Raw genomic sequence first — 56,252 nt, 5'->3', positions numbered from 1 at the left:
TGCAGCAGGCGGTCGACCGTCTGGCGCGGATGCAGCGAGCCGTACGGGTCCTGGAAGACCATCTGCACGTCGCGATAGAAGGCCTTGTCACGGGTCTTGCCGAGCGTCTTGCCGTTCACGGTGACGGTGCCGGAAGCGACGGGCGCCAGCCCGGTGATTGCCTTGAGCAATGTCGATTTACCGGAACCGCTCTCGCCCACCAGGCCGTAGGATTGGCCTTCGCCGACTTCGAGGCTGACGCCCTTCAACGCGCGGAAACGGTCGAAGACCACTTCCAGCCCCTGGATGGCGATCGCGGCCGTCATGCCGCCCACTCCGGCTTGCGGTCGAGCACCGGCAGCGGATGGCGCTCGAAACCGATCCGCGGCATGCAGTTGAGCAGGCCGCGCGTGTAGGGATGCTGGGCGTCGCGCAGCTCAGAGGCCTTGATCTGCTCGACCACCTTGCCGGCATACATGACGACGACGCGGTCGCAGAAGGACGACACCAGGCGCAGGTCGTGCGAGATGAAGATCAACCCCATGCCGCGCTCGGCGACGAGCTTGTCTAGGATCTTGAGCACGTCGAGCTGCACCGTGACGTCGAGCGCCGAGGTCGGCTCGTCGGCGATCATCAGCTCGGGTCCGGTGATCAGCATCATGGCGATCATGGCGCGCTGCCCCATGCCGCCCGAAACCTCATGCGGATAAAGGTCGAACACGCGGGCCGGGTCGCGGATCTGCACCGCCTGCAGCATGGCCAGCGCTCGTTCGCGCGCCTCGGCCTTGGAGACTTTTTCGTGCGTGCGCAGCGTTTCGACGATCTGACGGCCGATGGTCATCACCGGATCGAGCGAATATTTGGGATCTTGCAGGATCATGGCGATGCGGTTTCCCCGCAGCGACCGGCGCTGGCGGGGCGAGATCGAGAGCAGGTCGATGTCGTCGAAGGCGAGTTTCCTGGCCGAAACCTGCGCCTGCGGCGGGGTCAGCCCCATGATGGCGCGGCCGGTCTGCGACTTGCCCGAACCGCTCTCGCCGACGATGCCGAGACGCTCGCGGCCAAGCGAGAAGGAGACGCCGCGCACCGCCTGCACAAGGCCCGTGCGGGTCGGGAAGGTGACGCGCAGATCGTCGACTTCGAGGAGCGTGTCGCCGCTCATTGGTCGCCACTCCGGGGGTCGAGCGCGTCGCGCAGGCCGTCGCCAAGCAGGTTGAAGCCGAGGCTGACGATGAGGATTGCAGCGCCAGGGGCTGCGGCCACCCACCACTGGTCGAGAATGAAGCGGCGGCCCGACGCGATCATCGCGCCCCATTCGGGCAGCGGCGGCTGCGCGCCGAGACCGAGGAAACCGAGGCCGGCGGCGGTGAGGATGATGCCCGCCATGTCGAGCGTCACCCGGACGATCAGCGAGGAGACGCAGAGCGGCATGATGTGGCGCAGCACGATGCGGAAGGGCGAGGCGCCCATCAATTGCACCGCCTTGATGTAGTCGGAGTTGCGCACGGTCAGCGTTTCGGCACGCGCGATGCGCGCGTAAGGCGGCCAGGAGGTGATGGCGATCGCCAGCACGGCGTTCTCGATGCCCGGGCCGAGCGCCGCCACGAAGGCCAGCGCCAACACCAGCTTGGGAAAGGCGAGGAAGATGTCGGTGATGCGCATCAGGATCGCGTCCGTCCAGCCGCCGGCATAGCCAGCCACGGTGCCGACCAGCAGGCCGATCGGCGCGGCGATCACGGCGACGAGGATCACTACATAGAGCGTCCAGCGCGAGCCGTAGACGATGCGCGAATAGATGTCGCGGCCGAGATCGTCGGTGCCGAACCAGTGCGCGGCGCCGGGCGGCAGCAGGCGAGCGTTCTTTAGGTCGCCGATGGTCGGCGAATAGGGCGCCAGCACATCGGCAAGGGCCGCGACGACCAGCAGCGCGATGATGATCAGCAGGCCGATCAAGGCGAGCCGGTTGGCCGAGAAGCGCCGCCAGGTGACATAGGCGCGGCCGAGCCTCGCCTGCAGGCGCGAGGCCGGCCGGTCGCTGAGCAACCATTCGCGTCTGGATTGGATGATTTCGGCGCTCATCCGGCCTTGGTCCTTGGATCGAGCACCCGGTAGAGCAGGTCGGACAGGAGGTTGATGCCTATGAACACCGAGCCGATGATGATCGTGCCGCCAAGCACGGCATTCATGTCGGCATTCTGCAGCGAGTTGGTGATGTAGAGGCCGATGCCCGGCCAGGAGAAGACGGTCTCGGTCAGCACCGAGCCTTCGAGCAGGCTGGCATAGGAGAGCGCGATCACCGTCACCATCGGCACGGCGGCGTTGCGCAGCGCATGGCCCCAGATGATGCGCGTCTCCGAAAGGCCCTTGGCGCGGGCAGCGACGATGTATTCCTGCGCCAGCTCGTTCAGCATGAAGGAGCGCGTCATGCGGCTGATATAGGCAAGCGCGAAATAGCCGAGCAGCGCGGCAGGCAGGATGATGTGGCGGAAGGCGTCGTAGAAGACATCCCATTGCCCCTGCATCGCGGCGTCCAGTAGATAGAATCCGGTGATCGGCGTGAACGTGTATTCGTAGACGACGTCGAGCCGCGCCGGAAACGCGACCCACTGCAGCTTGGCATAGAACAGGACGAGCCCGAGCAGTCCCAGCCAGAAGATCGGCACGGAATAGCCGATCAGGCCGATGATGCGCACGATCTGGTCGATGAGGCTGCCGCGTTTAACCGCGGCCAAAACGCCGAGCGGCACGCCGATGACGGCGCCGATGATGGTGCCGAGCGTCGCCAGCTCGATGGTCGCCGGGAAGACGCGGCGGATATCGGACATCACCGGATTGGTGGTCAGCACCGACGTGCCGAAATCGCCGTTCAGCGCGCTTTTGACATAGATGTAGAACTGCTCGATCAGCGGCAGGTCGAGGCCCATCTCGCGGCGCGTGCGCTCGACGACGGCAACGGGCGCCCGGTCGCCGAGAACGGCCAGTACCGGATCGATCGGGATGACGCGACCGATGAAGAAGGTGACCGCGAGCAGACCAAGATAGGTCGTCACGGCGATCACCAGGAAGCGGCCAAGCGCAGATAGAATGGCGACGGCACGAGCGCTGCCGCCCCCTGCCGCCGCCTGGTTTTCAGCTACGCTCATGCGAGCGCGTCCGCCGGCGCTATTCCTTCGAAACCGCTCCGACGAAGTTGGTGTCGAAGCTTGGGCCGAGCGCGAAGCCCTTGAGGTTCTTGCGCAAGCCGGCCACTTCGAGCTGCTGGTGGATAATGACGAAGGGGCTGGTATCGAGGATCTTCTGCTGCAGATCCTTGTACATGTCGGCGCGCTTGGCGGCATCCTTCTCAAGCAGGGCCGCCTCTGTTTCCTTGGTCAGATCCGGAATGTCCCAGGAATTGCGCCAGGCGAGTGTGTGCGACTTGCCCGCATCCGAATTGTCGGGATTCGAGGCGAAGGTCTGGGCATTGGAGTTCGGATCGAAATAGTCCTGACCCCAGTTGCCGATATAGATGTCGTGATTGCGGGCGCGATATTTGGTAAGCGTCTGCTTACCATCGCCCGGAATGATCTCCAGCTTGATGCCGGCCTGGCCGAGCGTCTGCTGGATCGATTCCGCCATGCCGGTGGTCGGCTGTCCGGTGCGCACGTCCATGGTCACCTTGAAGCCGTCCGGCAGGCCGGCCTTGGCGAGCAGTTCCTTGGCCTTGGCGACATCGAGCTTGAAGGGATTGTCGTCGACGGCGCCGAGGTCGCCCTTGGGCAGGAAGGACTGGTGGATCTCGCCGATGCCCTTGAGGATGGTTGTGCTCAGCGCATCATAGTCGACCAGATATTTGAACGCCTGACGCACCTCGGGCTTGGCGAGGTTCGGGTTCTTCTGGTTGAGGCTGATGTAGTAGACCGTGCCTTTCGGCGCGCTGGTGGTGGTGAGGTCGCCGTTCTTGGCGATGGCATCGAGATCGTTCGGCTCGAGGTTGCGGGCAACGTCGATGTCGCCGGCTTCGAGCGCCAGACGCTGCGCCGAGCTTTCCTTCATGTTGCGATAGATGACGCGGGCGAGCTTGGCCTTCTCGCCGTTGTAATTGTCGTTGCGCTCCATGACGACGGCTTCATTGGCGCGCCATTCGCGCAGCTTGAACTGGCCCGAGCCGGCATAACCGGTCTTCAGCCAGGCGTTGCCGAAGTCGTTGTCCCATTTGTAGTCGGCGCTCGGCGTGACGGCGGCGACATGTTCCTTGACCAGCTTGGCGTCGACGACCGAGGCGACGGTGGCAGACAGGCAGTTGAGCACGAAGCTCGGCGCGTAGGCCTTGTCGACGACGAACTGGAACGTGGTGTCGTCGACGGCCTTGGCCTTTTCCGTGACGTTGTCGCCGCTGATGCCGAACTGGCCGATGATGAAGGCCGGGCTCTTGTCCAGCTTGACGGCGCGCTCGAAGGAATAGGCGACGTCGGCAGCGGTGATCGGATTGCCGGAGGCGAACTTCATGCCAGGCTTGAGCTTGAAGGTGTAGGTCAGGCCGTCATCGGAAACGGTCCAGCTCTCGGCAAGATCGCCCTTGACCTTGGAGGTGTCGCTGGGATCGAGGCGGACCAGCAGATCATAGGTGTTGCCGGTGACTTCGGCCGTCGACAGCTCGAAGGCCTCGCCCGGATCCATCGAGATGATGTCGTCGATGGCAAAGCCCTCGACCAGCGTATCGGCGGGGGTAACCGCGAAGGCAGGCGTTGCGAGGAGCGCAGTCATCGCCACACCCGCAAGCAAGCTACGGACGGCAAACTTTTCCAGCATCATGGTGATTGTTCCCTGTTTTGTTGACCTGAGTTCCCGGCTCAGGGCTTCATTATTCTTTGCGGAGCCGACGGCGGCTTGGACCACGTACCGTCGTGGTTTTTGTCCAGTTGGTCAACTCCCTATTCGACAGTGCCCGCCCGGCAACATGCGCGACGACGTATCGGACCAAACGGGCCGCGATGTGTCGACCATGCGCCGGCTAATTGAGAGCGCGGATCAGCAAAAATTTGCCAAAGTACGCGCAAGAAGAAGCGGCTGCTATTTCAGCTGCGAGACCAGAGCGGCATCGGGAAAGCAGGTCGCGGGCTTGCCGTTCTTCGACTGCCACACGCCGATCGAGCGACGGGTCTTGAAGCCGGGCAGGCCGTCGGCGCTGCCGACATCGTAGCCCTTGGCCTCCAGCGCGCGCTGCAGGGCGGCGATGTCCGACCGGTGCAGGTCGCCGACCGCGCCCCAGCTATCGACAAAGGTTGCGTCGCCCTTGGCGATGCGGTCGGCGGCATGACCGATGAACAGGCCGTAGAGATCGCTGTTGTTGTATTGCTTGATCACATAGAAGTTGGGCGTGACGATGAAGGCCGGACCGCTGCGCCCGGCCGGCATCAGCAGGAAGCCCTCGGCTTTCAGTTCGCTTGCCTGGAAGGCCCTGTTGTCGACGCGCCTGATCCCCATCGCCACCCAGTCGGAAATCGTTTTGCCCTGGTCGGGTCCTTCGAGCGAGCAGGAGACGTTGGTCGGCACCGTCACTTCGGTCCCCCAGCCGCGCCCCCTCACCCAGCCATAATGGACGAGATAATTGGCGATCGAGGCGAGCACGTCGGGCGTCGAATTCCAGATGTCGGGCCGGCCGTCGCCGTCGAAATCGACGGCATGCTTGAGGAACGATGTCGGCATGAATTGCGGCTGGCCGAGCGCGCCGGCCCAGGACGACTTCATGGCGTTGACCGGCGCCAGCCCGCGCTCGACGATTTCGAGCGCCGCCAGCACCTCGGTGCGGAAGAAGTCCTTCTTCGTCGACATGAAGGCCTTGGTGCCCAGCACCTCGAAGGCGTCGTAGGGCATCTTTGCGGCGCCGAAACCGGTCTCGCGCCCCCAGATCGCCAGGACGATATCGCCCGGCACTCCATAGCGCTTCTCGATCAGCCCGAGCACCCTTGCATTGGCGCTCTCACGCGTACGGCCGCCTGTGGTGACGGCGCGTATGATCTTCTCGGCGAAATAGTTGGCCGGCGGACCGAATTCGGCCTGGTGCTGCTTCTCAGGCGTCGTCGGCGTCTCGCCGGGCATCACGAGGTCCGGCAATTTCAAGTTCGGCTTCACGCCGGTGAAGGCGGCGTCGAAGGTTTTTTTCGAGATGCCCTTGGACTTGGCCTCGGGCCACAGGTCGGTTTGCAGCCAGGCCTGGAACTGGTCGTCGATGGGAGCGGCGCGGGTGGGGGTGGTGAGAATGCAACTGATTACCGCGATCAGAAGAAATACGAAGCCGTATTTGGAAAAGCCGCGTTCTGTCGTCTCCACACTACCCCCCATCTCTCAAAACGCCGTCCGCGAGCGCAGCGCCGCGGCCAGCGTGCCCTCGTCGAGATAGTCGAGCTCGCCACCGACAGGCACGCCATGCGCCAGCCGCGTCACTTTCACCTCGAAGCCCGACAACTGATCGGTCAGGTAATGCGCGGTCGTCTGCCCCTCGACGGTGGCATTGACGGCAAGGATCACCTCCTTCACCTCGCCGCCGGCGACGCGATCGACCAAGGAGCGGATGTTGAGCTGGTCCGGACCGATGCCGTCGAGCGGCGACAGCGTGCCGCCGAGCACGTGGTAGCGCGTGTTCATGGCCGCCGCCCGCTCCAGCGCCCAGAGGTCGGAGACGTCCTCGACGACGATCAGCGTGCCGGCGTCGCGGCGCGGATCGGTGCAGATCATGCAAGGGTCGGACGTATCGACATTGCCGCAGGTCGAGCAGATGCGCACCTTGTCGACCGCCTCGGCCATGGCAGCGGCCAAAGGCTCCAGCAGCTGTTCCTTCTTCTTGATGAGATGGAGTGCCGCGCGCCGTGCCGAACGCGGCCCAAGCCCCGGCACCTTGGCCAGGAGCTGGATCAGGCGTTCGATTTCCGGTCCGGCGATTCTCTTCGACATCGCCTTGATCTAGGATTTTTCAGCGCGGTTTGGAACAGCCCCAACGACACACGGCCCGCCATGCTGCCATGGCGGGCCGTGTGTCGGATGCAATCGGGTTCAGTTGGTTTCGAGCGGCCGGTCCTGGCTGACGATCATCGCGCCGATGGCGTCGGTGTTCTCAGGCGTCGACTGGAAGCCCATCGCCGCTTCCTGCGGCGCATTGGGCACCGAGGTGATGTAGCGGCCCTTGATCGTGCCGCCGAAACGCGAAGCGTCCGGTTCGGCCATCGGCTCTTGCATCGCCACCACAATCTGCTTCTGCGCGAGGCGGCCGGATTTCTGGGAAGGCGCCGCGGCAGCCGTCACATAGGTCTGCTCGGCCGGAACGATCGCCTTGGCCGGAAGCGTCGGTTCGGCCGCATCCGTCGCGACCTGCTTGGACGGATCCTGCCGTACGATCGTCTTGACCACCGGCTCGGCGGACGCCACCAGCACGGGAGCGGTAGGATCGACCTTCTGCTGTTTGTCGGAGGTCATGGCCACCATCGGCTCGTCCGGCAGCGGCTGCCAGTTGCGGCCGCGCTTCTCATAGAACGCGTTTCCGCCGGCCACCATGGTGTAATGCATGTTCTTGTAGGGGAAGTGCAGGCCGGCGGTGTGGAAATACATCGTGTTCTTGAGCTTGCCCTTGCGCTCGCCCTTGAGCACCGCGTCGGCTGCCGCCTCGACATCGGGCAGCGCTCTCGAATTCATCGGCCGCGTCAGCACGCCCGGAGCGAACTGGCCAGTCTCGCCGACGACCTCGCAGATCGTGTTACCATGCTGGCCGGAGCGCAGTCGGTTCATGACGACCGTGCCGACGGCGATCATGCCGTCGCGGCTAGACCGGTTGGACTCGAAGAACATCGCCCGTTGCAGGCATTCCTTGTCCTTCATCGAATATTTGTAGGAGCGCGTGCTCAGGAAGCTCGGCGTGATGGCGTCGGTCAGACTCGCCACCGACATGCCATGGGAGGAAGTCGTCTGGCTGCAGCCGGCCAGGAACAAGGGGGAAGTGACGATGCCGATAAGCAGCAGCGGCGTCTTCCATCGCGTCGCGATCACCAAAAAAGCCTCATGTCCAGATGCCAGCCCGCCCCGAGATGTGGCAAGAATGAGACTCTTTCGGGCAAAAAGATGGCTAGAGGGTTAGCAAAATCTGGACTTGGGTAAAACTTTATGAAAGCCGCGAAATGAGCGCGTGAGCATCACCGGGAAATGGTTAATAACGCCGCCTGCGCTCAATTTCCGTTCATAATCAATTAACTGGCGGACGCCGGCTTAGAACGGCAATTTCATTCCAGGAGGAATCGGCAGACCCGCCGTCAACGCCTTGGTCTTCTCCTGCATGACCTGCTCGACCTTATTTTTGGCGTCATTGTGGGCGGCCAGAATGAGGTCCTCGAGTATCTCGGCCTCCTCCGCCTTGATCAGCGACGGATCGATCTTCAGCGCCTTCATCTCGAACTTGCCGGTGAGTGTGATGCTGACCAGGCCGCCGCCGGCCTGGCCGGTGGCTTCGAGCGTGGCGATCTCATCCTGCATGGCCTGGAACTTGGCCTGCATTTCCTTTGCCTTGCCCATCAGGCCGAGAAGATCTTTCATCACTGGTCCTCTAAGATTGTTTTCAGATTTCGTCGTCGTCGGCAGCAGGCTCGACCGGCACTTCGGCCTCGGCCTCCTCCACGTCCGGCACGTCCGGGATGCGCACGTCGATGATCTTGGCGCCGGGGAAGCGAGCCAGAATGGCGGCGACGGTCGGGTCGCTCTTGGCATCGGAGAAGGCGTTCTCGCGCTTCGTCGTCTCCATCTCGGCCAATGTCTGACCGCCCGCTTCCTTCGACAGCGACACCAGCCAGTTGCGACCGGTCCAGGCGCGCAGCTTGGCGGTCAGATCGTTGAGCAGCATCTTCGGCGCGTCGTCGGTCAAGGTGACGTCGAGACGGCCGGGCTCGATGCGCACCGGCCGCACGCAGCGTTTCAAGAGCACCTTGAAGGCCATGTCGCGATTGGCGTCAGCCAGCGCAACGATGTCGGCCAGCGATTTGACCGGAACGACTGGCGTTTCGGCGACCGGCTCCGGCGCCGGAACGAAGGCCGCCGGCACCGGCTGCGCCTCGACCAGACGCATAGTCTGCGCACCGCCACCGGAGGACGGCATCCGCGTCTGTGCGACAGCGCTTGCGCCGCCGCCATTGCCGGCCGGAGCGCCATTGGCGCGCGGCGCGCCATTCGATACAGGGCCTGCCCCTTCCAGCGATTTCAACGCCTCGTCCAGCGTCGGCAGGTCGGCGGCATGCGCCAGGCGTATCAGCACCATTTCGCCGGCGCTGACCGGACGGTTGGAGGACTGCACCTCGGGAATGCCCTTCAAGAGCATCTGCCAGGTCCGCGACAGCACCCTGACCGACAGCATATTGGCGAATTCGGCACCGCGCCGGCGCTCGTCCTCCGAGAGCGAGGCATCGGCGGCGGCGGCCGGCACGAAACGCAGGCGGGTGACGAGATGGTTGAACTCGGCAAGATCGGTGAGCACGGCGGCCGGATCGGCGCCGGTGTCGTATTGCGCGCGGAACTCGGCAAGGGCCGCGGCCACGTCGCCCTTCATGACGTGCTCGAACAGGTCGATGATGCGGGCGCGGTCGGCCAGGCCGAGCATGGCGCGCACGGCCTCGGCGCTGACGGTGCCGCTGCCATGGGCGATCGCCTGGTCGAGGATGGAAAGCGAATCGCGCGCCGAGCCTTCGGCGGCGCGCGCGATCATCGCCAGCGCATCATCGTCAACCGATATGCCTTCCTTGGCGGCGATCGAGGAGAGATGCGCGACCAGCGCGCCGGCATCGATGCGCCTCAGATCGAAGCGCTGGCAGCGCGACAGGACCGTGATCGGCACCTTGCGGATCTCGGTGGTGGCGAAGATGAATTTGACGTGCGGCGGCGGCTCTTCCAGCGTCTTCAATAGGCCATTGAAGGCCTGGGTGGAGAGCATGTGCACTTCGTCGATGATGTAGACCTTGTAGCGGGCCGAGACCGGCGCATAGCGCACGCGGTCGATGATATCCCTGATGTCGTCGATACCGGTATGCGAGGCGGCGTCCATCTCGATGACGTCGACATGGCGGCCTTCCATGATCGCCTGGCAATGCTCGCCGGGGATCGAAAGGTCGACGGAAGGCTGGTCGACGGTCGCGGTCTTGTAATTGAGGGCACGCGCGAGGATGCGCGCGGTCGTCGTCTTGCCCACTCCTCGCACGCCGGTCAGCATCCAGGCCTGGGCGATGCGCCCGGTGGCGAACGCATTGGTCAGCGTGCGGACCATCGGCTCCTGGCCGATCAGCTCGGAAAAATTCGAAGGGCGATATTTGCGCGCCAGCACCCGGTAGGCGCCGGCCTTCCCTGTTTGCAGGCTTTCCGGCCCCAAATTTCCGGCTTCGCTCATTCGCCGTCAAAGCTCCCAGGACCGCGACGGAAGGCGGCCGATTCCTGCGCATGGTCTCGCCCGCACGGCTTGGAGCCGTCAATGTCGCGGGAGAAAGGCGAAGAGGTGGGAGGCTGGAACAATGACCCGTTCCGGGCTCGTTAGGGCTGCTTCCTTCCGGACCTGACCCGGTTGGCGAGTGGATCGTCCACCACCAACCTCCCGCGTTCCATATCGGCAATTCGGCGGCGAAATGCAAGGGCCGAGCCGGGACCAGCCGCCACATCGAGACCGGAAAGTCCTTCAAATCGATGACAGCGGTCAATGAATCGCTTGCAGCCACCTTGCCGCCGCTCTAGCGTTCCGGGTTTGGAAAATGCTTACAAGCGTAAAGGAAACGCCCATGCTGCCTGGCCTCAAGGCCGGTTTCACGCTGGACGCCCGGCTGGAGGCGGACAGCGAGCAGCTCATGTGGCTTGGCCTGTGCGAACTCCGGCTGATGAACGACCGCCGCTGGCCATGGCTGGTGCTGGTGCCGCAGCGGCCGGGCGTTGAGGAAATCCACGAAATGACGCCGCTCGACCAGGCAATGCTGACCTTCGAGACCAATATGGTGGCGCAGGCGCTGAAGCGGGTGACCGGCTGCACCAAGATCAACACCGGCGCGCTCGGCAACATCGTGCGCCAGTTGCATGTCCACGTCGTCGCCCGCTCCGAGGGCGATCCCGGCTGGCCGGGACCCGTCTGGGGGCACGGCATCCCCGAACCCTACCAGAGCTCCGATATCAGGCGGTTTGCCGAAACGATCAAGGCGGCGCTATAAACTGACCAGTATCCACCTGCACATTTCAGAGTCCCCATGAGCTTTCGCCTGTTTGACGCGCCCTTGCGCGAGCCGAGCCAGTTCGTCGGTTTCGCCGGCAACCGGATCGACCGGCAATCGGAAAACCGCGCCGACGATGCGGTGGAGAAGGCGCTTGCGGACCCGGCGGCGCGGCTGATGCTGATGCACGCCGGGCGGCTCTACCTGAAGCTCGACGGCGGAAAGTTCGACCCCTGGTTCACTGCGGCCGAAAGTGAACCCTTCGAGGTGTCGCTCGATCAGGGCGTGCTGCTCGGCTTTGCCGATGGCGGGCCGGTGCTCGCGGTTCCGGCCGGCGTCGAGCCGGAAAAGCTGCCGGAGACGATCAAGGCGATCGATTACCGGTCCGTCTACATGCAAGGGCTGATCGACGAGGCGGCGGCCGGCGCGCTGGCGCAAGGGGCGGCGCTGCTTGCCTGGCACGCCAGCCACGGCTTCTGCTCGAAATGCGGCAACCGTTCGGAAATGCGCGCCGGCGGCTACAGGCGGCACTGTCCGGCCTGCGGCACCGATCATTTCCCGCGCACCGACCCGGTGGCGATCATGCTGACGGCGACGCGCGACAAATGCCTGCTCGGACGCGGCAGGCATTTCGCGCCGGGCATGTATTCGGCGCTTGCCGGCTTCATCGAGCCGGGTGAGACGATCGAGGCGGCCGTGCGCCGCGAGACGCTGGAGGAAGCCGGCATCCGGCTCGGCCGTGTCGTCTACCACGCCAGCCAACCTTGGCCGTTTCCTTATTCGCTGATGATCGGCTGCTTCGGCGAGCCGCTCAACGAGGACATCCAGGCCGATCTCAACGAGCTGGAAGACTGCCGCTGGTTTTTGCGCGACGAGGTGCGCAGGATGCTGGACAGGACGCATGATGGCGGCCTGATCACGCCGCCGAAAGGGGCGATCGCCCATCATCTCATCCGCGCCTGGGTCGACAGCGAATAGGAGCCGAGAAATGATCCGTCACACCGTCGTGTTCACGCTGAAGCATCCGCTGCAGTCGCTGGAGACAAAGCGGTTTCTCCACGATGCCAAGAAGATCCTCACCGGGATCAAGGGCGTCACGCATTTCGAGCAACTGCGGCAGGTGAGCCCGAAGAACGACTACCAGTTCGGCTTCTCGATGGAGTTCGCCGACCAGGCGGCCTACACGCGCTACAACGAGCATCCCGACCATGTCGCCTTCGTGCGCGACCGCTGGATTCCGGAGGTGGAGAAGTTCTTGGAGATCGACTACGTGCCACTCGGCTTCGGCTGAAAATCGGTGCCGACGTCCGAGATTAGGGCGCACCTCCATGAGGTCGTCATTCCAGGGCGGAGCGAAGCGGAGACCCTGGAATCCATGCCGTGACGTTCGCGAAGGGCGCAGCGGAGCAGAATTCTGAACCGTCGCAACGCGTCGACGTCGCGGCATGGATCCTCGGGTCTGCGCGCGTCGCTTCGCTCCTTGCTCCGCCCGTGGATGACGAAGCACAAGCGTTTCGGCTAACCTAGCAGGCGCAACCAGCCTTAATCCGCCACCTTCCACTGCTCGCGCGACGCGCTTGCCGGGTAGACGCCGAGGATGCGCATTTCGCGCGAGAAGAAGCGCAGCTCGTCGAGCGCCAGCTTGACCAACGGATCATCCGGATGGCCTTCGATGTCGGCATAGAACAGCGTCGCGGTGAAGGCGCCGAGCTGATAGCTCTCGAGCTTGGTCATGTTGATGCCGTTGGTGGCGAAACCGCCCATGGCCTTGTAGAGCGCGGCCGGGACGTTGCGGACGCGGAACATGAAAGTGGTCATCATCTTGGCGTCCGGCGCGGGACGCTCCACCCATTGCTTATTCTTGGTCAGTACGACGAAGCGGGTGACGTTGGAGTCGGTGTCCTCGACATTCTTCTCGATGATGTCGAGCCCATAGAGCTCGGCGGCAAGTGCCGGCGCCAGCGAAGCCATGGTCCGGTCCCTGACCTCCGACACCATCTTGGCCGAACCCGCCGTGTCGCCGGCGATCACCGGCTTCCAGCCGTTCTTGCGGATGTATTTGCGGCACTGCCCCAGCGCATGGATGTGGCTGTGCACGGTCTTGATCTCGTCGCGTTTCACCCCCGGCAGCACCATCAGCTGGAAGTGGATCGGCAGAAAATATTCGCCGACGATGTGCAGCTTCGATTCCGGCAACAGGTGATGGATGTCGGCAACGCGCCCGGCGATCGTGTTCTCGATCGGGATCATGGCAAGCTCGGCCTTGCCGGTCTCGACCGCGTTGAAGGCGTCCTCGAAGGTCGGGCACGGCAACGGTTCCATCGAGGGGAACATGTTGCGGCAGGCGGTGTCGGAGTTGGCGCCAGGCTCGCCCTGGAAGGAGATTCGGTTGGTCTTCGCGGTCATGAGGACGTCTCAGTTTGACAGGATTTTTCTTGCCCGCTCCAGATCGCCGGGCGTGTCGACGCCGAGCGGCAGCGATTGCACGACCTCGGCGTCGATGCGCATGCCGGCTTCGAGCGCGCGCAATTGCTCCAGGCGCTCGCGGCGCTCCAGCGGCGACGGCTTCAGCGCGACGAAGCGTTCGAGCGCGGCGCGCCGATAGGCGTAGAGGCCGACGTGATGATAGAGCGGCCCCTCACCCCATGGCGCGGTTGCGCGGGTGAAATAGAGCGCTTTCAGCCGTGTCGCCGACAGCGGCGAACCGACGATCTTGACGACGTTGGGATTGGTCCTCTCCTCGTCGCGCACGATCTCGACGCCGAGCGTGGCAATATCGACGGAGCTGTCCGCGAAAGGCCGCAGCGACGCGCCGATGATCTCGGGATCGATGGTCGGCAGGTCACCCTGGACATTGACGATCGTTTCCACCTGCTTTCCAGGATCGAGGGCGGTCAGAGCCTCGAAGATGCGGTCGGAGCCGGATTCATGGTCCGTGCGGGTCATGACCGCTTCGAAGCCATGCGCCCGCACTGCTTCCGCGACCGCTTGCGTGTCGGTCGCCACCACGACACGGCCAAGCCCGGCCTCGGCGGCGCGGCGGGCGACATGGACGATCATCGGCGCGCCCGCGATATCGGCCAGCGGCTTGCCCGGCAGGCGCGTCGAGGCCATGCGGGCGGGGATCAGGATCAAGGTTGACATCGGATTCTGGAGCAGTCGAAAAACGCGGGTGGAAAGTGGCAAAAGGTCTCACTGGAAGCGCCCTTATAGGTGTTGCAACGCCGGAGCAAAAGACCTAGTTTCCGCCCGATTTGACTGGCCTTTCGAGGCAGTTCGCGATACCGACGGACGGAGTGGACGGGACGGTCCGCCGGAAAAGGGAGCAAGGGGCGTATGGATTCCAACGAAGTCAACAAGCTGCTCGGCGGATTTCTGGGAACCTGCTTCATCGTGTTTTCGATAGGCCTCGTGTCGGACGCGCTGTTTGCCTCGCCCGCCCCCGAAAAGCCCGGCTTCGCCATCGAAGCCCAGGAGCCGGCCGAAGGCGGCGGCGCCGCGCCTGCCGCGGCGGAAAAGCCGATCGCCGACCTGCTCGCCACCGCCAGCGCCGATGCCGGCGCGGCCATCTTCAAGAAGTGCCAGGCCTGCCATTCCGGTGAAAAGGGTGGTCCTAACAAGGTCGGCCCGGATCTCTGGGACATCGTCGACCGCCCCGTCGCCTCGCATGAGGGCTTCGCCTATTCGGCCGGCATGAAGGAATATTCCAAGGGCGGCACCGAGAAGTGGACCTATGAGAACATCAACCACTTCATCACGTCGCCGAAGAAGGACGTGAAGGGCACGGCGATGGGCTTTGCCGGCCTGCCGAAGGAAGAAGACCGCGCCAACGTGATCGCCTATCTGCGCACGCTGTCGGATAATCCGAAGCCGCTGCCGACGCCAGGTGCCGCCGCCGATGCCTCGGCGAAGCCTGCCGAAGCCGCCAAGCCGGCCGAAGGCGCCACCAAGCCGGCCGCAGGTGCCGCACCGGCCAAGCCGGCTGCCCCCGCTCAATAAACAATTTGTCATAAAGACTTCCTTGGAAAAGCCGGGTTCGTCCCGGCTTTTCTGTTAGGAAAGCTGCATGGACCGCGACAAAGGCGGCCCTTGCGGTTTTCACCGGCGTCAAATGATCTAGATTGGCGGTGAGTAAAGTTCGCCACGAGGAGAACGCATGAGGGTTGGCCGCTTCCGCACGCTTTTCGCATCGGCGCTGGCGTTCGCCTTCGCCGCCAGCCTGCAGGCCAGCTTCGCCGATGAGTGGCACACGACGTCTTCGCTGGTCGGGCCTTCAAAATACGGCGAGAATTTCCAGCGCTATGACTACGTCAATCCGGACGCGCCGAAGGGTGGGACGTACAACTCCGTCGTTGTCGGCACTTTCGACAGCTTCAACCCCTATATCGTGGCGGGATCGCCGGCCGCGGGGCTGGCCGGGTTCGGCGGCGGGCTGCTCTACGACACGCTGATGGATCAGGCGACCGATGAGGGCAGCGTCAGCCACCCGCTGGTCGCCGATGCCTACAAATATCCGTCCGACTATTCCTCGGCGACCTACCGGCTCGATCCGCGGGCAAAATGGCATGACGGCCAGCCGATCACCGCCGAGGACGTGATCTGGTCCTTCCAGGTCCTCAAGGCCAACAGCCCGCAATACAGCCGCTATTTCGAGAACGTCACCGAGGCTGTCGCCATCTCCGATCGCGAAGTCGAGTTCCATTTCAACCAGAAGGGCAACCGTGAGCTGCCCAAGATCCTCGGCGATCTCGTCGTTTTGCCGAAGCACTGGTGGGAAGGCACCGATGCCAGCGGCAAGAAGCGCGACATCACCAGGCCGACGCTGGAGCCGCCGCTGGGCTCCGCCGCCTACAAGATCGCCAGCTTCAAGCCCGGCTCGGAGATCGTCTGGCAGCGCGTGCCCGACTATTGGGGCGCCAAGCTGCCGGTGAAGATCGGCCGTGAGAATTTCGACACCCAGCGCTTTACCTACATCCTTGACGACAACGCCGCCTGGCAGGCCTTCACCAAGGGCGGGCTCGACGACATCAAGCCGGAGAACAGTTCGAGGCGCTGGGCGACAGCTTACAACTTTCCGGCCATCAGCGCCGGCGACGTGATCAAAAAGGAATTCAAGACCACCTCGCCAGAGCCGATGCAGGCTTTCATGCTCAACCAGCGCCGGCCGCTGTTCCAGGATCGCCGGGTGCGTGAGGCGCTGACCTACCCTTATGATTTCGAGACGATGAACCGCACGTTGTTCTTCGGCTTCAACACCCGCACCCACAGCTATTTCCAAGGAACCGAACTGGCGTCGAGCGGCCTGCCGCAAGGCAAGGAACTCGAAATCCTGGAGAAGTACCGCGACAAGCTGCCGCCTGAATTGTTCACCCAGGAATTCAAGCTGCCGGTCTATGACTCGCCGCAGGCGGAACGCAAGTATCTGAAACAGGCGGTGGACCTATTCGCCCAAGCCGGCTGGGTGATCAAGGGCGGCAAGATGGTGAACGCCAAGACCGGCGCGCCGTTCAAATTCGAGATCCTCGGCACCTCCGACACGGATCAGATCCTCTCCGGCAACTACATCGCCAATCTGCGCAAGATCGGCGTCGATGCGACGCTGCGCATCATCGACCCCAGCCAATACGTCAACCGCGTCAACAATTTCGACTACGACGTCATCACCAACCTGCTGCAGCAGTCGGAATCGCCGGGCAACGAACAGCGTGATTTCTGGAGCTCGAAGGCAGCCGACGCGCCCGGGTCGCGCAACTATTCCGGCATCAAGGATCCCGTTGTCGACGCATTGGTCGACCGCATCATTTTCGCCACCGATCGCGACGATCTGGTCGCGGCCACCCATGCGCTCGATCGGGTGCTTCTGTGGAGTTACTACGTCGTTCCGCAATACTACCGTGCGGTGGTGTGGCTCGCTTATTGGAACAAGTTCGGCGTGCCGGAAAAGCAGCCCGCCTACCGCGGCGCCGATATCGATTCCTGGTGGATCGACACGGCGAAGGAAAAGGCGCTCGCAGCCAAGTATAAGGGTCTCAATTGATGCGGCGGCAGGCTTTGCTTCATCGCCGCAATTTCCTGGCGCTCGGCGCCGCAGCCACTGCCGCCGCATTGCTGCCGGGCCGGGCCTTTGCCGGCACCCCGACCGGCGTCAAACTGCATGGCCTGTCGGCCTTCGGCGACCTGAAATACAAGGCCGACTTCACCCATTTCGACTATGTCAACGTCGACGCGCCCAAGGGCGGCCAGATGAATTTCGCGCCGCCGAACGCGACGTTGAACCAGAGCTTCCTGACTTTCAACACGCTGAATTCCCTGGTGTTGAAAGGCGAATCGCCGCCGCGTACTGAACTCTGTTTCGATTCGCTGATGACGAGCGCACTGGATGAGCCAGACGCAGTCTATGGCTTGCTTGCCGAGTCCGTTACCTTGTCGCCGGACCGTAACGGCTTCCGCTTCACCTTGCGGCCGCAGGCGCGCTTTCACGACGGCACGCCTGTGACCGCCGACGACGTCGCCTTCGCATTGAAGCTGTACAAAGAGCAGGGCCACCCAAACCTGTCCAACCCATTGCGCTATATGACGGAGGCGGTCGCTATCGATGCCGTCACGCTCAAACTCGCCTTCAACGGCGAACAATCCGCGCAGAACATTCTTTCGGTCGTGGCGATGCCGATCGTATCCAAGGCCTACTATACGGCCAATGCCTTCGACGCCTCGACAATGACGCCGCCTCTCGGCTCTGGAGCATACAAGGTAGGACGCGTCGTGGCCGGACAGACCGTCGAGTACGAACGCGTCGCAGATTATTGGGGCCGCGATCTTGCAGTAAACCGCGGCCTCAACAATTTCGACCGCATTCGGATCGACTTCTATCTCGACCGCCAGGCGGCGTTCGAAGCGTTCAAGAAAGGCGACACGCATTTCCGCGAGGAATTCACCTCGCGGGTTTGGGCGACCGGTTATGATTTCCCAGCGTTGAAGGACGGCAAGGTCGTCAAACGGGAGTTTTCCGGCGAGAAGTCGCCGGACATGCAGGCCTTCGCGCTCAACCAGCGTCGCCCGCAATTCCGCGACGCGCGCGTGAGGCGAGCGATCGCCAACTGCTTCGATTTCGAATGGATCAGACGCGCCTTGTTCTTCGGCTCCTACGAACGCTCGCAATCGAACTTCGAACGGTCGGATTACAAGGCTGAAGGACTGCCATCACCCCAGGAACTGGCCTTGCTCGAGCCCTTTCGGGAAGAATTGCCGCCGGAGACTTTCGGCGAGCCCGTCATGCAGCCCGCCTCCGACGGTTCGGGCCACGACCGCAAGATGCTGGGCGCGGCGTCGAAACTGCTGGCCGAAGCCGGCTGGAAGCGAGTGGGCAACTTCGTCGTCAACGAAAAGGGCGAGCGGCTGCAGGTGGAGATGCTGGCCGAGGATGACAGCATCATCCGCATTTTCACGCCATGGGCCGAGAATATGAAGGCCATCGGAATCGACGCCTCGATCCGGCAGGTCGATTCGACACAATACGAACAGCGGCAGAGCAATTTCGATTTCGATCTCAACATGCTCCATTGGTCGATCGGGGCGACACCCACTGCCGACGGCCTGGAAATACTCTACGATTCCCGCATGGCAAAGGTCCCTGGGCAGCGTAACTATCCTGGCACGGAAAGCCCCGCGATCGACGCGCTGATCGTCGCGGCCGGCAAAGCCAAAAGTCGGGCCGAACTCGTTACGGCGCTCAGAGCGCTCGATCGGGTCTTGCGCGCGCGGCTAGACTGGATTCCAAGTTGGTATCTCGCGAATCACCGTGTCGCGTATTGGGATATGTTCGGTTTTCCGGAGCAGAAACCCGATTTCGGCTTTCCGGTCGAAACGGCCTGGTGGTTCGACAAGGGCAAGGCGGCAAAGATTGGCAAAGCCTGACATGAATGTTCGCGCGGGACTGGCTGCCTGATGGGCGCCTATATTCTGCGACGTATCCTTCTGATGATCCCGACGCTGTTCGGCATCATGGCGATTTCCTTCGCGGTCATTCAGTTCGCGCCGGGCGGCCCGGTCGAGCAGGTGATCGCCCGGCTGACCAATCAGGGCGGCAATGACCGGCTCGGCGGCGGCGGCGGGGATGTCCAGGGTGGCAATTTCGATGCCGCCGGCGACGTCGGCTCGAAATATCGCGGCGCGCAAGGGCTCGATCCCGAATTCATCAAGAAGCTGGAAAAGCAGTTCGGCTTCGACAAGCCGCCGCTCGAGCGCTTCGGCATGATGCTGTGGAACTACAGCCGTTTCGATTTCGGCGACAGCTATTTCCGCGACATCTCGGTGCTGAACCTGATCCTGGAGAAGATGCCCGTCTCCATCTCCATCGGCCTGTGGATCACGCTTTTATCCTACCTGATCTCTATCCCGCTCGGCATCCGCAAGGCGGTGAAGGATGGCTCGACCTTCGATGTGTGGACCAGTGGCGTGGTCATCGTCGGCTATGCCATTCCCGGCTTCCTGTTCGGCATCATGCTTATGGTGCTCTTCGCCGGCGGTTCGTTCTGGGACTGGTTTCCGCTGCGCGGCATTGTTTCGGACAATTGGGATCAGTTGGCGTGGCCGGGCAAGATCGCCGACTATTTCTGGCACATGACGCTGCCGCTGACGGCACTTGTCTTGTCCGCTTTCGCGACGACCACCTTGCTCACCAAGAACTCCTTCCTCGAAGAGATCCGCAAGCAATATGTGGTGACGGCGCGCGCCAAGGGCCTGTCGGAACACAAGGTGCTCTACGGCCACGTCTTCCGCAACGCGATGTTGATCGTCATTGCCGGCTTTCCCGGCGCCTTCATCTCGGCCTTCTTCACCGGCTCGCTGCTGATCGAGAACATCTTCTCGCTCGACGGCCTCGGCCTGCTCGGCTTCAAATCGGTGATCGACCGCGACTATCCGGTGGTGTTCGCCACCCTCTACATCTTCTCGCTGCTCGGGCTGTTCGTCGGCCTGCTGTCCGACCTGATCTACACCTGGGTCGATCCGCGCATCGACTTCGAGCGAAGAGACATCTGATGGCCGATGCCGCGATCGAAAGCGTGCCGGCGCGCCCCCGCAAGCCATGGCTGTCGCCGCTCAATCAGAGACGGCTGCAGAATTTCAAGGCCAACCGGCGCGGCAACTGGTCGCTCTGGATCTTTCTGCTCCTGTTCGTGCTGTCGCTGTTTTCCGAGCTGATCGCCAACGACAAGCCGATCATCGCGTCATACAAGGGCGAGATCCTGTTTCCGGTTCTGGTCGCCTATCCGGAAGAGAAATTCGGCGGCTTCTATGCCGTCACCGATTATCGTGATCCGGTGATCCAGGACGAGATCGTCTCCAATGGGTGGATGATCTGGCCGCCGGTTCGATACTCCTATCAGACCGTCAACAACGCTATCCCGGAACCGGCGCCGGCAAAACCGTCCTGGCTTTACGACAGGAAGACGCGCTGCAACCAATATCCGCAAGGCGAGGCAGACGCCGGTTGCATCGTCGGCAACTGGAACTGGCTGGGCACAGACGACCAGGCCCGCGATGTCCTGGCGCGCGTGATCTACGGCTTCCGTATCTCGGTCCTGTTCGGCCTGATCCTGACGCTTGGTTCATCGCTGATCGGCGTCGCGGCCGGCGCGGTGCAAGGCTATTTCGGCGGTTGGACCGACCTCCTCTTCCAGCGTTTCATCGAGATCTGGTCGGCGATTCCGGTGCTCTATCTGCTGCTCATCGTCGCCGCGATCCTCCCACCGGGTTTCTTCATCCTGCTCGGCTTGATGTTGTTGTTTTCATGGGTGGCATTGGTCGGCGTGGTGCGGGCCGAATTCCTGCGCGCCCGCAATTTCGAATATGTCAACGCGGCCCGCGCTCTCGGCGTGCCCAACCTGACCATCATGTTCCGTCACCTGTTGCCGAACGCCATGGTGGCGACGCTGACCTTCCTGCCCTTCCTGCTGTCGGGCTCGATCTCGACGCTGACGTCGCTCGATTATCTCGGCTTCGGGCTGCCTCCGGGCTCGGCTTCGCTCGGCGAATTGCTGAAACAGGCGCAACGCAACCTCAATGCGCCGTGGCTCGGCATTTCCGGTTTCATCGTGATTTCGCTGATGCTGTCGCTGCTGGTCTTCATCGGCGAGGCGACGCGCGACGCCTTCGATCCGCGCAAGACGTTCAAATGAGCGAGCCGCTGCTGTCCGTCCGCGATTTGAGCGTCGCCTTCGCGCAAGGCGGCAAGCAGTCGATTGCCGTCGACCACGTCTCCTTCGACATCGCCAAAGGCGAGACGCTGGCGTTGGTTGGCGAATCCGGTTCGGGCAAATCGGTGTCTGCCTTGTCGGTGCTGAAGCTTCTGCCCTATCCCGCCGCCAGCCATCCGTCTGGCAAGATTCTCTTCAGCGGCGCAGACCTGCTCGCCATGGACGAGAAGGCGTTGCGCGGCGTGCGCGGCAACAAGATCACCATGATCTTCCAGGAGCCGATGACCTCGCTCAACCCGCTGCACACGATCGAGCAGCAGATCGTCGAGGTGCTGCAACTGCATCGGGGCCTGCGCGACGCACCGGCCCGCGCGCGCACGCTGGAACTGCTCGACGAGGTCGGCATCCGCGAGCCGGAAAAACGCCTCGACGCCTACCCGCATCAGCTCTCCGGCGGACAGCGCCAGCGCGTCATGATCGCCATGGCTTTAGCCAACGAGCCGGAGCTTTTGATCGCCGACGAGCCGACGACGGCGCTCGACGTCACCGTTCAGGCGCAGATCCTCCAACTGCTCGCGGGGTTGAAGAGCCGCAAGGGCATGTCGATGCTGTTCATCACCCACGACCTCGGCATCGTCAGGAAGATCGCCGACCGCGTCTGCGTCATGACGAAGGGCAAGATCGTCGAGAGCGGCCCGACCAGGGAAATCTTCGCCAATCCGCAGCATGCCTACACGAAGCATCTGCTTGCGGCCGAGCCGAAGGGCAAGCCGCCTGCAGCCGACCCCGGCGCCAAGGCGGTCATGACGGGCAAGGACATCAAGGTCTGGTTCCCGATCAAGAAGGGTTTCTTCCGCAAGACAGTCGACCATGTGAAGGCGGTGGACGGCATCGACGTCACCGTGCGCGCCGGCCAGACGCTCGGCGTCGTCGGCGAATCCGGCTCAGGCAAGACGACGCTGGGGCTGGCGCTTGCCCGGATGATCTCCTCGACCGGGACGATCAATTTCAACGGCCGCGACATCAACCTGCTCTCCTTCAGTGCCATGCGGCCGCTGCGGCGCGAATTGCAGATCGTCTTCCAGGATCCGTTCGGGTCGCTCAGCCCGCGCCTGTCGGTCTCCGAGATCATCGAGGAAGGGCTGAAGGTCCACGCGCCGAAACTCTCGCCCGACGAACGCGACGACAAGGTGGTCGAGGCGCTCAGGGAGGTGGGCCTCGATCCCGAGACGCGCCACCGCTATCCGCACGAGTTTTCCGGCGGCCAGCGCCAGCGCGTCGCCATCGCGCGCGCCATGGTGCTCAACCCGCGCTTCGTCATGCTCGACGAGCCGACCTCGGCTCTCGACATGAGCGTGCAGGCGCAGGTGGTCGACCTCTTGCGCAACCTGCAGGCCAAGCACAATCTCGCCTATCTCTTTATCAGCCATGACTTGAAAGTCGTCCGCGCCCTTGCCAATGACGTCATCGTCATGCGCAACGGCCAGATCATGGAAGCCGGACCGTCCGAACAGATTTTCAGCAGCCCGCAAACCGACTATACGCGGGCGCTGATGGCGGCAGCTTTCAAGATCGAGACGGCGCCGACCGGCGTGGTCAGCGAATAGTTATCTATTTCGCGCAATTCCCGACGGGAAACCGCTACACTTTCCGGAATTGCTTCGACACCGACAAGACAAGGAAGAAGAATCCGCGAATGGAAAAAGGCAAAATCCTGCTTGCCCTCACCGGCATCCACCCACAGCGCTGGCATGACCTGCTCTCGGCCGAGCGCGAGGTCGTGCTGGAGCCGAATGGTGCGAGCGATCCATCGATCACCTATGCGGTGGTGTGGAAGCAGAAGCCCAATCTTCTCAAGTCGCTGCCCAATCTGCGTGTCATCTTTTCGATCGGCGCCGGCGTCGATCACGTCTTTGCCGATCCCGGCCTGCCCGACGTGCCGATCGTCAAGATCGTCGCCGACAATCTCACCCAGCACATGGTCGAATATGTCGTCTGGCGGGTGCTCGACCACCATCGCCAGGCCATGCTCTACCGGGGTCAGCAGCAAAAAAAGATATGGCACGAGCCGCCGCAACGGGTGGCCGGCGACATCTCCGTCGGCATCATGGGGCTTGGCAGTCTTGGCCGCGCCGCGGCCTCGGCGCTGTTGTCGCTCGGCTTTGCCGTCAATGGCTGGTCACGCAGCGAGCGGCCGATGAAGGGCGTTTCGACCTATTCCGGCGAGGCAGGGCTGATCCCGTTCCTCAACGCCACCGACATCCTGGTCGTGCTTTTGCCGCTGACGCCGCAAACCCAGGGCATCGTCAATTACGGCCTGCTCAAAGAGCTGCGCCGGCGCAACGGCCTCGGCGGTTCGGTGCTGATCAATGCCGGCCGCGGACGCCTGCAGAAGGACGCCGACATATTGCGCGCGCTGGAAGACGGCACGCTGAAGGAAGCGAGCCTCGACGTGTTCGAGGTCGAGCCGCTGCCGAAGACCAGCCCTCTGTGGGGCCATCCGAAAGTGTTCGTCACGCCGCATGCCGCGGCGACGTCGGACCCGGCCCATCTGGTACCGATCATGCTGCGCCAGATGGCCGCCTTCGAGCGCGGCGAAAAGCTCGAAAACCTGGTCGACCGCGAAGCGGGCTATTGAGGCGGCGAAGCCGGTTTCGAAGCAGGCAGCCCGAAACTCTCCTTCTTCTTCGGCTTGCCGCAATCGCGGCGCTCGATCGAGCGGTTCATGGCGTCGATCTCGCCGCTCGCCTTGTTGTTGGCGCGCTGTGCCTTGGAGCGCGTGTCGGGCATGAACGGGCCGAAGCCCATCGCCGGATTGGAGAAGCCAGGCTTGGCCGTGACGGGCAGATTGTTCTGCTGCGCCAGCTGATTGCGCTGCGCCAGCAATTGATCGCAAGGCAGATCGTCATATTGCAGTGAGGATTGGACATCCTCGTCCTGACGCTCGGCCATCGACGTGCCGCCGACACATCCGGCGACCGACAGGCAGGACGCCAACGCAACCATGGTCCAGCGCATGGATTTCTCCTTGGGGCAATTCCAGAAAAAGTGCATAGCGGTTTTCCGTCCGGAATTGCGCAAAACAAGGACACGATGTCCGCCCGCGCCAACCCGACCATGCCATTCAGGCTTTTTCGCAGCAAGCACGGGCTCATGCAGTTGCCGAATTCTTCTCCCAGGCAGCTGCAGCCGGGAAGCCAGCCACGATGGCAAGGCCCTCGACGGGATCGCGCCGGTCGTGCCGGATAATCGTGCTTTCCAGCGACAGGACCGCGAGCCCGTTGGCGGCAAGCACGCGCCGCGCATAGGCCTCGGAATGAGCGTAGCGCCGCGACGGCCGCAGGGCGAAATCACCACCGCCGGCAAGCGTCTCGACCGAGAACGCGAACAGGCCGTACCCGGCGAGCATGCCCGCCACCGCGCCGACGATCCGCTCGAGCGCCCCGACATAGATGAACACGTCTGCCGCGACCACCAGGTCGGCCCGGTCGCCGATGTGGGGGAAATGCTGAAGGTCGGCCTTGGCCAGCAAGTCGTAGATGCCTTTGGCTTTCGCCTTCCTCAGCATGGCGGCCGAAATGTCGTAGCCCTCCAGCCGATCGACGAAGGGACGCAGCTTCTCGCCCATCAGACCGGTGCCGCAACCGAGGTCGAGGGCTAGCCGGAACCGGCCGGGCCTTGCCTTGCGAATGGCGTGCTTGAGGAAATCCGGCAGGCCGTAGCCGAGCTTTTCGACCAGCGATTCCTCGAAACTGTCGGCATAGTGGTCGAACAAGGTCTCGACGAAGGCGCTGGGCGGCGCAGCGGCGGCCGGAGCGCGGCCGATGAGCTGAAGCTTCAGCACGGCGCCGAGGCGGTCCGCGGGCTCCAGCTCCAGCGCCATGGCCCAGGCTCGTGCGGCCTGGTCCAGCAGGCCGGCTGTTTCCTGCATCTCGCCTAGGCGAAACCAGCCGGCGGCCCATTGCGGCGCCAGCTCCAGCGCGCCGAGCAGAAGCTCCGCCGCCTGCGCGGGCTCGCCCGAGGCAAGCAGCATCTCGGCGAAATCGGCGCGACGGTCGGCATTCAAATCGCCCGACGAGGCCTGGAGCGGTTTCATGCGTGAAGGATCCTGCCGGCAAAACGGAGTCGGCGGCCGGCTTTAAGATGAGTCAGCAGTCTCTTGCAACGGGCTTCCCGCGCTGAATTTAACCACTATCTTCGGGGAATGCGCGCCAGCGACCTGCTCAAATCCCGGCCGGAAGGCCTTTATTGCCCACCCGGCGATTTCTTCATCGATCCGGTGCGGCCGGTGGAGCGGGCGCTGATCACGCACGGCCATTCCGACCATGCGCGTTCCGGCCATAGCTCGGTGCTGGCGACGCAAGAGACGCTCGACATCATGGGGCTGCGCTATGGCGAGGATTTCGCCGGGACGACGCAGGCCGCGACGCTTGGAGAAACGGTCGACATCAATGGTGTCGCCGTCACCTTCCATCCGGCCGGGCATGTGCTGGGCTCGGCGCAGATCTGCGTCGAACACAAAGGCATGCGCATCGTCGCCTCCGGCGATTACAAGCGCCAGAAGGACGCCACCTGCCTGCCGTTCGAGCCCATCCGCTGCGATGTGTTCATCACCGAAGCGACCTTCGGCCTGCCGGTGTTCCGGCATCCGCCGGACCATGAAGAGATCGCGCGGGTGCTGAAATCGGCGGCGCAGTTTCCCGAACGCTCACATCTGATCGGCGCCTATGCGCTCGGCAAGGCGCAGCGCGTGATGCGGCTGCTGCGCGATGCCGGCTATGACAGGCCGATCTATATCCACGGCGCGCTGGCGAAGCTCAGCGAATACTATCAGAGCCAAGGCATCGAGCTCGGCAGGCTCGAGCCGGGGACGGTGGAGAGCGGAGCCAAGGCCGATTTCGCCGGCGCGATCGTGGTCGGACCGCCCTCGGCCTTCGCCGATCGCTGGGCGCGGCGCTTTCCCGATCCGATCTCCTGCTTCGCGTCGGGCTGGATGCGCATCCGCCAGCGCGCCAAGCAGGGCGGCGTCGAGCTGCCGCTGATCATTTCGGACCATGCCGACTGGGACGAGCTGATCGTCACGATCAAGGAGACGGGTGCTGCGGAAATCTGGGTCACGCATGGCCGCGAGGAAGCGCTGGTCCGCTGGTGCGAGCTGGAGGGCATCGCAGCACGGCCGCTGCATCTGGTGGGGTACGAGGACGAGGGCGATTGATGACGGAGGTGGCTTCGACAATTACTAACGCCGCGCTCCACGACGCCCCCCTCTGGCCTGCCGGCCATCTCCCCCACTTGGGGGGAGATCAGACGTCACGCCGACTTTCGCCAATCTCCGACCTAGCAGGAGATGAGCCGGCGCCGAAACTGCCAATCTCCCCCCTCGTGGGGGAGATGTCCGGCAGGACAGAGGGGGGCGCGACGGAATGCAACCGTTCATCGCTGGCTTGGCCCACGCCATGAACCGCTTCGCCGAGCTCCTCGACCGCCTCGTGCTCACGCCGTCGCGCAACGGCAAGCTCACCTTGCTGACCGACTATTTCCACAGCGTCGAGGACCCCGATCGCGGGCTGGCGCTGGCGGCGATCACCGGGGACCTGATGATCGCGGCGGTGAAGCCGGCGATGCTGCGCGCGCTGGTGGTCGAGCGCATGGACCCGGTGCTGTTCGGCTATTCCTACGACTATGTCGGTGACCTCGCCGAAACCGTGTCGCTGGTCTGGCCGCAGCCACAGGGACACATCCCAAACCATGTGCCGACGCTGGCCGAGGTGGTCGGCAAATTGCAGGCCGCGAGCCGCTCCGACGGGCCGAAGGTGCTGGCGCGGCTGCTCGACGACGCCAGCATTTCGGCGCGCTTCGCCATCATCAAGCTGGTGACCGGCGGCTTGCGCATCGGCGTGTCGGCGCGGCTCGCCAAGCAGGCGCTGGCCGATCTCGGCAAGGTGGACGTCGCCGAGATCGAGGAGCTCTGGCACGGGCTGGCGCCGCCCTACACCGAGCTGTTCGCCTGGCTGGAAGGCCGGGCGGAAAAGCCGAGGAGCGCAGCGCTCGCGCTGTTCCGGCCGGTGATGCTCTCCAACGCCGTCGACGGCGGCGACCTCGAAAAACTCGAACCGGCCGACTATGCGGCGGAATGGAAATGGGACGGCATCCGCGTGCAGGCGGCGTGCGAAGGCGGCGTCCGCCGGCTCTATTCGCGCACCGGCGACGACGTGTCCGGCGCCTTCCCGGACCTTGCCGCGGCGATGAATTTCGAAGCGGCGCTCGACGGCGAGCTGCTAATCGGCGATCCGCGCGAGGCGACCGGAACCTTCTCCGACCTGCAGCAGCGGCTGAACCGCAAGAGCGTCTCGCCAAAAATCCAGCAGCAATATCCGGCCTTCATGCGCTGCTACGACGCGCTGCAGATCGATGGCGAGGATTTGCGCCCGCTGCCCTTCGCCGAACGCCGCAAGCATCTCGAAGCCTTCGTCGAGACACTGGACCCCAGCCGCTTCGATCTCTCGCCGCTGGTCGCGTTCGCCGATTGGCAGACGCTGGAGCGGCTGCGTCAGGCGCCGCCACATCCGATCATCGAAGGGGTGATGCTGAAGCGCTGGGATTCACCCTATCTCGCAGGGCGGCCGAAGGGGCCATGGTTCAAGTGGAAGCGCGATCCGCACACGGTCGACACGGTGCTGATGTATGCGCAGCGCGGCCACGGGAAGCGCTCGAGCTTCTACTCCGACTACACGTTCGGCGTCTGGGCGGGACCGGAGGGCGCGGAAGAACTGGTGCCGGTCGGCAAGGCCTATTTCGGCTTCACCGACGAGGAGCTGAGAGAGATCGACAAATATGTGCGCGACAACACGATCGAGCGTTTCGGGCCGGTGCGTTCGGTGCGCGCCGACCGCCGGAACGGCCTTGTGCTGGAGGTGGCCTTCGAAGGCCTTAACCGCTCGACGCGCCACAAATCAGGGGTCGCGATGCGCTTTCCGCGCATCTCGCGACTGCGCTGGGACAAGCCCGCCGCCGAGGCCGATCGTATCGAGACGCTGCAGGCGCTGCTGGATCGATAACGGCCAACGCCGGCGCCTTCACCCCACCCGTACCTGCGGCGCGACCTCCCTATCAAGGGGAGGTAAAGCGTAGCGCCAACTCCCTACCTCCCCTCGATGGGGAGGTCGGCGCGAAGCGCCGGGTGGGGTGCCGCGCCGGCGTCGACAGGTACGCGATCACTCCGCGATCGAAACGCGGATCTCGTAGATGTCGACCGACTTGCCCTTCTGGTCGAAGTCTGAGTTGACGGCGATGGTGCCGGCGGCGCCCGGGTGCTTGTTGGGGAATTGCACGTCGAACAGATATTCGTTGCGCTCGTGGCCGACCGCGTAGCGCTTGCGGCCGCAATCGCCGAGATCGCCGAAATTGCAGTCGATCGAGATCTGCGTCTCCTCGCCCTCTTCCGAGCGGGCAACGATGTCGAACATGGCGTGCTTGCCGGAGAGCTTCTCCAGAACGCCCTGGCCGACGTCGAAGGCGATGGCCGAGCCCGACGCGCCGGAGCGGATGCGCAGGAACTGGCCGGTGTCGTCCTTCATCACCTCGGCATTGGCGTCGGAAGGCGTGCTGACATGGGTCGGATCGGCGGGCGAAAAGACGTTGATCCAGTTCTTCGACTGGTCCGCCTGGCCGGGCTTCTGCGGCGAGCCGGGCTCGGCGGGTTGCGAGGAATCCTCGTCGTCCAGCGTCGGTGTCGGCTCGGGCGGGCCGGTGTTGAGCTCGGCCGCCGTCTTGAAGACCCCGGTCTGCTTGGCGAAATAGAGGCCGATGCCGGCGGCCGCGAGCAGCGTCGCGACGACGAAGATCGCGGTCAGCGGCAGGCGCCTGCCCCTGATCCGCCGCTCGTCGCGGTCCGGCGTGACCTGAGCGCCGTTGCCAACCGGAGCGCTGGGCGAATCATCAAGCGATGGCGCGTCGGGAAGCGCCGTCTCGTCCGGCATGATGTCGGGCACGCGCGGCAGCACGCGCGAGCGCGGCTGGTCCGAAGCATCGGGCTGCACCGGGCCGTCAAAGGTTATCGACGGCGAGGACGCGGTTTGCGACGGCGGCAACGGCGCGTCGATCGAGGGCGCGGCCGACGCGACCGGTGCATCGACGCCGGGCGCCGCCGCGGCATTGCCGGCCGGCACGACGTTTTCCGGCGGCAGGGTTACATCGGGAACGGCCGGCAGGAATTCGGATTCGATCTCGGTGATCTTGGCCTGCACCGCCTTGCGGCGGCTGATGGCTGCCTCGACGGTGACGTTCGGATTGGCCTGCAAGACGCGGTCGAGCGCGGCAAAGGCCGATCGATAGACCTTCTCGCGGAACGCCCGGTCCTCGGCATTGCCTTTCTCGAAGGCATTGCGGATCGCTTTCTCGATGGCGTCCAAGCGAGCTCCCTCTGCGCGTCCGCTCCCGGCCCATTGATCGTTAGCCGCAGGCGACCGATCAATCAACGGGCAAGCGGCAGCCTTGCCGCTTTCAACGCCATTTCGGCATTTTTTGTTGAAGAATCAACATTTTTCCTCGCACGCCCCGCGGCAATCCATCCGTGAAGCCGCCATCCACAAGCCGGCTTGCACCCCGCCATAGCCGTTAGCCGCGCCCGTTGCGCGGTAACCGTATAGGGGAATTGCCAGGCTCGGGGCCGGAATTCGCCGCTGCCCATCTTGAATTAGCGAGCGGTTGAGTCTATCACCCAGCCCATTCTGGAGGCGCGAAGCTTCCCGGGCCGCTTTAGCTCAGTTGGTAGAGCACATCATTCGTAATGATGGGGTCGCGTGTTCGAGTCACGCAAGCGGCACCAGTTTTCCTTGCATTCCCACCCTTGCACAACGCGTCGGCGCATCTCGGCTATTGTCGGGAATCGCCGTTGGTGGGACACTCCCTTTCTCAGCATGGGAGGTCGAAATGCCCAATAGTTTCAAGACCGGAGACGTCGTCAGGCTGAAATCCGGAGGCCCGCAAATGACCGTCAGCGACGGCGCGGCCTCGGGCATGTATCTGTGCCACTGGTTCAACCGCGACGGCGACGTCTGGATCCCCCAGCATGCCGGCTTCAAGCCGGATCAGCTGGTGGTGATCGATCAACCGAAATAGGTTTTGCGCCTGCCGAAAGCGGCACCGTCCGGCCTCGCCGGAGATGGCTTTCGATTGTGTCGGTGAACGACCGACGGATTTTGCTCCGCGTCGCGTTTAACGGCTGAAGCGTGGCCGCCAATGGCCGCGCCCAACCGGAGACGAGAGCATGATCCGCCCCACGATATTCGTCGTTGCCCTTGGTGTGCAGACCGCGGCCGCGGTCGCCCAGACGACGCCGACCCCTGCCCCCGTGCCGGCCCCGGCCACCTCGGCTCCCGCTCCCGCCAAGTCCGGCCTGACGCTGGAGAAGTTCGAGAAGCGACGGGAAAAGGCCTTCATGCGGGCCGACACCGACAATGACGGCAAGGTCAGCCTCGCCGAATGGACCGCGTCCCAGACCGCGCGCAAGGCCAAGGGCGATCCGGCCAAATCCTTCGCGCGCATGGACACCAACAAGGACGGCGTCGTCGACAAGGCGGAGCTCGACGCTTTCCTCGCCAAACGCTTCGTCAAGCTCGACAAGAATGGCGACGGCGTGCTCAGCGACGACGAGAGGCCGGGCCACAAATCCGCTCCCAATGAGGAGCAATGACCAAGAGGCTATGCCGCATAATGACAATCGCGAGCGCCTTGATTGATGGGCGCCGATCCGGACGAGGAACTGGTACGGCGCATCGGCGCCGGCGACCCCGCCGCCGTGCAGGCGATGGTGGCGCGCAAGCTGCCGCGCATCCTGGCATTGGCGAGACGCATGCTCGGCGACGCGGCGGAGGCGGAAGACGTCGCCCAGGAGACTTTTGTACGCATCTGGCGCCACGCTTCGGGCTGGCGCCAGAAAGGCGCGCGGTTCGACACCTGGGTCCACCGCGTTGCGCTCAACCTTTGCTACGACCGGCTGCGGCGCCGGCGCGAATGGACGACGGACGAGTTGCCGGAGGTAGCCGATGAGACGCCGCTTCCCGACGCCTTGCCGGGCGACGAAGAGCGGCGGGTCGGCCAGGCCTTGCTGCGCATCGCGCCGCGCCAGCGCGAGGCGATCGTGCTGGTGTATTATCAGGACCTGTCCAACATCGAGGCGGCCAGCGCCATGCAGGTCAGCGTCGATGCGCTGGAAAGCCTGCTCGCGCGGGGCCGCCGCGCCTTGCAGGCGATGCTCATCGGAGACGATGGCGATGACTGAGACAACAGGGAGATCGGCGGCTTCGCGGATGAGGACGTGGGGGGCCACGTCAAAACGGTGGAAGGGGGAACGAAATGGCTGAGAAGACGACGCAAGGGCCGATGGATGCCGGGCGCTTCGCCGCGCTGGCGGACGGCTATGGCAGCGCGTTGCACCGCTGGCCGCAGGCCGAGCAGGCCGCGGCGGTGCGGTTCGCCGAGACCGAGGAAGGCCGGGCCATCCTGCGGCGCGCCGGCAAGTTGGATGCGCTGCTCGACCGGCATCGCGTCGAGCAGCCCAGCCCAGCGCTTCATGGCATGATTGTCGCCAAGGCCGCGACCGAGGTCCGGCAGGTGCGCCGCCGCCGGTTCTGGTGGCTGGGCTTCGGGCTCGCCGGCGTCGGGCTTGCCGGCGCCGTGGCCGGGCTGGCGCTGGTGACCGTGGTCAATCCGGACATCCCGTCCAACCATTATGTCATGGACGCCAATGCGACGTCGTTCGGCGATGCCGGTCCCGACGCCGACCAGATCGAGGAGGACCTATGAACCCCCGTCTCGTCGCAGCATCCCTGGTGCTCAACGTCTTTCTGATCGGCGCGCTCGCCGGCGGCGCCGGCTGGCTGATCGGCAAATCCAACCCGGGCTATTCGCTGGAATCGGCGGGCGGCCGGCTGCCCTCCGCCGACCGCAAGGCCTTCCGCCAGGCGCTGCGCGAGGTGCGCCGGGAATCGCGGGATGTCATCCTCGACGGCCAGGCGGCGCGACGCGACGCGGCCAACCTCCTGCAGCAGCCGACTCTCGACAGCGCCGCGCTTGCCGCCGCGCTGGAGCGGGCGCGCAACGCCGACGTCACCATCCGCATGCGGCTGGAACAGCGCATCGTCGAATTCGCGGCGTCGAGCTCGCCCGAGGATCGCCAGTTGCTGGCGGATGCCCTGCTGCGGCGCGCTGGCAGGCCCGTAAAAAAATCGCCCTAGCAGCGACGGAAAGGGCGGAGACGCCCCGTTCAAGGGAAAGAGGGACAGGCCCGCCAACGATGTCGGCAGGTTCTCTTCAACCTCGAAACTCTCGGGAGTATCCCATGAATGGTCTGACGAAATATTCGCTCGCGGCAGCGCTCGCCATCGGCGGAGCCGCCGCGGCCAGCGCCGCCTCGGCGATGCCGCTTGCACCGGTCGCGCCGGCGCCGGCAATGATAGAGCATGTTGCCTGGGGCTGCGGTCCGGGCTGGCATCCCAACTACTGGGGCCGCTGCGTTCCCAATCGCCGCGTGATCTATCCCGGCTATTATTACGGACCGCGCGTCTATATCGGCCCGGTCTGGCACCCGTATCACCGGTGGCACCACTGGCGCCGTTGGTAAGAGCCGCCTCATGACGCCGGTGCTGCGGCCGGCGTCATGACGCCCTTGCGATCCATGGAACATACCGGCTGCTGCGATCAGCGTCGGCTTCGGACGGAGGCTACGTTGGCCGCACCGGTTTCAAATCCCGTACCGCCTGACAAAGCCCTGGTCGCGCTCAATCGCTTCGGCCTCGGCGCAAGACCGGGCGACGAGCTCGGCAAGGTCGCCGCCGATCCGCGCGGCTACCTCAAGGCCGAGCTCAAGCAGCAGGACATCGCGCTCATTCCGCCCGACGATCCGCGGAATGCCGGGTTGCTGGACAGCACCGCGGCGATCCAGGCCAGCATGGCGGCAGCCATGGAGCGCAAGACGGCGCGGGACGAGAAGGCGGCGGCCGCCATGCAGCCGACGGCGGCGGCTGATCCGGCCGGCCCGGCCGAGACAAAACCAAAGCCTTCGGTGCCGCGCGTCGAGGCCGATATCTATCGCGACGAAGCGCAGGCCCGCTTCGACAAGGCGCTCGCCGCGACGCCTGGTTTCGTCGAGCGCCTGGTCGGCTTCTGGTCGAACCATTTCTGCGTCTCCGCCGCCAAGGCGCCGGTGGTGCGGGCCAGCGCCGGCGCCTTCGAGCGCGAGGCGATCCGCCCCTTCGTGCTCGGCCGCTTCGCCGACATGCTCTTGGCGGTCGAGCATCATCCGACGATGCTGTTCTACCTCGACAACCAGCAGTCGATCGGGCCGGACTCGCGCGCCGGCAAAAGACGCGGCCGCGGCCTCAACGAGAACCTCGCCCGCGAGATCCTGGAATTGCACACGCTGGGCGTCGGCAGCGGTTATGTCCAAGCCGACGTCACCAGTTTCGCCGGCATGCTGACCGGCTGGACGATGGCGGGACGCGAGGGGCGGCTGGGAGAACCGGGAACCTTCGTCTTCAACGCCAACACGCATCAGCCGGGCGGGGCGATGCTGCTCGGTAAGGCCTATCCGGGCGCTGGCATGGGCCAGGCGGAAGCCGCGCTCAACGACATAGCCCGCCATCCGGCCACCGCGCAGCACATCGCCACCAAGCTTGCCCGCCATTTCATCGCCGACGACCCGCCGCCGCAGTCGGTCGCGCGCCTCGCCTCAGTCTTCACCAAGTCGGATGGCGACCTGCGCGCAATGGCGCTGGCGCTGATCGACATGCCCGAAGCCTGGTCGACGCCTTTGGCCAAGCTGCGCTCGCCCTTCGACTATGTCGTCGCTTTGCGGCGCGCGATCGGTCCATCCGCCGGCAACGAGCCGCAGCGGTCGCTGCGCTGGCTGGCGGTGTCGGGCGAGCCGCTGTGGCAACCGCCGGGACCGAACGGCTTTCCCGACCGCGCCGATGCCTGGGCATCGGCCGAGGGCATGAAGACGCGCCTCGACATCGCCTGGCAGGCGGCGAGGCAGGCCGACGATATCGGCAATCCCAACGACATGCTGGCTTCCTTGATCGGCACGTCCGTCTCGGCCGAGACGAGCCAAGCGATTTCGCGTGCCGAGTCCAAACAGCAGGGCCTGGCGCTGCTGTTGATGGCGCCGGAGTTCCAGCGCCGGTGACAGCAACGGAGATATCCTCATGAGCCTTTTGTGCGAAACCCCCAGCCTGTCCCGCCGCGCGATGCTGATGACCGGCGGGGCATTGTTTGCCTGGGCATTCCTGCCGCGCTTTGCCCGCGCGGACAATCGCGACCCGCGGCTGATCGTCATCGTGCTGCGCGGCGCGCTGGACGGGCTGTCGACGGTCGGTCCGGTCGGCGACCCCGACTATGCCGGCCTGCATGGCGACATCGCGCTTTCGCTCTCAGGCGCCAACCCGGCATTGCCGCTCGACGGCTTCTTCGCCGTCAACCCGGCAATGCCGGTGTTTGCACGCCTGTTCAAATCGGGCCAGGCGGCAGTGGTGCATGCCGCCGCGACCGGCTATCGCGACCGCTCGCATTTCGACGGCCAGGACGTGCTGGAAAGCGGCCTGCCCGGCCCCGGCAACGCGGCAACCGGCTGGCTCAACCGTGCACTGGCCAACCTGCCGGCGGGCGACCGGATCACGAAGGCCGGCGGGCTCGCCGTCGGGCCTTCGACGCCGCTGGTGATCCGCGGCGCCGCGCCCGTGCTCGGCTGGGCGCCGCAGGCGCTGCCGACGCCCGGCGACGCCTTGGCCGAACGCGTGCTCGACCTCTACAACCATCGCGATCCGGTGCTGGCGGCAGCGCTGCAGAAAGGTCTCGATGCCGACCGGATGGCGATGGGCGACCAACTCGACGGCAAGGCGATGAAGCCCAAAGGCGGCCTCGACAACGCCGCCGGCATGCGGCAGTCGGCGCAGGGCGCGGCGAGGCTGATGGCGGCCGATGACGGACCGCGCATCGCCGCGCTCGCTTTCGACGGCTGGGACACGCATGTCAACGAAGGCGGCGCAACCGGCCGGCTCGCCAACCTGCTCGGCGGCCTCGACGGCGCCTTCGAGGAGTTCGAGCAAGGGCTCGGCGCGCGCTGGAAGGATACCGCTGTCGTCGCCATCACCGAGTTCGGCCGCACGGCGCGCATCAACGGCACGGTCGGCACCGACCACGGCACCGGCACCGTGGTGCTGCTCGCCGGCGGCGCGATCAAGGGCGGTCGCGTCATAGCCGACTGGCCGGGACTGAAGCCGGCGCAGCTCTACGAGCAGCGCGACCTGGCGCCGACCAGCGATGTGCGCGCGGTGCTGAAGGGCCTGCTGGCGGATCAGTTCGGGCTCTCGGCGGCGGTACTGGGCGACAAGGTGTTTCCGGAGTCGGCGACGGTGAAGCCGATGCGGGATTTGGTGGTGTGACTTGCGACTTCGTTGATCGGTGACGGGTGCGGCGTCGGCTGTAGTTCGTCATTCTAGGGCGGAGCAAGGAGCGAAGCGACGCGCGCAGACCCTAGAATCCATGCCGGGACTCAGGAGCGCCGCTACGGTCCAAAATTCTGGGCCGCTGCGTCCCTTGACCGAGGTCCCGGCATGGATCCTCGGGTCTTCGCTTCGCTACGCCCGTGGATGACGAATTTGGGAGGCCGCGGCCAAGCCCCTACATGACCCCAACAAAAAAAGCCCGGACCGTTGCCAGCGCGGGCGCGCGATCATCAGCTCCAGAAGCCGGGGTGCCAACGGCCATGATACCAGAAGCCGGGGTGCCAGTGGCGCACATGCATCGGGCGGATGACCACCCGGCCATTCGGCACGCATCTGCCCCAGTGGTTCATGTGCCAGCCGGGACCGCAGCGCCAGCCGACGGTTTCGATCGGCAACGGCGCGGCGCCTGGCTTGACGAGCGGCATGGCCTCGGAACCGGCGGCGGACAGAATCAAAGTGCCGGCGGCCAAGGCGATGGGCAGTAAGTATTTTGCGAACATTTCTCTCTCCGTAATTCGTCCCTACCTCCGTGAAACGGAGGATCGGGCGAAATCCGTCGGAGCGGAATGGATCACATGTTCGTTAGATCGGTTCGAGGCAGCGCCGGCCGACTGTTTCGATCCGCGGCGGGTCGGTCCGGCAGGCCTTCGGCGCAATGTCGAATTGATCCATATCAATGAGCTTGGATCAGTCCCACACTAAGATTGATGAAAACCGATCGACGGCGATGGCGTTAAGGCCGAAGGCCCGCCGAAACAGGAGATCATACCGATGATGATCCGCACGCTTTCTGCGCTGGAATGCACGAAAATGCTGGCGGCCAACCGCACTGGCCACCTGGCATGCGTGAAGGACGGACAACCCTATGTCGTGTGCTTCAACTACGCCTATGCCGATAGCCATCTCTACGCCTTTTCCCTGCTCGGCAAGAAGATCGACTGGATGCGGGAGAACCCCCTGGTGTGCGCTCAGGTGGAACAACACACCCAGGGGCGCGGCTGGCGAAGCGTGATCGTCGAGGGCCGCTATGAGGAACTGCCGGATCGGGTTGGCCACAAGGTTCAGCTCGACCATGCTTGGGCGGTGTTGAGCAAGCACACGGACTGGTGGGAGCCCGGCGCGCTCAAGCCTGCCACGCCGCCCCTGTCAGACAACCTGCCGCATGTCTTTTTCCGGATCCTCGTCGAACAGGTCTCGGGACGCGAAGCCACTGAATAGCCAGCGTCCGTGGCAGCAAGCCGTTATGAGGCCGGGCTGTCTCCGAGCGTCGCCACGGTCTTCAGCGCGCCGTCCAGCATGTCGCCCTTTTCGTCCTTCAGCGCCGCCTCGCGCAGGCGGCGGATCCAGTCGGCGGCGTCGTCGCGGCCCTCGAGCATGGGCAGCGCCGAGAGCACGCGGTCGAACTTCGACTGGGCGCGGGCATGGGTGTCGCTGTAGCCCTTGATCAGGCGGCGGCAGTTCAGGATTTCCGTGGCGAGCGCGTAGTCTTGGCGAGCGTGGCTAAGCGCCAGGCTATACCAGCGCTCCAGATGCTCGACCTCGATCCTGTGGCGCAGCAGGCGGCGGCGCCAGCGGCGCAGGCCGCCGATGAACCAGAGCATGGCAAAGCCGCTGAAACTGTCGGTGCGGATGTGGCGGCCGCGATTGATGCGGCGGTCGAGGAAGGCGGCGAGCTTCGGCCGGCTTTCGATGTAGCCGCCGAGCCCCGCCGGCAGCGTGCCGCAGAATTCCTCGATGCGCGGATGGAAATATTCGGTGACCTGCAGGACCGAGCCTTGCTTGACACCGACTTCCTTGCGCACGCGTTTGTCGCGGGTCGAACGCGTCTTCAGATCAGCAACGCGGATCATGTCGTCGTAGCACATGGCGTTGGCGAGGTGCTTTGCCGCGGCAATCGACAGCGCGTAGCCGCGCTCCGCATTGTCGAGCGCGATCGCCTTGTCCAGCCGGTCGAGATACTCGCCGCCATAGGCGATATCCTGATAGTCGACGACTTTCTTCAGACCACGCTCGGCCATGTCACGCACCGGCTCCGGCAGCGCCGCGACACGGGCGGCAAGTTCCCGCCAGCCTTTCAGCTGCGTTTCCGGGCCACGGACTGTTGGCGTCGGCTGGATTTCGGAAGTGGCAAGCGCCGATGCCTTCTCGCTCGACGGTGCGGCCGAAATGCCGCGCGCGCGATCACAGGCGGCGCCGAAGGCGGCGAGGCTGGCTTTCACACCACGACCACCGGCGCCGATCGCCTGCTCGTAGTTTTCGCGCGGGAACGGCAGCGCATCCGAGCCCGCCAGCGCGCCGAGCAGGCTGGCCGAGATCATGGTGCCGTTGTCGGCGGCGATCTTTTCCATGTCGAAGGCGATGAAGCGCTTCGCCGCCGCCTGCGCCGTCGCGTGCACCTTTTCCGACGAGGCGCGGCCATCGCCCGGCTCGATCTTTTCCGAGACGGCGGCGATGCGGTGCGAGGAGGTGATCAGTGTCGTGCGCTCGGGCGTGACGAAGCCGCGGATGATGGCGCGGCCGGCCTCCATCAGCTCCGCTGCGATCAATATGTCGACGTCGCCCTGCGAGGGCGACAGCGCGAAGACCGGCAGCCGGCCGGTGTCGCGGGCCATCTCGATGTAATAGATCGTGGCACCCGTGCGCTGGGCGACGCCAGCGACCGACGTCGACTGGGCGATGTAGCCGCTGCGCTCGGCGACGTCGGTGATCCAGTCGGCGAGCACGCCGCCGCCTTGGCCGCCGACGGCAAGCACGGCGATTTTTAGCACGCGCTCGTCATCGTGGGCGCCCGATTTCGGGCGAAGGGGCGAAGCCTGGTCAAGCATCGGCAAACATCAAACGGCGGCTCTCGCGGCGCCGCTGCAAAAGGCCGATCACGGCGCGGCGCGCGCTTTCGAGGAAACGGTCCCAGCTACTGGGATTGTGCACGACATCTGCGCGGTAGAAGGACGGGCAAAGCACGGCGGCATCCGCCACCTCGCCGCAATTGCCGCAGCCGACGCAGTTCTGGTCGATCGAAGCGACAGGATCGTCGCGCAGCGGATCGTCGAGCGACTTCACCGACAGTGACGGACAGCCGGAGAGGCGCATGCAGGCGTGGTCGCCGGTGCAGATATCTTCGTCGACGCCGAATTTCGGCTTCACGACGCGCTCGCCGCCCTTGATCGCCTTGTCGATCAGCGGCTTTTCGCGGCGCTGGCGGTTGAGCATGCATTCCGACGAAGCGACGATGACCTTCGGGCCCTTCTCCCCGGTGGTCAGCGCCTCGCGCAACGTGGCCTGCATCTTGCCGACGTCGTAGGTGCGGTCGATGTGACGCAGCCATTTGACGCCCATCCCCTTCACCGCCTCGGTGATCGGATGTTTCGTCGACTTCGTCCGATTCGAGGCGCGCGACGACAGGATGTCCTGACCGCCTGTGGCGGCCGAGTAGAAATTGTCGACGATGACGATGACCCCGTCGTTTTTGTTGAAGACGGCATTGCCGATCGAGGAGGTGAGGCCGTTGTGCCAGAAGCCGCCGTCGCCGACGAAGGCGATCGAGCGGCGTTTTGCTTCGGGCGAATTGAACGCTGAAGCCGAGGCCGGCCCCAGCCCGTAGCCCATGGTGGTGGCGCCAAGCTCGAAGGGCGGCATGATCGAGAACAGGTGGCAGCCGATGTCGGAGGCGATGTGGTGCTTGCCGAGTTCCTGCTCGACCAGCTTGGTCGCGGCGAAGATCGGGCGCTCGGGGCAGCCGATGCAGAAGCCCGGCGGGCGGCCGGGAACGACATTGATGAGGTCGGCGGTGTCGACGCCCTCGCCCAGCTTGTTCGGCGCGCGAACCTCGCCCGGCAGCAGATGCGGGGCGTTGGCGCGCAGGAAGGAGCCGATGCCGTCGAGCATGACCTGGCCGGTATATTCGCCGGCCATCGGCAGATGCTCTTTGCCGACCAGCTTGGTGCCGCGGCCGGCCTTGTGCAGCATCGCGGCAAAGGCCTGCTCGATATAATTGGGCTGGCCTTCCTCGACGACGAGCACCGCCTGCTTGCCCTCGCAGAACGAAAGGAACTCGTCGTCGACCAGCGGATAGACGGCGTTCAGCACGTAAAGCGGCACGGCGGTGTCGCCATAGGTGTCGGCGATGCCGAGCCGCTGCAGCGCCCGGATGACGGAGTTGTACATGCCGCCCTGCATGACGATTCCGACCGAACCGTGATCCGGCCCGAACATCTCGTTGATCTTGCGGCTCCTGATGAAATCCACCGCCGCCGGCCAGCGCTTGGCGACCTTTTCCTTCTCATGCAGGAAGGAGGCGGGCGGCAAAACGATGCGGCCGGTGTCGCGGCGCGGCGCCGACAGCGCGTCGGCGACCGACATCGGCGGGCGCTTGTTGTCCTTGGCGATGAAGTGGCCGTGGACATGGCAGCAGCGAATGCGCACCTGCAGCATCACCGGCGTGTTGGAGACCTCCGACAGTTCGAAGCCATCCTCGACCGCCTTGACGATCGAGGGCAGGTTCGGGCGGGGATCGAGCAGCCAGACCTGGCTCTTCATGGCGAAGGCATGGCTGCGCTCCTGCATGATCGAGGAGCCCTCGCCATAATCCTCGCCGACGATGATCAGCGCGCCGCCGGTGACACCGCCCGACGCGAGATTGGCGAGCGCGTCGGAAGCGACATTGGTGCCGACGGTCGATTTGAAGGTGGCGGCACCGCGGATCGGATAATGCACGGACGCGGCAAGCATGGCGGTGGCGGTCGCTTCGGAGGCGCTCGCCTCGAAATGCACGCCGAGCTCGCCAAGGATATCCTGCGCGTCGGCCAGCACATCCATCAGATGGCTGATCGGCGCGCCCTGATAGCCGCCGACATAGCCGACGCCGCATTGCAGCAGCGCCTTGGTGATGGCGAGGATGCCCTCGCCGGCGAACTCCTCGCCGGCGCCCAGCCTCAGTTTTTCGACTTCCTTGGCAAAAGACCGTTCGGCCATCCCTGCCTCCTCCCGTTGCCGCCCTCCCCATCGCCAGGAAGCGGCGGCGCGTACATCTAGAGTTCTTGTTTATGCATGTCGTTCCCCCAAAACCGGGATCCACTTTTGGGCGACATGCATCAGATTTCGTGCTTGCGGATGTTCTTCAGCATTTTCTGCAGCGTCGCGATCAGCGCCGCGTATTCGGCGTCGTCGACATCGTCGAACATCGCCTCGAAGGCGTCGTGCATGGCCGGCCAGGCGCGGGTGAACAGCGCGCGCCCGTCGTCGGTCAGGAACACATGGCGGAAGCGGCTGTCGGTCACGCCCTGCTCGCGCCGCACCAGGCCCTGGCCCTCCAGCGTGTCGAGAGTGCGGCTGAGCGTCGATTGCTCGATCACCGTGTAGACCGAGAGGTCGTTGACGGTGACGCCGTCGGTGACGGAAAGCACGGCCAGCGTGCGCACTTGCGGAATGGTCAGGCCCTGCTTGCGGAAATCCTCGCGCAAAGTGGCGTTGTAGCGTCCCATGATGCGGTTCATCAGATAGGGCGCGAATTGCTGCAGGCCGATCTGGCCGAGGGTCGAGATGCGCTGGCGCTTTTCGGCGAGCTTCTGTTCCATCAGAGCTTCCCCGCCAAAAGGAAGCCGGAGCCGCCGCCAAGGCCGGCGCCCGGATGGGTCGAGGCGCCGATGTGATAGAGGCCCTTGATCCCGGTCTCATGGTTGCGGCTGGCCTTGAAGGGCCGCCACAGGAAGGACTGGTCGATGGTCGACGAGCCGCCATAGGGATCGCCGTCGACAAGGTTGATGTTCATCGCTTCGAGATCGGCCGGCGAGTAGGCGCGGCGCGCGATGATGGTCTCACGAAAACCCTCGATATGATTGGCGAGGATCGCCTCGGCGCGGTCGGCATAGGCCTCGCGCAACGCCTCGCTCCAACGGCCGTCGGCAGGAGCCTCGAACTTGCCTGCGGCATCGCTTTTGATGTGGCGCGGCGCCTCGGGCAGTTGCAGCCATAGGATCGCCTTGCCCTCAGGGCAGCGCGACGGGTCGAGCGCATGCGGCTGGCCGACGCAGATCGTCGGCACTTCCGGCAGCAGGCCGCGCACCGCCTCGTTGCAGGCCTTCGAGACGCCGTCGAGCCCCGGCGTCAGATGCAGCAGCGCCACCTTGTCGAGGCCCTCGCCGCGCCAGGCCGGCGGCCTGTTCAGGGCATAGTGGATCTGGAAGTTGCCCTTGCCGTAGCGATAAACGCGCGTCGCATCGACGTCGCGCTTTGGCGCCGCGTCGCCGAGCAGGCGGCCATAGAGCTGCGTCGGCGTGACCGAACAGACGACGCTCTTGCTGGCGTTCACCGTTTCGCCGGAGACGAGCCGCACGCCAGAGGCGCGGCCGCCGGTCTGCACGATCGTAGCGACGTCGGCATTGACGCGGATTTCGCCGCCGCGCTCCTTGATCAGCGCCTCGAAGGCGGCGAGCAGGTTCCTGGCGCCGCCCTTGACGATCGGCGCGCCGGCGGCCTCCAGCGCGAAGGCGATGACCTTGGCGATCTGGCCCGAAAATGCGTCCTCCGGACCGAGCCCGGCATGCAGTACCCAAGGCGCCCAGAGCGCGCGCACGGTATCGGAGGTGTAGGCGGTTTCCAGCCAGCCGCGCGCGGGCGCCAGCGCCTCGCCGAGGAAGGCGGCGAGGTTGCGCGGGCCGCGCCGCCAGGCTTCGCCGGCGATGAGCTTCGTCGTCGGATAGGACCAGAGCGCGCCGCCGAGTAGGCCGAACAGCAGCCCGGCATTGCGCTCGATGCAGCCGACATCGCCGCCATGGCGGTCGCCGTCGCCGGATGCAATTGCGTTGAGCGCCGCGATGTTGGCGGCACGGTTGGTGGTGAGCACGGCATGGCTGCCGTCGGGCCTGAGCACGCCGGTGGGCGTCGTCGTGTGGCAGAACTCCAGGCCGTGCCGCGTGAGATCCTTGCCGAGTGCTGCAAAGGCCGGCGAGGTGATGAACAGCACGAAGGTCGTCGCCATCACGTCATGGACGAAGCCGGGCACTGTCGCCTCCTCGGTTCGCATGCAGCCACCGATGCGGTCGTTGCGCTCGAGCACGAGCACCTTGGCGCCCTTGGCGCCAAGCATCGCCGCGCAGACCAGGGCGTTGATGCCGCTGCCGACGATGATGTGATCGGGGGCGGTCATTGATAGTTGCCCTTTGCCAACGTTCCTTCGCGCCCCCCTCTGTCCTGCCAGACATCTCCCCCACTTGGGGGGAGATCAGCCGCCATCACGGCTTTCGCCAATTGTCCACGGTGCAGGGTTGAGCGGGGCGCCGAAACTGCCAATCTCCCCCCAAGTGGGGGAGATGTCCGGCAGGACAGAGGGGGGCGCCGTGGTGCGCTGACGCTCCAAGACGGCCGTCTCAACCTCGTCATCACTCCTTTGCCCGCCAGCATGATCTTCTCCCGAAGACCGCCACCTCGCCTATTTGCCCGGCACCAGCGCCAGCGCGCGAATCGGGCTGCCGGTGCCGTGCTCGATCTTCAGCGGCGCCGCGATCAGGATCGCGCCTTTCGGCGGCAGCTGGTCGAGATTGCACAGGCTGGCGAGACCGTAGCGGTTGGCCTTGTGCATCAGCGTGTGCGCTGGGAACGGCGGCTCCATGCCGCCGGCCTTGCCGGCATCGGTGCCGATCGTTTCCGAGCCCCAGCCCTTGATGTCCTTGCTGATCAGGAACTGGATGGCTTCGGCCGTAGGGCCGGGCGTGTGCGGGCCGGTCTCATTGGCGTTGAGGAACTCGGCTTCGGAGCCGTTGCGCTTGTACCAGTCGGTGCGCATCACCACCCATTCGCCAGGGTTGATGGCGCCGTGCTTGGCCTCCCACGCCTTGATGTGGTCGACGGTGAGCAAGAAGTCGTGATCGGCGGCGGACTCTTTCGAGCAGTCGATAACGTTGACCGGGCCGACGAAATTCTGCGCCGGAATGGTGTCGGTGGCGCCGTCCGGATAGTCCTTGCCGGTGATCCAGTGCTGCGGCGCGTCGAAATGCGTGCCGGAATGCTCGCCGAGCTTCAGCCAGTTCCACGCCCACCACGGACCGTTCTTGTCATATTTGGAGATGGCGTGGATCTCGACCTTCGGCGTGTCGACGGCGAGTTCCGGCGGTAGCTTGATCAGCGGCGTGTCGGGCCCGAGCGGCGCCGACAGGTCGACCACCCTGATGGCGCCCGAGAGCAGTTGGCCGGCGACCTCGCCGAGGAGTTTCTGCGTGTCCATGGTCTTTCGTTCCCTCTTGTCGGTGATCATCAAGGCTCGTTGCGGCCCTTAATATACCTACTAGACGAAAACATATGCATCTGCAATTATCTTTAAGCATAAAGCATTTTCGGGGCGGGGCGTGAGCGAGTTCGACGCCATCTTTGTCGGGGCGGGCCACAACAGTCTGGCATGCGCCGCGCATCTGGCGCTCAAAGGCTGGAAAATAGCGGTTTTCGAACGCAGTGCAGCAATTGGCGGTGCAGTGCGGACAGCAGAGTACACCCTGCCAGGCTTCCGTCACGATTTCGGCGCGATGAACCTGAGCCTGTTCGCCGGCTCCGCCTTCCACCGGAAATATGCAAATGAATTGAAAGGCCACGGGCTGGAATTCGCGCCGGTGGCCGATTGTTTTGCCAGCGCCTTCCCGGACGGGAGATGGTTCGGCGTCAGCAACGACCTGGAAAAGACCGCATCGCGGCTGGCGGCCTTCTCGGCCGCCGACGCCACAACATGGCGCCGGCTGGTGGGCGCCTTTCCGGGTGAGGCCGAACACCTGTTCCGCCTGCTGGGATCACCAATGGGCGCAAGGGCGCTGGCGGGCACCGGTTGGAACCTGTGGCGCAAGAAGGGTTTTTCCGGCGCGCTGGATACGGGGCGGCTTTTGCTCTCCTCGCCCCGCGCCTGGCTCGAAGAAAACTTCGAGACGCCGCATGTGCGCACGACTTTAGCCGCCTGGGGCATGCATCTCGACTTCGCGCCCGACATCGCCGGCGGCGCCGTCTTCCCCTACCTGGAATCGATGGCCAATCAGAGCTTTGGCATGGTGCTGGGCAAGGGCGGCGCCGACACCATCATCCGCGCGTTGGCCGGCATGGTGACGGCGGCCGGCGGCCAGATCACGACCGGCGCGGACGTGGCCGAGATCACGGTTGCCGGCGGCCGGGCGACGGGCGTGCGGCTGACTTCGGGTGATTTCCATGTCGCCAGCAAGGCCGTCATTGCCGGCGTCGCGCCGAAAGCGCTGCCGGGCAAGCTGCTGCCCAAGGGCTCGGGCGACGCCGGCTTCGATGCGGCGATGCAGAAATTCCGTCACGCGCCGGGCACGATGATGATCCATCTGGCGATGGACGATCTGCCGGACTGGAGCGCCGGCGCCGAACTTCGCCAGTTCGCCTATGTGCATCTGGCGCCGTCGCTCGACGCCATGTCGCGCACCTACCAGCAGGCGACCGCCGGCCTGCTGCCCGATCAGCCCGTGCTGGTCGTCGGCCAGCCGACCGCCGTCGATCCGTCGCGCGCGCCACAGGGCAAGCATGTGCTGTGGGTGCAGGTGCGCATGCTGCCGGCGGAAATCCTCGGCGATGCCGCGGGCAAGATCGCGCCGGCGCACTGGGATGCCGTGAAGGACGCCTATGCTGAGCGCGTGCTGGACATCATCGAGAGCTACGCGCCGGGCCTACGCCAAAAAATCCTTGGCAGCGCGATCTTCTCGCCGCTCGATCTCGAACGCGAAAACCCGAACCTCGTCGGCGGCGATCAGATTTGCGGCAGCCACCACCTGGCGCAGAATTTTCTGTTCCGCCCGGCGCGCGGCTTCGCGCGCTGGAACACGCCGGTCGCCAACCTATACCTGACCGGAGCCGCGACATGGCCTGGGGCCGGCACGGGCGCGGGCTCCGGCTTCATGCTCGCCCAACAGCTGGGAGGGAACTAGAATTCCGGGATGGACAAGGCGCGGTTGCCCACCACCGAATGAAAACGCCGCGCGTACAATGACAACCAACAAGGGGAACGACCATGACCATCAACAGACGCGACTTGCTTGGATATGGCGCGGCGGCGATCGGCGCGGCGACGCTCGGCCTGCCGAGAGCGGCAAAGGCGGCGGACGAGCTCACCATCGCCTACAATGTCAACCTGCCCTCCTGGGATCCGACGACCGGCCCCTCGGCGGTGAACCCGACCATCCAGGGCCTCTACCAGTCGGTGTTCGACCAGATCATCGGCCAGAAGCCGGACCTCTCCTTTACCCCGGGCCTGCTCACCGAATGGGGCTGGAACGACGACCGCACCAAGGTGACGATGACGGTGCGCGAAGGCGTCAAATGGCATGACGGCTCGCCCTTCACACCTGAGGACGTGGTCTGGTCGCTGACCCGGGCCGGCGACGAGAAGACCGGCAACCCGATCCAGTTCGTGTGGAAGAACGTCAACAACTTCAAGATCGACGGCAACAAGATCACCGGCGACGTCGTGCAGTTCGACCCGGTCTATTTCAAGTGGATGTCGTTCCTGACCGGCTACATCATGCCGAAGGCCTATTACGAGAAGGTCGGCGCCGAAGGTTTCGAGAAGGCGCCGATCGGCACCGGGCCTTATATGGTCGACAAGTTCGAGCGCAACGCCTTCCTGCGGCTCAAGGCCAATCCGAATTACTGGGGCGCCAAGCCGGCCTTTCAGAACGTGACGATCAAGTTCGTCACCGATGCGGCCAGCCGCGTCGCCGAGATCGAATCCGGCTCCTCGCAGGTGACGCTCGAAGTCCCCTATGAGGAATATGACCGCCTCATCAAGAAGAGCGGGCTCGCCGGCTCGATCAAGAACGTCTCCGACATCGGCATGATCTTCTTCAACGACATCGAGGCGATGCTGGACAAGAACGTCCGCCAGGCGGCCGTGATGGCGGTCGACAAGGAGCTCTTGGTCAAGCGCCTGCTGCGCGGCTACGGCCAGCCGATCGCGACGCTGGAGACGCCGGAATACACGGCCTTCGATCCCTCGATCAAGGTCGAGCACAATCCGGAGAAAGCCAAGGAATTGCTTGCCGCTTCCGGCTATTCGACCAAGAAGCCGGTGAAGTTCACCATACAGACGACCAAGGGCTTCAAGCCCAAGGACTACGAGATGATCCAGGCGATCGTCGGCATGTGGCGCAAGGTCGGCATCGAGGCCAATATCGAGGTCTACGAGATCGCCAAGCATTACGAGCTGCGCGCCGCCGACAAGCTGGCGCCGGCCGCCTTCTACAATTGGGGCAACTCCATCGGCGACCCGACCACCTCGACCGGTTTCGCCATGTACGGCCCGAGCCCGCATTCGGTGTGGGACAGCAAGGACCTTGTCGACATGATCAACCCGCTCTGGGGCGAGAAGGACGAGGCCAAGCGCATCGCCGGCTGGAAGGCCGTCGACAAATACATCGCCGAGCAGGCCTATGTGCTGCCGCTGATGCAGTATGCGCAGCCGATCGTGCATTCGAAGAAGGTCAATGTCGTGCAGCATGTGTCCGGTGCGCTGCTGCCGGCGCTGATGACCCCGGCCTGATCATCGGCCTTGGATTGCCGCGCGCGCCGTCCGCAAGACGGCGCGCATTTTCATCCGGGCATATGGGCGCATGCTGCTGCAGAGATTCCTCGTTCGTCTCTTGACGATGCTGGTGACGCTTTTCGGCGTCGCCATCGTCGTCTTCGTCGTCATCCGCGTCGCGCCCGGCGACCCGATCGCCATGATGCTGCCGCCCGGCGCCAGCGATGACGACATCGCCCGGCTGCGCGCGCTCTATGGGCTCGACAAAAGCATCGTGCAGCAATTCTTCATCTGGCTTGGCGGCGTGCTGCATGGCGATTTCGGCACCTCAATCTCGCTGCGCCAGGACGTGCTCGGCCTGGTCTTCGACCGGCTGCCGGCGACGCTGGAGCTGGCGACCGTGGCGCTGCTGATGGCGATCGCGCTCGGCGCTACCGCCGCGATCCTCGGCGCCCGCTCGCGCGGCACGGCGGTCGAGGCCAGCATCGACATCGCCAGCGGCGCCACGCTTTCCATCCCCGATTTCCTGTGGGGCCTGGTGCTGATCCTTCTGTTCGGCGTTCTGGTGCCCGTCTTCGACATTTCCGGCCGCGTGTCGCCGGAGCTCGACCTGCCTTTCGTCACCCAGTTCTATCTCGTCGAGAGCTTGCTCAGGCTGCGCTTCGACCTCACCTGGGACCTGCTCAAGCATATGCTGATGCCCGCCGTGGCGCTGGCGCTGCCGCTGGCGGCGATCATCGCCCAATTGCTCAAACAGTCGCTGAAGGAAGTGCTCGACCTCGACTATGTGGTGCTGGCGCGGGTCAAAGGTTTCTCGGAGACGCAGGTGATCCTGCGCGAGGCGCTGAAGAACGCGGCGCTGCCGACGCTGACGCTGGTCGGCGTGCAGTTCACCTTCCTCATCGGCGGCACCGTCATCGTCGAGCGGCTGTTTTCCTATGAAGGCCTCGGCAACATGGCGATCGATGCCGTCATCAACCGCGACCTGCCGCTGATCCAAGGCATCGTGCTGGTGTTCGCGCTGCTTTTCGTGCTGATCAACCTTGCCGTCGACATGATGTATGCGCTGCTCAATCCGAGGCTGCGCCATGGATGAGGCGCGCATCGCCCGACGTGGCCTGAGCCCGCGGCTGTGGCTGGCCGGCGGCTGGCTGCTCCTGGCGCTGCTGGCGGCCATCTTCGCGCCGCTGATCGCGCCGCAGGATCCGCTGGCGCAAGACCTGATGCTGGAGCGGCTGCCGCCCTTCTGGCTCGATGGCGCCGAGCCCGGCTATTGGCTGGGCACCGACAGCCTGGGACGCGATCTGCTGTCGCGGCTGATCTTCGGCGGACGAATCGCCTTCATCGTTGCCTTCGCGGCGGCAACGTCCGCCTGCCTCATCGGCTCGGCGCTCGGGCTGATCGCCGGCTACTTCGGCGGCTGGGCCGACCGCATCATTTCGCGCGTCGTCGATGTCTGGATGGCCTTCCCGCCGGTGCTGTTCGCCATTCTGTTGGTTGCGGTGCTCGGCACCAGCCTGAGCTCCGTCATCCTTGCGATTGCGATCATCGACTGGACGCGCTTCTGCCGGGTGATCCGCGCCGAAGCGATGAGCCAGGCGCGCATGGACTATGTCGAGAGCGCGCGCATCGCCGGCTATGGCCGCACCGGCATCATGCTGCGCGAGGTGCTGCCCAATGTGCTGCCTTCGGTGGTGGCGCTGCTGTCGCTCGAAATGGGCATCGCCGTGATCGTCGAGGCGATCCTGTCCTTCGTCAATCTGTCGATCTCGACCGACGATCCGACCTGGGGCAGCATCATCGCCGAGGGCCGGCTGTCGATCCATCAGGCCTGGTGGGTGCTGGTGTTTCCGCTGATCACGCTGATCCTGACCGTGCTGTCCTTCAGCCAGTTCGGCGAAGCGCTGAAGGCGCGCTTCGATCCGGTGCTGCGATGAGCGCCTGTCTCGACATCCGCGGCTTGAGCGCCGTGCTGCCCAACGGCCAGCGCGTGCTGCGCTCGGTGTCGCTCACCGTGCAGCCGGGCGAAGTGCGGGCGCTGGTCGGCGAGAGCGGCGCCGGCAAGACGATGATCGGCAAGGCGGTGCTCGGCGTGCTGCCGAAAAGCGTGCGCGTCGTCGAAGGCGATATGCTGATCGAAGGCGAGGACCTCGGCCAGCTCGATGCCAAGGCGCGGCGGACCCTGATCGGCGCGCGCACGGCGCTGATCCCGCAGGATCCGCTGACCGCGCTCAACCCGTCGCGCCGCATCGGCCCGCAGATGACCGACCGGCTGGTGCGCATCCTCGGATGGAGCGGCGAGAGAGCCGACAAGCGCATTCGGCAATTGCTCGACGAGGTGCAGATCCGCGATCCCGAGCGCGTGCTGAAGAGCTATCCGCACGAGCTCTCCGGCGGCATGCGCCAGCGCGTGCTGATCGCGGCGGCCTTCGCCGCGGAGCCGAGGCTGATCGTTGCGGATGAGCCGACGACGGCGCTCGACGTCACCGTGCAGAAGCAGATCCTGCGGCTGATCGCGCAGCTGCAGCGCGACCACGGCACGGCGATCCTGTTCGTCACCCACGATCTCGGCGTCGTCGCCAAGATCAGCCAGAAAGTGTCGGTGCTCTATGCCGGCAAGGTGGTGGAGGAAGCCGAGACCGCCCAGCTCTTCGCGGCCCCGCAGCACGCCTACACGCGAGCGCTGATCGCGGCGACGCCGCGCTACACCGATCCCTATGCCTCGCTGAAGCCTGTGGACGAAAGCGTGCTTGCCGGGCTGGCGGCCGAGATCGCCGCCGCCGACCAGTCCTGGAGGCCCGGCCATGGCTGAGCCGCTGTTTTCCGTGCGCGGGCTGAAGGTGGCGCTGCCCGACATGACGCGCAAGCCGCTGATCGGCCGCGCGCCGCTGGCCGAAATCCTGAAAGGGCTCGATTTCGACCTGCCGAGGGGATCCGTCACCGGCATCGTGGGCGAATCCGGCTCCGGCAAGTCGACACTCGGCCGCGCGCTGGTGAGATTGCTCGAACCGACCGCCGGCTCGATCCACTTCGAAGGGCGCGACATCAGCCATCTCACGGAAGCAGAGCTCAGGCCGCTGCGCCGCGACCTGCAGATGATCTTCCAGGACCCGATGTCGTCGCTCAACCCGCGGCATACGATCTTCAACATCATCGCCGCCCCCTTGAGGCAGAACGGACTTGGCGACAGGCTGAAGGAGCGCGTGGCGGAAGCCTTGCAGCGCGTCGGCCTGCCGCAGAGCTTCGCCGGCCGCTACCGTCACGAATTGTCGGGCGGCCAGCGCCAGCGCGTCGGCATCGCGCGGGCCTTGGCGCTGTCGCCGAAATTCGTGCTGGCCGACGAGATCGTCTCCGGCCTCGACGTCTCGACGCAGGCGCAGATCCTGACGCTGCTGGAAAAGCTGGCGGCCGAGATGGGGTTGACGGTCGCCTTCATCAGCCACGACCTTTCGGTGATCCGGCGGCTCTGCCAGCAGGTGATCGTCATGCGCGAAGGCAGGATCGTCGAGGCCAGCGCCACCGACGCGCTGTTCGACCATCCGAAGCAAGCCTACACGCGCGATCTGCTCGCCGCCATTCCGCTGCCCGAGATCGACGCGGACTGGCTGCAGCCGAAAGCGCCGGCATGAAGTGAGCTTCGATATCCGCATGCCGACCAGCGGGCCTCGGACATGCGCGATGACAGGTCAGCCCGCCAATGGAGGGTGACATGAAATACGCGATCCAGGCGGCGGTCTTCGCGGCTTCTTTGTTCGGCGCGATGGGAGCGGCCTCGGCGGATTCGATCCCCGGCATGCGCGGGCATGACCATACCGGCATCACCGTGCCCGACATGAAGCAGGCCGTCGACTTCTTCACCACTATCGTCGGCTGCAAGAAGGCGATGGCCTTCGGCCCGTTCGCCGACGACAAGGGCACCTTCATGCAGGACCTGCTCGGCGTCGACCCGAAAGCGGTGATCGAGCAGATCACCATGATCCGCTGCGGCTACGGATCGAATATCGAGCTGTTCAAATACACAGCGCCCGACCAGAAGGATCTGACGCCGAAGAATAGCGACATCGGCGGCTTCCACATCGCCTTTTATGTCGACGACGTCGCCGCCGCGAAGGCCTATCTCGACGGCAAGGGCGTGAAGACGAGGATGGGGCCGCTGCCAGTCAAGGAAGGGCCGGCGGCGGGCCAAACCATCCTCTATTTCCAGGCGCCATGGGGGTTGCAACTGGAAGCGATCAGCTACCCGGATGGCATGGCTTACGAGAAGGGAGCAGAGACGGTACTGTGGAGCCCTAAGGACCCGACCAAATGACCTCGTCCGTCAAGCTCCCGGTCATCGTTCAATTATAAAACTTTAAGCTTGAAATAATTTCGCGCGAGCGCAATACTGACAGTTGGAGCCCGCCGGTCCATCCGGCGGCTCCGGATACCCTTAGAGCGTTTCACGCAATTCCGGACGGAAAACCGCGACGCATTTTTCCCGGGATTGCTCTAGAGGAGATCGCAAGACATGAAGGTTGCGGTTCTCGGCGGCGGACCAGCCGGCCTCTATTTTGCCATCTCGCTGAAGCTGCGCGACGCCGCGCATGAGGTGACGGTCTATGAGCGCAACCGTCCCGACGACACGTTCGGCTGGGGCGTGGTTCTGTCGGCGGAGACGCTGGAGAACCTGACCAGGAACGACCCGGTCAGCGCGGTCTGGATCAGGAAGCATTTCGCCTATTGGGACGATATCGCCGTCATCCATGACGGCGTACGCACGGTGTCTTCCGGCCACGGCTTCTGCGGCATCGGCCGCAAGCGGCTTTTGATCCTGCTGCAGCGCAGGGCGCGCGAGCTCGGCATCAAGCTGATGTTCGAGACTGATATCTCCGACCCAAGGCCGTTCATGGAAACGCATGACCTGGTGGTCGCGGCGGATGGGCTGAATTCGAAATCGCGCGCCACTTTCGCGGACGTCTTCAAGCCCGACATCGACACGCGAAAGTGCAAGTTCGTGTGGCTGGGCACGACGCAGAAATTCGACGATGCCTTCACCTTCATCTTCGAGAAGACGGAGCATGGCTGGGTTTGGGCGCATGCCTACCAGTTCGACAGCGAGACCGCGACCTTCATCGTCGAATGCAGCGAGCAGACCTGGAACGCTTTCGGTTTCGGCCAGATGACGCAGCAGGAATCCATCGCGGTCTGCGAGCGCATCTTCCAAAAACATCTCGGCGGCCACGCGCTGATGACCAACGCCAACCACATAAGAGGTTCGGCCTGGATCAATTTCCCGCGCGTGCTGTGCGAGCGCTGGTCGTACAAGAACCTGGCGCTGATGGGCGATGCGGCGGCGTCGGCGCATTTCTCGATCGGCTCCGGCACCAAGCTGGCGCTGGAGAGCGCGGTGGCTTTGGCCGACTATGTCGAGTCCGAACCGGACCTCGAAGCGGCCTTCCACAAATATGAAGACGCCCGCCGCACCGAGGTGCTGAAGCTGCAATCGGCGGCGCGCAATTCGCTGGAATGGTTCGAGGAGGTCGAGCGTTATCTCGGGCTCGATCCGGTGCAGTTCAACTATTCGCTGCTGACCCGCTCGCAGCGCATCAGCCATGAGAATCTGCGGCTGCGCGATGCCGAATGGCTGGGTGGTGCGGAAGAGTGGTTCCAGCGCCAGGCGGGCGCCGGCGGCAACAGCTTGCGCCGCGCGCCGATGTTCGCGCCGTTCAAGCTGCGCGATATGGCTTTAGCCAACCGCATCGTCGTTTCACCGATGGCGCAGTACAAGGCGGTCGACGGTTGCCCGACCGACTGGCATTTTGCGCACTATGCCGAGCGCGCCAAGGGCGGCGCGGGGCTGCTCTATATCGAGATGACCTGCGTCAGCCCGGAGGGACGCATCACGCCTGGATGCCCCGGCTTCTACAAGCCCGAGCACGAGGTCGCGTGGAAGCGGCTGGTCGATTTCGTGCATGCGGAGACCGAAGCCAAGATCTGCGCCCAGATCGGCCACTCCGGCGCCAAGGGCTCGACCCGCGTCGGCTGGGAGGGAACCGACGTGCCGCTCACCTCCGGCAACTGGCCGGTGATGGCGCCCTCGGCCGTATCCTGGTCGCCGAAGAACCAGGTGCCGAGGGCGATGGATCGCTTCGACATGGATCTGGTCCGCGACCAGTTCGTCGCCTCGGCGGAGATGGCCGGGCGCTGCGGCTTCGACATGCTGGAGATCCATGCCGCGCATGGCTATCTGCTGTCCGCCTTCATCACGCCGCTGACCAACCGCCGCACCGACGACTATGGCGGCTCCCTGGAAAACCGCATGCGCTATCCGCTGGAAATCTTCCACGCGGTGCGCGCCGTGTGGCCGTCCGAGAAGCCGATCTCGATGCGCATTTCGGCCAATGACTGGGTGGGCATCGAAGGCGTGACGCCTGCCGACGCGGTCGAGATCGCGAAACTGCTGCGCGAGGCCGGCGTCGACCTTTGCGACGTTTCGGCCGGGCAGACGTCGATCGCCGCCAAGCCGGTCTATGGCCGCATGTTCCAGACGCCGTTTTCGGACCGCATCCGCAACGAGGTCGGGATGGCGACGATGGCGGTCGGCAACATCTATGAACCCGACCACGCCAACTCGATCCTGATGGCCGGGCGCGCCGACCTGGTGGCGCTGGCCAGGCCGCATCTTGCCGACCCCTACTGGACGCTGCATGCGGCGGTCACGCTCGGCGACCGCGGCGTCAAATGGCCTGATCCCTATCTGCCCGGACGCGACCAGATCTACCGGCTGGCCGAGCGCGAGGCTGCAGCGGGGCTCAAAGTATGAGCGCCGCGCGGGCAATCGACGGCAAGCACGCGCTGGTCACCGGCGGCGGCTCCGGCGTCGGCAGAGCCATCGCGCTGGCGCTGGCGAAAGCCGGCGTTGCCGTCACCATCTGCGGTCGGCGCGAGGCGGCGCTTGCCGAGGTCGCGAAGGAGAGTGACCGCATCTTTGGTCTCGCCGCCGACGTCACGAACGAGGCCGAAATGGCGGACGTCTACCGGAAGGCGGAGGCGGCGCGCGGACCGTTCGACATCGTCGTCGCCAATGCCGGCATGGCGGGCAGCGCGCCGGCGCACAAGACCGCGCTGGCCGACTGGCAGCGCACGCTCGACGTCAACCTCACCGGCGCCTTCCTGACGGTGAAGCCGGTGCTGGCGGGCATGCTGACGCGGAAGACGGGCCGCATCATCTTCGTCGCCTCGACCGCCGGCCTCAAGGGCTACGCCTATGTCGCGCCCTATGTCGCCGCCAAGCATGGCGTCGTCGGACTGATGCGCGCGCTGGCCGCCGAGACCGCCAAGTCAGGCGTCACGGTCAACGCCGTCTGCCCCGGCTTCGTCGAAACCGACATGCTGGAGGAGTCCGTCCAACGCATCGTCGAGAAGACTGGACGTTCAATAGAGGAAGCAAGGCAGAACCTGTCGGCCGTGAACCCGCAGGGGCGGTTCATCCAGCCGGACGAAGTCGCCGCGGCCGTGCAGTGGCTGTGCAGCGATGCCGCGCGTTCGATCACCGGACAGGCAATCTCCATCTCCGGAGGCGAGACATGGTAGCGGGACCGACGTCCGTCGGGCCGGGCAAGGACCGGCTGCGGCTTTGGATCAGGCTGCTGCGCGCCTCTCGCACCATCGAGGCGGAGCTGCGCGAGCGGCTGAAGAAGGAGTTCGACACCACGCTGCCGCGTTTCGACGTGATGGCCGCGCTCTACCGCTCGCCGGAAGGCATGCTGATGAGCGACCTGTCGCGATTCCTGCTGGTGTCGAACGGCAATGTCACCGGCATCGTCGACCGGCTGGTTTCCGAAGGGCTGGTGACGCGGGCGCGCCGCAATGGCGACCGCCGCACCTCGATGGTGCGGCTGACCGAGGAAGGCTCGAAGTCGTTCGCGGCCATCGCCGCGGCGCATGAGGGCTGGGTCGGCGAATTGCTCGGCAATGTCAGCGAGGAAGAAGCAAGGCGGCTGACCGGCATGCTGAAATCGTTCCGCAGCAATTGGGAGGGACGCGAATGAGCACTATCGCCAAGCTCAAGCCGAAGCATTTTCTCTGGGAGGTCGAAGGCCGGATCGCGAAAGTCCGACTCGACCGGCCGGAGCGCAAGAACCCGCTGACCTTCGACAGCTATGCGGAGTTGCGCGACACCTTCCGCGACCTCGTCTATGCCGACGATGTCGACGCCGTGGTGTTCCTGCCCAATGGCGGCAATTTCTGCTCGGGCGGCGATGTCCACGAGATCATCGGGCCGCTGGTCAAGATGGACATGAAGCAGTTGCTCGCCTTCACGCGCATGACCGGCGACTTCGTCAAGGCGATGCTCAACTGCGGCAAGCCGATCATTTCCGCCGTCGATGGCGTGGCGGTCGGCGCCGGCGCGATCATCGCAATGAGCTCCGATATCCGGATCGCCACGCCGGAAGCCAAGACCGCCTTCCTGTTCACCCGCGTTGGGCTGGCCGGCAGCGATATGGGCGCCTGCGCGATCCTGCCGCGCATCATCGGCCAGGGCCGGGCAGCGGAACTGCTCTACACCGGGCGGACCATGAGCGCGGCGGAAGGCGAGCGCTGGGGGTTCTACAACCGGCTGGTCGATGCGGCGGCGCTCGAAGCCGATGCGCTCGACATGGCGGCGCGCATCGTCTCCGGCCCGACCTTCGCGCATGGCATCACCAAGACGCAGCTCAACCAGGAATGGTCGATGGGCCTCGACCAGGCGATCGAAGCGGAGGCGCAGGCACAGGCGATCTGCATGCAGACCGGCGATTTCGAGCGCGCCTACAAGGCGTTCGTGGCCAAGGAAAAGCCGGTGTTCGAGGGGAATTGAAATGTTGTCTTCGTTCAAGACGGACATGCCGGC

Annotated in this window: 53 protein-coding genes, 1 tRNA gene and 1 other RNA gene (1 of these 55 running past the window's edge); 33 read left to right on the top strand and 22 right to left on the bottom strand. The window is 64.8% G+C overall.

Going from position 1 to position 56,252, the window contains the following annotated elements; all coding sequences use genetic code 11:
- The 11 genes from DPM33_RS32540 to ffs form a co-directional block, all read right to left on the bottom strand.
- Positions 1 to 305 carry the beginning of an ABC transporter ATP-binding protein gene (locus tag DPM33_RS32540; protein ID WP_112101470.1) on the bottom strand. 442 nt of this gene lie to the left of the window's left edge, so only the first 305 of its 747 coding nucleotides appear in the window; it begins with the start codon at positions 303 to 305; the stop codon falls past the left edge of the window.
- Positions 302 to 1,141: an ABC transporter ATP-binding protein gene (locus DPM33_RS32535; protein ID WP_112101461.1), complete on the bottom strand. Its 840-nt coding sequence runs from the start codon at positions 1,139 to 1,141 to the stop codon at positions 302 to 304. Before DPM33_RS32535 ends, DPM33_RS32540 begins: the two co-directional genes overlap by 4 nt.
- Positions 1,138 to 2,058, bottom strand: a complete 921-nt coding sequence (gene nikC, locus DPM33_RS32530; protein ID WP_112101460.1) for a nickel transporter permease — start codon at positions 2,056 to 2,058, stop codon at positions 1,138 to 1,140. Before nikC ends, DPM33_RS32535 begins: the two co-directional genes overlap by 4 nt.
- On the bottom strand, positions 2,055 to 3,122 hold the full coding sequence (locus DPM33_RS32525; RefSeq protein WP_112101459.1) for an ABC transporter permease: 1,068 nt from the start codon (positions 3,120 to 3,122) through the stop codon (positions 2,055 to 2,057). The genes nikC and DPM33_RS32525 overlap by 4 nt, the downstream gene beginning before the upstream one ends.
- Positions 3,123 to 3,141: 19 nt before the next feature.
- Positions 3,142 to 4,770, bottom strand: coding sequence for an ABC transporter substrate-binding protein (locus DPM33_RS32520; protein WP_245442593.1), 1,629 nt, complete (start codon positions 4,768 to 4,770; stop codon positions 3,142 to 3,144).
- 261 nt (positions 4,771 to 5,031) lie between these two features.
- Complete coding sequence (locus DPM33_RS32515; protein ID WP_245442591.1) at positions 5,032 to 6,243, bottom strand: lytic murein transglycosylase; 1,212 nt, start codon at positions 6,241 to 6,243, stop codon at positions 5,032 to 5,034.
- Between the two features lie 63 nt (positions 6,244 to 6,306).
- The gene (gene recR, locus DPM33_RS32510) at positions 6,307 to 6,912 is read right to left on the bottom strand and encodes a recombination mediator RecR (protein WP_112101456.1); all 606 of its coding nucleotides are present in this window, start codon (positions 6,910 to 6,912) and stop codon (positions 6,307 to 6,309) included.
- Between the two features lie 99 nt (positions 6,913 to 7,011).
- Positions 7,012 to 7,998 carry a cell wall hydrolase gene (locus DPM33_RS32505; RefSeq protein ID WP_112101469.1) on the bottom strand — a complete coding sequence of 329 codons (987 nt, stop codon included), beginning with the start codon at positions 7,996 to 7,998 and terminating at the stop codon, positions 7,012 to 7,014.
- A gap of 216 nt (positions 7,999 to 8,214) precedes the next feature.
- Positions 8,215 to 8,538 (bottom strand): YbaB/EbfC family nucleoid-associated protein, encoded by a 324-nt coding sequence (locus DPM33_RS32500; RefSeq protein ID WP_112101455.1) that lies wholly within the window; start codon positions 8,536 to 8,538, stop codon positions 8,215 to 8,217.
- Positions 8,539 to 8,560: 22 nt separating this feature from the next.
- Positions 8,561 to 10,372 (bottom strand): DNA polymerase III subunit gamma/tau, encoded by a 1,812-nt coding sequence (locus tag DPM33_RS32495; protein ID WP_112101454.1) that lies wholly within the window; start codon positions 10,370 to 10,372, stop codon positions 8,561 to 8,563.
- Positions 10,373 to 10,477: 105 nt separating this feature from the next.
- An RNA gene (gene ffs, locus DPM33_RS32490) (signal recognition particle sRNA small type) lies at positions 10,478 to 10,574 on the bottom strand.
- A 180-nt stretch (positions 10,575 to 10,754) separates the two neighbouring features.
- Here ffs and DPM33_RS32485 point away from each other — a divergent pair.
- Genes DPM33_RS32485 through DPM33_RS32475 form a run of 3 tightly spaced genes read left to right on the top strand, consistent with a single transcriptional unit; the run spans position 10,755 to position 12,465 of the window.
- Positions 10,755 to 11,174 (top strand): HIT domain-containing protein, encoded by a 420-nt coding sequence (locus DPM33_RS32485; RefSeq protein ID WP_112101453.1) that lies wholly within the window; start codon positions 10,755 to 10,757, stop codon positions 11,172 to 11,174.
- A gap of 36 nt (positions 11,175 to 11,210) precedes the next feature.
- Complete coding sequence (gene nudC / locus DPM33_RS32480; RefSeq protein ID WP_112101452.1) at positions 11,211 to 12,152, top strand: NAD(+) diphosphatase; 942 nt, start codon at positions 11,211 to 11,213, stop codon at positions 12,150 to 12,152.
- Between the two features lie 10 nt (positions 12,153 to 12,162).
- A complete protein-coding gene (locus tag DPM33_RS32475; RefSeq protein ID WP_112101451.1) occupies positions 12,163 to 12,465 on the top strand; it encodes a Dabb family protein in 303 nt (100 codons plus the stop codon).
- Positions 12,466 to 12,716: 251 nt separating this feature from the next.
- On the opposite strand, the gene DPM33_RS32470 is transcribed toward DPM33_RS32475, so the two are convergent.
- Together DPM33_RS32470 and DPM33_RS32465 are read right to left on the bottom strand one after the other, a co-directional pair.
- Positions 12,717 to 13,580 (bottom strand): prephenate dehydratase, encoded by an 864-nt coding sequence (locus tag DPM33_RS32470; protein WP_112101450.1) that lies wholly within the window; start codon positions 13,578 to 13,580, stop codon positions 12,717 to 12,719.
- 9 nt (positions 13,581 to 13,589) lie between these two features.
- Positions 13,590 to 14,318: a 3-deoxy-manno-octulosonate cytidylyltransferase gene (locus tag DPM33_RS32465; protein ID WP_112101449.1), complete on the bottom strand. Its 729-nt coding sequence runs from the start codon at positions 14,316 to 14,318 to the stop codon at positions 13,590 to 13,592.
- Positions 14,319 to 14,510: 192 nt separating this feature from the next.
- Between DPM33_RS32465 and DPM33_RS32460 the strand changes: the two genes are divergently transcribed.
- The 7 genes from DPM33_RS32460 (at position 14,511) to DPM33_RS32430 (ending at position 24,008) form a co-directional block, all read left to right on the top strand.
- The gene (locus tag DPM33_RS32460; RefSeq protein WP_112101448.1) at positions 14,511 to 15,173 is read left to right on the top strand and encodes a c-type cytochrome; all 663 of its coding nucleotides are present in this window, start codon (positions 14,511 to 14,513) and stop codon (positions 15,171 to 15,173) included.
- Positions 15,174 to 15,330: 157 nt separating this feature from the next.
- Positions 15,331 to 17,211, top strand: a complete 1,881-nt coding sequence (locus DPM33_RS32455) for an extracellular solute-binding protein (RefSeq protein ID WP_112101447.1) — start codon at positions 15,331 to 15,333, stop codon at positions 17,209 to 17,211.
- Positions 17,211 to 19,088 (top strand): extracellular solute-binding protein, encoded by a 1,878-nt coding sequence (locus DPM33_RS32450; RefSeq protein WP_112101446.1) that lies wholly within the window; start codon positions 17,211 to 17,213, stop codon positions 19,086 to 19,088. Before DPM33_RS32455 ends, DPM33_RS32450 begins: the two co-directional genes overlap by 1 nt.
- Positions 19,089 to 19,118: 30 nt before the next feature.
- Positions 19,119 to 20,213, top strand: coding sequence for a microcin C ABC transporter permease YejB (locus tag DPM33_RS32445; protein WP_112101445.1), 1,095 nt, complete (start codon positions 19,119 to 19,121; stop codon positions 20,211 to 20,213).
- Positions 20,213 to 21,352, top strand: coding sequence for an ABC transporter permease (locus DPM33_RS32440; RefSeq protein WP_112101444.1), 1,140 nt, complete (start codon positions 20,213 to 20,215; stop codon positions 21,350 to 21,352). Before DPM33_RS32445 ends, DPM33_RS32440 begins: the two co-directional genes overlap by 1 nt.
- Positions 21,349 to 22,977 carry an ABC transporter ATP-binding protein gene (locus DPM33_RS32435; protein WP_112101443.1) on the top strand — a complete coding sequence of 543 codons (1,629 nt, stop codon included), beginning with the start codon at positions 21,349 to 21,351 and terminating at the stop codon, positions 22,975 to 22,977. Before DPM33_RS32440 ends, DPM33_RS32435 begins: the two co-directional genes overlap by 4 nt.
- Before the next feature lie 89 nt (positions 22,978 to 23,066).
- Positions 23,067 to 24,008, top strand: coding sequence for a 2-hydroxyacid dehydrogenase (locus tag DPM33_RS32430; RefSeq protein WP_112101442.1), 942 nt, complete (start codon positions 23,067 to 23,069; stop codon positions 24,006 to 24,008).
- Here the strand turns inward: DPM33_RS32430 and DPM33_RS32425 are convergent.
- A complete protein-coding gene (locus DPM33_RS32425) occupies positions 24,002 to 24,388 on the bottom strand; it encodes a hypothetical protein (RefSeq protein ID WP_112101468.1) in 387 nt (128 codons plus the stop codon). The two genes, DPM33_RS32430 and DPM33_RS32425, sit on opposite strands and share 7 nt — an antisense overlap.
- A gap of 133 nt (positions 24,389 to 24,521) precedes the next feature.
- Positions 24,522 to 25,466, bottom strand: coding sequence for a class I SAM-dependent DNA methyltransferase (locus DPM33_RS32420; protein ID WP_112101441.1), 945 nt, complete (start codon positions 25,464 to 25,466; stop codon positions 24,522 to 24,524).
- Between the two features lie 108 nt (positions 25,467 to 25,574).
- Between DPM33_RS32420 and DPM33_RS32415 the strand changes: the two genes are divergently transcribed.
- Together DPM33_RS32415 and DPM33_RS32405 are read left to right on the top strand one after the other, a co-directional pair.
- Complete coding sequence (locus DPM33_RS32415; RefSeq protein ID WP_112101440.1) at positions 25,575 to 26,585, top strand: ligase-associated DNA damage response exonuclease; 1,011 nt, start codon at positions 25,575 to 25,577, stop codon at positions 26,583 to 26,585.
- A gap of 241 nt (positions 26,586 to 26,826) precedes the next feature.
- Entirely contained in the window at positions 26,827 to 28,428 is a 1,602-nt protein-coding gene (locus DPM33_RS32405) for a cisplatin damage response ATP-dependent DNA ligase (protein WP_112101467.1), read from the top strand.
- 156 nt (positions 28,429 to 28,584) lie between these two features.
- Here DPM33_RS32405 and DPM33_RS32400 read toward each other — a convergent pair whose 3' ends face one another.
- Positions 28,585 to 29,781, bottom strand: a complete 1,197-nt coding sequence (locus tag DPM33_RS32400) for a hypothetical protein (protein WP_112101439.1) — start codon at positions 29,779 to 29,781, stop codon at positions 28,585 to 28,587.
- Between the two features lie 340 nt (positions 29,782 to 30,121).
- Between DPM33_RS32400 and DPM33_RS32395 the strand changes: the two genes are divergently transcribed.
- From DPM33_RS32395 to DPM33_RS32355, 9 genes are all read left to right on the top strand, one after another.
- Positions 30,122 to 30,197 (top strand) — tRNA-Thr (locus DPM33_RS32395).
- A 104-nt stretch (positions 30,198 to 30,301) separates the two neighbouring features.
- On the top strand, positions 30,302 to 30,490 hold the full coding sequence (locus tag DPM33_RS32390; RefSeq protein WP_112101438.1) for a YodC family protein: 189 nt from the start codon (positions 30,302 to 30,304) through the stop codon (positions 30,488 to 30,490).
- 148 nt (positions 30,491 to 30,638) lie between these two features.
- A complete protein-coding gene (locus DPM33_RS32385) occupies positions 30,639 to 31,064 on the top strand; it encodes an EF-hand domain-containing protein (protein ID WP_112101437.1) in 426 nt (141 codons plus the stop codon).
- Positions 31,065 to 31,109: 45 nt separating this feature from the next.
- Complete coding sequence (locus tag DPM33_RS32380; RefSeq protein WP_112101436.1) at positions 31,110 to 31,652, top strand: RNA polymerase sigma factor; 543 nt, start codon at positions 31,110 to 31,112, stop codon at positions 31,650 to 31,652.
- A 74-nt stretch (positions 31,653 to 31,726) separates the two neighbouring features.
- The gene (locus DPM33_RS32375) at positions 31,727 to 32,176 is read left to right on the top strand and encodes a hypothetical protein (protein WP_112101435.1); all 450 of its coding nucleotides are present in this window, start codon (positions 31,727 to 31,729) and stop codon (positions 32,174 to 32,176) included.
- The gene (locus DPM33_RS32370) at positions 32,173 to 32,607 is read left to right on the top strand and encodes a periplasmic heavy metal sensor (RefSeq protein WP_112101434.1); all 435 of its coding nucleotides are present in this window, start codon (positions 32,173 to 32,175) and stop codon (positions 32,605 to 32,607) included. Before DPM33_RS32375 ends, DPM33_RS32370 begins: the two co-directional genes overlap by 4 nt.
- A 104-nt stretch (positions 32,608 to 32,711) precedes the next feature.
- Positions 32,712 to 32,993 carry a GCG_CRPN prefix-to-repeats domain-containing protein gene (locus tag DPM33_RS32365; protein ID WP_112101433.1) on the top strand — a complete coding sequence of 94 codons (282 nt, stop codon included), beginning with the start codon at positions 32,712 to 32,714 and terminating at the stop codon, positions 32,991 to 32,993.
- Positions 32,994 to 33,098: 105 nt separating this feature from the next.
- The gene (locus tag DPM33_RS32360; RefSeq protein WP_245442585.1) at positions 33,099 to 34,556 is read left to right on the top strand and encodes a DUF1800 domain-containing protein; all 1,458 of its coding nucleotides are present in this window, start codon (positions 33,099 to 33,101) and stop codon (positions 34,554 to 34,556) included.
- Positions 34,557 to 34,575: 19 nt separating this feature from the next.
- A complete protein-coding gene (locus tag DPM33_RS32355) occupies positions 34,576 to 35,811 on the top strand; it encodes a DUF1501 domain-containing protein (RefSeq protein ID WP_112101431.1) in 1,236 nt (411 codons plus the stop codon).
- A 293-nt stretch (positions 35,812 to 36,104) separates the two neighbouring features.
- On the opposite strand, the gene DPM33_RS32350 is transcribed toward DPM33_RS32355, so the two are convergent.
- Entirely contained in the window at positions 36,105 to 36,374 is a 270-nt protein-coding gene (locus DPM33_RS32350; RefSeq protein WP_112101430.1) for a GCG_CRPN prefix-to-repeats domain-containing protein, read from the bottom strand.
- A 271-nt stretch (positions 36,375 to 36,645) separates the two neighbouring features.
- Between DPM33_RS32350 and DPM33_RS32345 the strand changes: the two genes are divergently transcribed.
- Positions 36,646 to 37,092, top strand: coding sequence for a pyridoxamine 5'-phosphate oxidase family protein (locus tag DPM33_RS32345; RefSeq protein ID WP_112101429.1), 447 nt, complete (start codon positions 36,646 to 36,648; stop codon positions 37,090 to 37,092).
- 23 nt (positions 37,093 to 37,115) lie between these two features.
- On the opposite strand, the gene DPM33_RS32340 is transcribed toward DPM33_RS32345, so the two are convergent.
- The 5 genes from DPM33_RS32340 to DPM33_RS32315 all read right to left on the bottom strand — a co-directional run bounded on the left by DPM33_RS32340 (position 37,116) and on the right by DPM33_RS32315 (position 44,092).
- Positions 37,116 to 38,699, bottom strand: a complete 1,584-nt coding sequence (locus DPM33_RS32340; RefSeq protein ID WP_112101428.1) for an indolepyruvate oxidoreductase subunit beta family protein — start codon at positions 38,697 to 38,699, stop codon at positions 37,116 to 37,118.
- Entirely contained in the window at positions 38,692 to 40,845 is a 2,154-nt protein-coding gene (locus DPM33_RS32335) for a thiamine pyrophosphate-dependent enzyme (RefSeq protein ID WP_112101427.1), read from the bottom strand. Before DPM33_RS32335 ends, DPM33_RS32340 begins: the two co-directional genes overlap by 8 nt.
- A gap of 119 nt (positions 40,846 to 40,964) precedes the next feature.
- Positions 40,965 to 41,447 (bottom strand): MarR family winged helix-turn-helix transcriptional regulator, encoded by a 483-nt coding sequence (locus DPM33_RS32330; protein WP_112101426.1) that lies wholly within the window; start codon positions 41,445 to 41,447, stop codon positions 40,965 to 40,967.
- On the bottom strand, positions 41,447 to 43,018 hold the full coding sequence (locus DPM33_RS32325; protein WP_112101425.1) for a phytoene desaturase family protein: 1,572 nt from the start codon (positions 43,016 to 43,018) through the stop codon (positions 41,447 to 41,449). The genes DPM33_RS32330 and DPM33_RS32325 overlap by 1 nt, the downstream gene beginning before the upstream one ends.
- Positions 43,019 to 43,300: 282 nt before the next feature.
- Complete coding sequence (locus DPM33_RS32315; RefSeq protein WP_112101466.1) at positions 43,301 to 44,092, bottom strand: cyclase family protein; 792 nt, start codon at positions 44,090 to 44,092, stop codon at positions 43,301 to 43,303.
- A gap of 121 nt (positions 44,093 to 44,213) precedes the next feature.
- On the opposite strand from DPM33_RS32315, the gene DPM33_RS32310 reads away from it, so the two are divergent.
- The 11 genes from DPM33_RS32310 (at position 44,214) to DPM33_RS32260 (ending at position 56,219) form a co-directional block, all read left to right on the top strand.
- Positions 44,214 to 45,788, top strand: a complete 1,575-nt coding sequence (locus tag DPM33_RS32310) for a phytoene desaturase family protein (RefSeq protein WP_112101424.1) — start codon at positions 44,214 to 44,216, stop codon at positions 45,786 to 45,788.
- A gap of 83 nt (positions 45,789 to 45,871) precedes the next feature.
- Positions 45,872 to 47,398 (top strand): ABC transporter substrate-binding protein, encoded by a 1,527-nt coding sequence (locus DPM33_RS32305; protein WP_112101423.1) that lies wholly within the window; start codon positions 45,872 to 45,874, stop codon positions 47,396 to 47,398.
- 70 nt (positions 47,399 to 47,468) lie between these two features.
- Positions 47,469 to 48,476 carry an ABC transporter permease gene (locus DPM33_RS32300; protein ID WP_112101422.1) on the top strand — a complete coding sequence of 336 codons (1,008 nt, stop codon included), beginning with the start codon at positions 47,469 to 47,471 and terminating at the stop codon, positions 48,474 to 48,476.
- The gene (locus DPM33_RS32295; protein ID WP_112101421.1) at positions 48,469 to 49,317 is read left to right on the top strand and encodes an ABC transporter permease; all 849 of its coding nucleotides are present in this window, start codon (positions 48,469 to 48,471) and stop codon (positions 49,315 to 49,317) included. The genes DPM33_RS32300 and DPM33_RS32295 overlap by 8 nt, the downstream gene beginning before the upstream one ends.
- Positions 49,314 to 50,192: an ABC transporter ATP-binding protein gene (locus DPM33_RS32290; RefSeq protein WP_112101420.1), complete on the top strand. Its 879-nt coding sequence runs from the start codon at positions 49,314 to 49,316 to the stop codon at positions 50,190 to 50,192. The genes DPM33_RS32295 and DPM33_RS32290 overlap by 4 nt, the downstream gene beginning before the upstream one ends.
- On the top strand, positions 50,185 to 51,009 hold the full coding sequence (locus DPM33_RS32285; protein ID WP_112101419.1) for an ATP-binding cassette domain-containing protein: 825 nt from the start codon (positions 50,185 to 50,187) through the stop codon (positions 51,007 to 51,009). Before DPM33_RS32290 ends, DPM33_RS32285 begins: the two co-directional genes overlap by 8 nt.
- Before the next feature lie 80 nt (positions 51,010 to 51,089).
- A complete protein-coding gene (locus DPM33_RS32280) occupies positions 51,090 to 51,689 on the top strand; it encodes a VOC family protein (RefSeq protein WP_112101418.1) in 600 nt (199 codons plus the stop codon).
- A gap of 198 nt (positions 51,690 to 51,887) precedes the next feature.
- A complete protein-coding gene (locus DPM33_RS32275; protein ID WP_112101417.1) occupies positions 51,888 to 54,182 on the top strand; it encodes a bifunctional salicylyl-CoA 5-hydroxylase/oxidoreductase in 2,295 nt (764 codons plus the stop codon).
- Positions 54,179 to 54,952: an SDR family NAD(P)-dependent oxidoreductase gene (locus tag DPM33_RS32270; RefSeq protein WP_112101416.1), complete on the top strand. Its 774-nt coding sequence runs from the start codon at positions 54,179 to 54,181 to the stop codon at positions 54,950 to 54,952. The genes DPM33_RS32275 and DPM33_RS32270 overlap by 4 nt, the downstream gene beginning before the upstream one ends.
- Positions 54,946 to 55,410: a MarR family winged helix-turn-helix transcriptional regulator gene (locus DPM33_RS32265; protein WP_112101415.1), complete on the top strand. Its 465-nt coding sequence runs from the start codon at positions 54,946 to 54,948 to the stop codon at positions 55,408 to 55,410. Before DPM33_RS32270 ends, DPM33_RS32265 begins: the two co-directional genes overlap by 7 nt.
- Complete coding sequence (locus DPM33_RS32260) at positions 55,407 to 56,219, top strand: enoyl-CoA hydratase family protein (RefSeq protein WP_112101414.1); 813 nt, start codon at positions 55,407 to 55,409, stop codon at positions 56,217 to 56,219. Before DPM33_RS32265 ends, DPM33_RS32260 begins: the two co-directional genes overlap by 4 nt.
- Positions 56,220 to 56,252 lie beyond the last annotated feature (33 nt).

Origin of the sequence: Mesorhizobium hawassense, assembly GCF_003289945.1 — a bacterium.
Lineage (GTDB): Bacteria > Pseudomonadota > Alphaproteobacteria > Rhizobiales > Rhizobiaceae > Mesorhizobium > Mesorhizobium hawassense.
This window is presented reverse-complemented; position numbering and strand designations above follow the sequence as displayed.

Coding starts and splice junctions, on each gene's coding strand:
- nikC (WP_112101460.1), bottom strand. CDS start 2,058: ATGAGCGCCGAAATCATCCAATCCAGACGCGAATGGTTGCTCAGCGAC.
- DPM33_RS32440 (WP_112101444.1), top strand. CDS start 20,213: ATGGCCGATGCCGCGATCGAAAGCGTGCCGGCGCGCCCCCGCAAGCCA.
- DPM33_RS32270 (WP_112101416.1), top strand. CDS start 54,179: ATGAGCGCCGCGCGGGCAATCGACGGCAAGCACGCGCTGGTCACCGGC.
- DPM33_RS32460 (WP_112101448.1), top strand. CDS start 14,511: ATGGATTCCAACGAAGTCAACAAGCTGCTCGGCGGATTTCTGGGAACC.
- DPM33_RS32370 (WP_112101434.1), top strand. CDS start 32,173: ATGAACCCCCGTCTCGTCGCAGCATCCCTGGTGCTCAACGTCTTTCTG.
- DPM33_RS32265 (WP_112101415.1), top strand. CDS start 54,946: ATGGTAGCGGGACCGACGTCCGTCGGGCCGGGCAAGGACCGGCTGCGG.
- DPM33_RS32495 (WP_112101454.1), bottom strand. CDS start 10,372: ATGAGCGAAGCCGGAAATTTGGGGCCGGAAAGCCTGCAAACAGGGAAG.
- DPM33_RS32330 (WP_112101426.1), bottom strand. CDS start 41,447: ATGGAACAGAAGCTCGCCGAAAAGCGCCAGCGCATCTCGACCCTCGGC.
- DPM33_RS32315 (WP_112101466.1), bottom strand. CDS start 44,092: ATGGACACGCAGAAACTCCTCGGCGAGGTCGCCGGCCAACTGCTCTCG.
- DPM33_RS32355 (WP_112101431.1), top strand. CDS start 34,576: ATGAGCCTTTTGTGCGAAACCCCCAGCCTGTCCCGCCGCGCGATGCTG.
- DPM33_RS32445 (WP_112101445.1), top strand. CDS start 19,119: ATGGGCGCCTATATTCTGCGACGTATCCTTCTGATGATCCCGACGCTG.
- DPM33_RS32365 (WP_112101433.1), top strand. CDS start 32,712: ATGAATGGTCTGACGAAATATTCGCTCGCGGCAGCGCTCGCCATCGGC.
- DPM33_RS32300 (WP_112101422.1), top strand. CDS start 47,469: ATGCTGCTGCAGAGATTCCTCGTTCGTCTCTTGACGATGCTGGTGACG.
- DPM33_RS32275 (WP_112101417.1), top strand. CDS start 51,888: ATGAAGGTTGCGGTTCTCGGCGGCGGACCAGCCGGCCTCTATTTTGCC.
- DPM33_RS32325 (WP_112101425.1), bottom strand. CDS start 43,018: ATGACCGCCCCCGATCACATCATCGTCGGCAGCGGCATCAACGCCCTG.
- DPM33_RS32455 (WP_112101447.1), top strand. CDS start 15,331: ATGAGGGTTGGCCGCTTCCGCACGCTTTTCGCATCGGCGCTGGCGTTC.
- DPM33_RS32335 (WP_112101427.1), bottom strand. CDS start 40,845: ATGGCCGAACGGTCTTTTGCCAAGGAAGTCGAAAAACTGAGGCTGGGC.
- DPM33_RS32260 (WP_112101414.1), top strand. CDS start 55,407: ATGAGCACTATCGCCAAGCTCAAGCCGAAGCATTTTCTCTGGGAGGTC.
- DPM33_RS32425 (WP_112101468.1), bottom strand. CDS start 24,388: ATGCGCTGGACCATGGTTGCGTTGGCGTCCTGCCTGTCGGTCGCCGGA.
- DPM33_RS32470 (WP_112101450.1), bottom strand. CDS start 13,580: ATGACCGCGAAGACCAACCGAATCTCCTTCCAGGGCGAGCCTGGCGCC.
- DPM33_RS32500 (WP_112101455.1), bottom strand. CDS start 8,538: ATGAAAGATCTTCTCGGCCTGATGGGCAAGGCAAAGGAAATGCAGGCC.
- DPM33_RS32390 (WP_112101438.1), top strand. CDS start 30,302: ATGCCCAATAGTTTCAAGACCGGAGACGTCGTCAGGCTGAAATCCGGA.
- DPM33_RS32520 (WP_245442593.1), bottom strand. CDS start 4,770: ATGCTGGAAAAGTTTGCCGTCCGTAGCTTGCTTGCGGGTGTGGCGATG.
- DPM33_RS32340 (WP_112101428.1), bottom strand. CDS start 38,699: ATGCTTGACCAGGCTTCGCCCCTTCGCCCGAAATCGGGCGCCCACGAT.
- recR (WP_112101456.1), bottom strand. CDS start 6,912: ATGTCGAAGAGAATCGCCGGACCGGAAATCGAACGCCTGATCCAGCTC.
- DPM33_RS32535 (WP_112101461.1), bottom strand. CDS start 1,141: ATGAGCGGCGACACGCTCCTCGAAGTCGACGATCTGCGCGTCACCTTC.
- DPM33_RS32345 (WP_112101429.1), top strand. CDS start 36,646: ATGATGATCCGCACGCTTTCTGCGCTGGAATGCACGAAAATGCTGGCG.
- DPM33_RS32420 (WP_112101441.1), bottom strand. CDS start 25,466: ATGAAACCGCTCCAGGCCTCGTCGGGCGATTTGAATGCCGACCGTCGC.
- DPM33_RS32415 (WP_112101440.1), top strand. CDS start 25,575: ATGCGCGCCAGCGACCTGCTCAAATCCCGGCCGGAAGGCCTTTATTGC.
- DPM33_RS32475 (WP_112101451.1), top strand. CDS start 12,163: ATGATCCGTCACACCGTCGTGTTCACGCTGAAGCATCCGCTGCAGTCG.
- DPM33_RS32525 (WP_112101459.1), bottom strand. CDS start 3,122: ATGAGCGTAGCTGAAAACCAGGCGGCGGCAGGGGGCGGCAGCGCTCGT.
- DPM33_RS32285 (WP_112101419.1), top strand. CDS start 50,185: ATGGCTGAGCCGCTGTTTTCCGTGCGCGGGCTGAAGGTGGCGCTGCCC.
- DPM33_RS32290 (WP_112101420.1), top strand. CDS start 49,314: ATGAGCGCCTGTCTCGACATCCGCGGCTTGAGCGCCGTGCTGCCCAAC.
- DPM33_RS32385 (WP_112101437.1), top strand. CDS start 30,639: ATGATCCGCCCCACGATATTCGTCGTTGCCCTTGGTGTGCAGACCGCG.
- DPM33_RS32485 (WP_112101453.1), top strand. CDS start 10,755: ATGCTGCCTGGCCTCAAGGCCGGTTTCACGCTGGACGCCCGGCTGGAG.
- DPM33_RS32380 (WP_112101436.1), top strand. CDS start 31,110: ATGGGCGCCGATCCGGACGAGGAACTGGTACGGCGCATCGGCGCCGGC.
- nudC (WP_112101452.1), top strand. CDS start 11,211: ATGAGCTTTCGCCTGTTTGACGCGCCCTTGCGCGAGCCGAGCCAGTTC.
- DPM33_RS32295 (WP_112101421.1), top strand. CDS start 48,469: ATGGATGAGGCGCGCATCGCCCGACGTGGCCTGAGCCCGCGGCTGTGG.
- DPM33_RS32305 (WP_112101423.1), top strand. CDS start 45,872: ATGACCATCAACAGACGCGACTTGCTTGGATATGGCGCGGCGGCGATC.
- DPM33_RS32280 (WP_112101418.1), top strand. CDS start 51,090: ATGAAATACGCGATCCAGGCGGCGGTCTTCGCGGCTTCTTTGTTCGGC.
- DPM33_RS32350 (WP_112101430.1), bottom strand. CDS start 36,374: ATGTTCGCAAAATACTTACTGCCCATCGCCTTGGCCGCCGGCACTTTG.
- DPM33_RS32450 (WP_112101446.1), top strand. CDS start 17,211: ATGCGGCGGCAGGCTTTGCTTCATCGCCGCAATTTCCTGGCGCTCGGC.
- DPM33_RS32375 (WP_112101435.1), top strand. CDS start 31,727: ATGGCTGAGAAGACGACGCAAGGGCCGATGGATGCCGGGCGCTTCGCC.
- DPM33_RS32430 (WP_112101442.1), top strand. CDS start 23,067: ATGGAAAAAGGCAAAATCCTGCTTGCCCTCACCGGCATCCACCCACAG.
- DPM33_RS32465 (WP_112101449.1), bottom strand. CDS start 14,318: ATGTCAACCTTGATCCTGATCCCCGCCCGCATGGCCTCGACGCGCCTG.
- DPM33_RS32405 (WP_112101467.1), top strand. CDS start 26,827: ATGAACCGCTTCGCCGAGCTCCTCGACCGCCTCGTGCTCACGCCGTCG.
- DPM33_RS32435 (WP_112101443.1), top strand. CDS start 21,349: ATGAGCGAGCCGCTGCTGTCCGTCCGCGATTTGAGCGTCGCCTTCGCG.